General features: G+C 64.7%; 42 protein-coding genes. 20 read left to right on the top strand and 22 right to left on the bottom strand.

The annotated features are described in order from the left end of the window. The first annotated feature begins 238 nt into the window (after positions 1 to 238). The 6 genes from pcaF (at position 239) to QCE49_RS06890 (ending at position 10,521) form a co-directional block, all read left to right on the top strand. Positions 239 to 1,441 (top strand): 3-oxoadipyl-CoA thiolase, encoded by a 1,203-nt coding sequence (gene pcaF, locus QCE49_RS06915; RefSeq protein ID WP_250460323.1) that lies wholly within the window; start codon positions 239 to 241, stop codon positions 1,439 to 1,441. A 13-nt stretch (positions 1,442 to 1,454) separates the two neighbouring features. Continuing rightward, positions 1,455 to 2,969 (top strand): 3-hydroxyacyl-CoA dehydrogenase, encoded by a 1,515-nt coding sequence (locus QCE49_RS06910; protein WP_250460325.1) that lies wholly within the window; start codon positions 1,455 to 1,457, stop codon positions 2,967 to 2,969. 33 nt (positions 2,970 to 3,002) lie between these two features. Beyond that, positions 3,003 to 4,343: a phenylacetate--CoA ligase PaaK gene (gene paaK, locus QCE49_RS06905; RefSeq protein WP_250460338.1), complete on the top strand. Its 1,341-nt coding sequence runs from the start codon at positions 3,003 to 3,005 to the stop codon at positions 4,341 to 4,343. A 254-nt stretch (positions 4,344 to 4,597) separates the two neighbouring features. Beyond that, the gene (locus QCE49_RS06900; RefSeq protein WP_008349561.1) at positions 4,598 to 7,786 is read left to right on the top strand and encodes an efflux RND transporter permease subunit; all 3,189 of its coding nucleotides are present in this window, start codon (positions 4,598 to 4,600) and stop codon (positions 7,784 to 7,786) included. A gap of 27 nt (positions 7,787 to 7,813) precedes the next feature. After that, on the top strand, positions 7,814 to 9,022 hold the full coding sequence (locus QCE49_RS06895) for an efflux RND transporter periplasmic adaptor subunit (protein WP_008349563.1): 1,209 nt from the start codon (positions 7,814 to 7,816) through the stop codon (positions 9,020 to 9,022). Further along, complete coding sequence (locus tag QCE49_RS06890; RefSeq protein WP_250460340.1) at positions 9,022 to 10,521, top strand: efflux transporter outer membrane subunit; 1,500 nt, start codon at positions 9,022 to 9,024, stop codon at positions 10,519 to 10,521. The genes QCE49_RS06895 and QCE49_RS06890 overlap by 1 nt, the downstream gene beginning before the upstream one ends. A gap of 81 nt (positions 10,522 to 10,602) precedes the next feature. Here the strand turns inward: QCE49_RS06890 and QCE49_RS06885 are convergent, their stop codons facing one another. Beyond that, positions 10,603 to 11,226, bottom strand: a complete 624-nt coding sequence (locus QCE49_RS06885) for a hypothetical protein (protein WP_250460342.1) — start codon at positions 11,224 to 11,226, stop codon at positions 10,603 to 10,605. Positions 11,227 to 11,246: 20 nt separating this feature from the next. Further along, the gene (locus QCE49_RS06880) at positions 11,247 to 12,641 is read right to left on the bottom strand and encodes a selenium-binding family protein (protein ID WP_034474191.1); all 1,395 of its coding nucleotides are present in this window, start codon (positions 12,639 to 12,641) and stop codon (positions 11,247 to 11,249) included. Between the two features lie 187 nt (positions 12,642 to 12,828). Between QCE49_RS06880 and QCE49_RS06875 the strand changes: the two genes are divergently transcribed. After that, entirely contained in the window at positions 12,829 to 12,984 is a 156-nt protein-coding gene (locus tag QCE49_RS06875) for a hypothetical protein (protein WP_167354197.1), read from the top strand. A 109-nt stretch (positions 12,985 to 13,093) separates the two neighbouring features. Here QCE49_RS06875 and QCE49_RS06870 read toward each other — a convergent pair whose 3' ends face one another. Both QCE49_RS06870 and QCE49_RS06865 read right to left on the bottom strand, forming a co-directional pair. Further along, entirely contained in the window at positions 13,094 to 13,414 is a 321-nt protein-coding gene (locus QCE49_RS06870) for a hypothetical protein (protein ID WP_008349571.1), read from the bottom strand. Between the two features lie 86 nt (positions 13,415 to 13,500). After that, entirely contained in the window at positions 13,501 to 13,971 is a 471-nt protein-coding gene (locus tag QCE49_RS06865) for an Lrp/AsnC family transcriptional regulator (protein ID WP_008349572.1), read from the bottom strand. A gap of 112 nt (positions 13,972 to 14,083) precedes the next feature. Here QCE49_RS06865 and QCE49_RS06860 point away from each other — a divergent pair, with 112 nt between their 5' ends. Both QCE49_RS06860 and QCE49_RS06855 read left to right on the top strand, forming a co-directional pair. Continuing rightward, on the top strand, positions 14,084 to 15,022 hold the full coding sequence (locus tag QCE49_RS06860; protein ID WP_250460345.1) for a DMT family transporter: 939 nt from the start codon (positions 14,084 to 14,086) through the stop codon (positions 15,020 to 15,022). A 53-nt stretch (positions 15,023 to 15,075) separates the two neighbouring features. Beyond that, on the top strand, positions 15,076 to 15,987 hold the full coding sequence (locus tag QCE49_RS06855) for a recombination-associated protein RdgC (protein WP_250460347.1): 912 nt from the start codon (positions 15,076 to 15,078) through the stop codon (positions 15,985 to 15,987). A 9-nt stretch (positions 15,988 to 15,996) separates the two neighbouring features. Here QCE49_RS06855 and QCE49_RS06850 read toward each other — a convergent pair whose 3' ends face one another. The 5 genes from QCE49_RS06850 to QCE49_RS06830 all read right to left on the bottom strand — a co-directional run bounded on the left by QCE49_RS06850 (position 15,997) and on the right by QCE49_RS06830 (position 20,475). Beyond that, positions 15,997 to 17,073 (bottom strand): GGDEF domain-containing protein, encoded by a 1,077-nt coding sequence (locus QCE49_RS06850; RefSeq protein WP_250460349.1) that lies wholly within the window; start codon positions 17,071 to 17,073, stop codon positions 15,997 to 15,999. Positions 17,074 to 17,107: 34 nt separating this feature from the next. After that, entirely contained in the window at positions 17,108 to 17,881 is a 774-nt protein-coding gene (locus QCE49_RS06845) for a hypothetical protein (RefSeq protein WP_250460351.1), read from the bottom strand. A 494-nt stretch (positions 17,882 to 18,375) separates the two neighbouring features. Further along, positions 18,376 to 19,248, bottom strand: a complete 873-nt coding sequence (locus tag QCE49_RS06840; RefSeq protein ID WP_034474200.1) for a DMT family transporter — start codon at positions 19,246 to 19,248, stop codon at positions 18,376 to 18,378. 67 nt (positions 19,249 to 19,315) lie between these two features. Beyond that, positions 19,316 to 20,227: a YihY/virulence factor BrkB family protein gene (locus QCE49_RS06835; protein WP_008349578.1), complete on the bottom strand. Its 912-nt coding sequence runs from the start codon at positions 20,225 to 20,227 to the stop codon at positions 19,316 to 19,318. Positions 20,228 to 20,304: 77 nt separating this feature from the next. Next, positions 20,305 to 20,475, bottom strand: coding sequence for a hypothetical protein (locus tag QCE49_RS06830; protein WP_160172930.1), 171 nt, complete (start codon positions 20,473 to 20,475; stop codon positions 20,305 to 20,307). 163 nt (positions 20,476 to 20,638) lie between these two features. On the opposite strand from QCE49_RS06830, the gene QCE49_RS06825 reads away from it, so the two are divergent. Then, a complete protein-coding gene (locus tag QCE49_RS06825) occupies positions 20,639 to 22,120 on the top strand; it encodes an NCS1 family nucleobase:cation symporter-1 (RefSeq protein WP_033537166.1) in 1,482 nt (493 codons plus the stop codon). Positions 22,121 to 22,124: 4 nt separating this feature from the next. Here the strand turns inward: QCE49_RS06825 and QCE49_RS06820 are convergent, their stop codons facing one another. Continuing rightward, the gene (locus QCE49_RS06820; protein ID WP_008349580.1) at positions 22,125 to 22,445 is read right to left on the bottom strand and encodes a hypothetical protein; all 321 of its coding nucleotides are present in this window, start codon (positions 22,443 to 22,445) and stop codon (positions 22,125 to 22,127) included. A gap of 114 nt (positions 22,446 to 22,559) precedes the next feature. On the opposite strand from QCE49_RS06820, the gene QCE49_RS06815 reads away from it, so the two are divergent. From QCE49_RS06815 to tehA, 3 genes are all read left to right on the top strand, one after another. Then, entirely contained in the window at positions 22,560 to 22,703 is a 144-nt protein-coding gene (locus QCE49_RS06815) for an alpha/beta fold hydrolase (RefSeq protein WP_250460353.1), read from the top strand. Positions 22,704 to 22,846: 143 nt separating this feature from the next. Next, entirely contained in the window at positions 22,847 to 23,116 is a 270-nt protein-coding gene (locus QCE49_RS06810) for a hypothetical protein (protein WP_008349582.1), read from the top strand. A gap of 98 nt (positions 23,117 to 23,214) precedes the next feature. Then, positions 23,215 to 24,249, top strand: a complete 1,035-nt coding sequence (tehA, locus tag QCE49_RS06805) for a dicarboxylate transporter/tellurite-resistance protein TehA (protein WP_250460355.1) — start codon at positions 23,215 to 23,217, stop codon at positions 24,247 to 24,249. 3 nt (positions 24,250 to 24,252) lie between these two features. Here the strand turns inward: tehA and QCE49_RS06800 are convergent, their stop codons facing one another. The 7 genes from QCE49_RS06800 to QCE49_RS06770 all read right to left on the bottom strand — a co-directional run bounded on the left by QCE49_RS06800 (position 24,253) and on the right by QCE49_RS06770 (position 33,206). Then, entirely contained in the window at positions 24,253 to 25,038 is a 786-nt protein-coding gene (locus QCE49_RS06800; RefSeq protein ID WP_250460357.1) for a 3',5'-cyclic-nucleotide phosphodiesterase, read from the bottom strand. 6 nt (positions 25,039 to 25,044) lie between these two features. Continuing rightward, the gene (locus tag QCE49_RS06795; protein ID WP_250460359.1) at positions 25,045 to 27,273 is read right to left on the bottom strand and encodes a CHASE2 domain-containing protein; all 2,229 of its coding nucleotides are present in this window, start codon (positions 27,271 to 27,273) and stop codon (positions 25,045 to 25,047) included. After that, positions 27,270 to 27,416, bottom strand: coding sequence for a hypothetical protein (locus QCE49_RS06790; RefSeq protein WP_250439762.1), 147 nt, complete (start codon positions 27,414 to 27,416; stop codon positions 27,270 to 27,272). Before QCE49_RS06790 ends, QCE49_RS06795 begins: the two co-directional genes overlap by 4 nt. 10 nt (positions 27,417 to 27,426) lie before the next feature. Continuing rightward, positions 27,427 to 28,074 (bottom strand): FecR domain-containing protein, encoded by a 648-nt coding sequence (locus QCE49_RS06785; RefSeq protein WP_008349588.1) that lies wholly within the window; start codon positions 28,072 to 28,074, stop codon positions 27,427 to 27,429. An 8-nt stretch (positions 28,075 to 28,082) separates the two neighbouring features. Then, on the bottom strand, positions 28,083 to 29,849 hold the full coding sequence (locus QCE49_RS06780; RefSeq protein WP_250481539.1) for a ShlB/FhaC/HecB family hemolysin secretion/activation protein: 1,767 nt from the start codon (positions 29,847 to 29,849) through the stop codon (positions 28,083 to 28,085). Then, positions 29,822 to 32,122 carry a filamentous hemagglutinin N-terminal domain-containing protein gene (locus tag QCE49_RS06775; RefSeq protein ID WP_250460363.1) on the bottom strand — a complete coding sequence of 767 codons (2,301 nt, stop codon included), beginning with the start codon at positions 32,120 to 32,122 and terminating at the stop codon, positions 29,822 to 29,824. Before QCE49_RS06775 ends, QCE49_RS06780 begins: the two co-directional genes overlap by 28 nt. 166 nt (positions 32,123 to 32,288) lie before the next feature. Further along, positions 32,289 to 33,206, bottom strand: coding sequence for a LysR family transcriptional regulator (locus QCE49_RS06770; protein ID WP_008349593.1), 918 nt, complete (start codon positions 33,204 to 33,206; stop codon positions 32,289 to 32,291). A 235-nt stretch (positions 33,207 to 33,441) separates the two neighbouring features. On the opposite strand from QCE49_RS06770, the gene QCE49_RS06765 reads away from it, so the two are divergent. The 3 genes from QCE49_RS06765 to QCE49_RS06755 all read left to right on the top strand — a co-directional run bounded on the left by QCE49_RS06765 (position 33,442) and on the right by QCE49_RS06755 (position 34,676). Continuing rightward, complete coding sequence (locus QCE49_RS06765) at positions 33,442 to 33,792, top strand: hypothetical protein (protein ID WP_008349595.1); 351 nt, start codon at positions 33,442 to 33,444, stop codon at positions 33,790 to 33,792. Between the two features lie 30 nt (positions 33,793 to 33,822). Beyond that, the gene (locus QCE49_RS06760) at positions 33,823 to 34,074 is read left to right on the top strand and encodes a hypothetical protein (RefSeq protein ID WP_235366340.1); all 252 of its coding nucleotides are present in this window, start codon (positions 33,823 to 33,825) and stop codon (positions 34,072 to 34,074) included. Between the two features lie 68 nt (positions 34,075 to 34,142). Further along, positions 34,143 to 34,676: a cupin domain-containing protein gene (locus tag QCE49_RS06755; RefSeq protein WP_008349599.1), complete on the top strand. Its 534-nt coding sequence runs from the start codon at positions 34,143 to 34,145 to the stop codon at positions 34,674 to 34,676. 4 nt (positions 34,677 to 34,680) lie between these two features. Here the strand turns inward: QCE49_RS06755 and QCE49_RS06750 are convergent, their stop codons facing one another. Then, on the bottom strand, positions 34,681 to 35,628 hold the full coding sequence (locus QCE49_RS06750; RefSeq protein WP_175983158.1) for a DMT family transporter: 948 nt from the start codon (positions 35,626 to 35,628) through the stop codon (positions 34,681 to 34,683). A 323-nt stretch (positions 35,629 to 35,951) separates the two neighbouring features. Here QCE49_RS06750 and QCE49_RS06745 point away from each other — a divergent pair, with 323 nt between their 5' ends. Together QCE49_RS06745 and QCE49_RS06740 are read left to right on the top strand one after the other, a co-directional pair. Beyond that, positions 35,952 to 36,434, top strand: coding sequence for a YqjD family protein (locus tag QCE49_RS06745; RefSeq protein WP_250439758.1), 483 nt, complete (start codon positions 35,952 to 35,954; stop codon positions 36,432 to 36,434). Between the two features lie 68 nt (positions 36,435 to 36,502). After that, positions 36,503 to 36,958: a response regulator gene (locus QCE49_RS06740; RefSeq protein WP_008349604.1), complete on the top strand. Its 456-nt coding sequence runs from the start codon at positions 36,503 to 36,505 to the stop codon at positions 36,956 to 36,958. A 39-nt stretch (positions 36,959 to 36,997) separates the two neighbouring features. On the opposite strand, the gene QCE49_RS06735 is transcribed toward QCE49_RS06740, so the two are convergent. The 3 genes from QCE49_RS06735 to QCE49_RS06725 all read right to left on the bottom strand — a co-directional run bounded on the left by QCE49_RS06735 (position 36,998) and on the right by QCE49_RS06725 (position 38,483). After that, positions 36,998 to 37,273, bottom strand: a complete 276-nt coding sequence (locus QCE49_RS06735; protein ID WP_008349606.1) for a DUF1488 domain-containing protein — start codon at positions 37,271 to 37,273, stop codon at positions 36,998 to 37,000. A gap of 202 nt (positions 37,274 to 37,475) precedes the next feature. Then, positions 37,476 to 37,700 (bottom strand): zinc ribbon domain-containing protein, encoded by a 225-nt coding sequence (locus tag QCE49_RS06730; protein ID WP_008349608.1) that lies wholly within the window; start codon positions 37,698 to 37,700, stop codon positions 37,476 to 37,478. A gap of 84 nt (positions 37,701 to 37,784) precedes the next feature. Next, positions 37,785 to 38,483: a carbonic anhydrase gene (locus QCE49_RS06725; protein ID WP_008349610.1), complete on the bottom strand. Its 699-nt coding sequence runs from the start codon at positions 38,481 to 38,483 to the stop codon at positions 37,785 to 37,787. A gap of 244 nt (positions 38,484 to 38,727) precedes the next feature. Here QCE49_RS06725 and QCE49_RS06720 point away from each other — a divergent pair, with 244 nt between their 5' ends. Together QCE49_RS06720 and QCE49_RS06715 are read left to right on the top strand one after the other, a co-directional pair. Continuing rightward, positions 38,728 to 39,039 carry a zf-TFIIB domain-containing protein gene (locus QCE49_RS06720; RefSeq protein WP_250460365.1) on the top strand — a complete coding sequence of 104 codons (312 nt, stop codon included), beginning with the start codon at positions 38,728 to 38,730 and terminating at the stop codon, positions 39,037 to 39,039. 60 nt (positions 39,040 to 39,099) lie between these two features. Then, entirely contained in the window at positions 39,100 to 39,606 is a 507-nt protein-coding gene (locus QCE49_RS06715) for a CBS domain-containing protein (RefSeq protein WP_008349614.1), read from the top strand. Between the two features lie 4 nt (positions 39,607 to 39,610). Here QCE49_RS06715 and QCE49_RS06710 read toward each other — a convergent pair whose 3' ends face one another. Beyond that, positions 39,611 to 40,996 (bottom strand): glycosyltransferase family 9 protein, encoded by a 1,386-nt coding sequence (locus tag QCE49_RS06710; protein WP_250460367.1) that lies wholly within the window; start codon positions 40,994 to 40,996, stop codon positions 39,611 to 39,613. Positions 40,997 to 41,334 lie beyond the last annotated feature (338 nt).

The raw sequence follows: 41,334 nt of genomic DNA, 5'->3' as shown, positions 1-41,334 counted from the left end.
ACAACACGAGATCGATGAGGGTTTCGTGCTGACCTGCCAGTGCCATCCGGTGAGCGAGCGCGTGGTTGTGAGCTTCGACGAGCGGTAAGCGACGTCCCGATTCATTAGAAAGTCGCGCATCGCAACGGTGCGCGTGAAGCCGAAGCGATTCCAAATCTATTCAAGCGCCGAAGTCGTTAGCAATGCAACTATTGCGCGGCTTCGCTGCGATCGATCATTCTCCACATCGAGACTTGTCATGACTGAAGCCTTCATTTGCGACGCGATTCGTACTCCATTCGGCCGCTACGGCGGCGTTTTCAAGGACGTCCGCGCCGACGATCTCGGCGCCGTGCCCATCACCGCGCTCATGAAGCGCAACGCGTCGGTGGACTGGACGCAGATCGACGATGTGATCTACGGCTGCGCGAATCAGGCTGGCGAAGATAACCGCAACGTCGCGCGCATGTCGAGCTTGCTCGCGGGTTTGCCTATCGACGTGCCGGGCTCGACGATCAACCGTCTGTGCGGCTCGGGCATGGACGCGGTCGGCAGTGCCGCGCGCGCGATCAAGGCCGGCGACGGTTCGCTGTATGTTGCGGGTGGCGTCGAGAGCATGACGCGTGCGCCTTTCGTGATGGGTAAAGCATCGAGCGCATTCTCGCGTTCGGCTGATATCTTCGATACGACCATCGGCTGGCGTTTCATCAATCGCGCGATGCGTGTGCGATATGGCGTCGACTCGATGCCGGAGACCGCGGAGAACGTCGCGGTCGATTTCAACATTTCGCGCGATGCGCAAGATCGCTTCGCGCTGCGCAGCCAGCAGCGTGCGGCACGCGCACAGGCCGATGGCACGCTCGCACAGGAAATCGTCGCGGTGAATGTGCCGCAAAAGAAGGGCGAAGCGATTGCGATCGATCGCGACGAGCATCCGCGCGAGACCTCGCTCGAATCGCTCGCGAAGCTGAAGGGCGTCGTGCGTCCCGACGGCAGCGTGACCGCGGGCAACGCATCGGGCGTGAACGATGGCGCATGCGCGCTCATCATCTCGAACGAGGATGCTGCGAGGCGTCATGGACTCACGCCGCGAGCGCGCATCATCGGCATGGCGACGGCGGGTGTCGAGCCGCGCATCATGGGCATCGGTCCCGCGCCCGCGACGAAGAAGCTGCTTGCACGTACAGGCCTCACGCTCGATCAGTTCGACGTCATCGAACTCAACGAGGCCTTCGCATCGCAAGGCATCGCGGTGCTTCGTCAACTGGGCCTTGCCGAGGACGATCCGCGCGTGAATCCGAATGGCGGCGCCATCGCGCTCGGTCATCCGCTCGGCGCATCGGGTGCGCGCCTCGTCACCACCGCAATGTACGAACTCGAGCGCCGCAACGGGCGCCATGCGCTATGCACGATGTGCATCGGCGTGGGTCAGGGCATCGCGATCGCAATCGAGCGCGTCTGAGGGACCTGGCGACATGACACAGGCCATTCAGACATCGGCGATCGTCGGCGTGATCGGCGCCGGCGCGATGGGCGCGGGCATTGCCCAGGTCGCAGCGCTCGCGGGGCACACCGTGCTGCTTTACGATCTCGATGCGAAAGCGCTCGACAAGGCGCGCAATGCAATCGCGGCGAACGTGCAGCGCCTGATCGACAAGAAGAAGCTCGAAGAGTCCGCAGGACAGCAAGCCATCGATCGCGTGCGCGTCGTTACGAGTCTCGCTGACTTGCGCACGGCATCGCTTGTCATCGAAGCCATTGCGGAACGTCTCGAGCTCAAGCGCGCGCTGTTCATCGAGCTCGAAAGCATCGTGACGCACGAGTGCATGCTCGCGACCAACACGTCATCCATTTCGATCACGGCGATCGCGGCGCCCTTGAAGCATCCGTCGCGCGTGGTCGGGATGCACTTCTTCAATCCGGCACCGCTGATGGCCCTCGTCGAAGTCGTGCACGGACTCGCAACATCCGATGCGGTCGCACAAACCGTGTATGCCACAGCCGCGGCATGGGGCAAGACGCCGGTACATGCAAAATCGACGCCGGGATTCATCGTCAATCGCGTGGCTCGGCCGTTCTATGCGGAAGGCTTGCGCGTGCTCAACGAGCAGGGCGCTGACGCCGCTTCCATCGATGCCGTCATGCGCGATTCGGGCGGCTTCAGAATGGGTCCATTCGAGTTGATGGACTTGATCGGCCACGACGTGAATTTCGCCGTGACGCAATCGGTGTTCAACGCGTACTTCAACGATCCGCGCTTCACGCCTTCGCTGATTCAACAGGAATTGGTGAACGCGGGCTTTCTTGGTCGCAAGACCGGCCGTGGCTTTTATGACTATGGCGCTGATGCCGCGAAGCCTGTCGCGCGCATCGAAACGAATGCTCATACGCCTTCGAAGATCGTGCCCGGAGAAAGCGTGCCTTTATACGAACGCCTGCAAGCGCGCATCGCGCCGGCGAGCGTCGCTGGAAACGACATGCCCGGGCTGATCGCACAAATCGATGATGCGTATCTTTTCCTTACCGATGGACGCACGGCGACGGAACGCGCGCATGCGCTCGGCATCGACAACATCGTGTTGATCGATCTCGCGCTCGACTATGCGAACGCGCAAAGCGTGGCGCTCACGCACGCGCGTCAATGCTCCGGCGAAGCCTACGCTGCGGCAGCCGGCGCATTGGCGCAAGCCGGTTATGCAGTCGTGCCATTGAACGATGTCGCCGGCATGACCGTGATGCGAACCGTCGCGATGCTCGTCAACGAAGCGGCCGACGCCGTGAATCAAGGCGTTTGCACGAGCGCCGATCTCGACCTCGCGATGGAGAAGGGCGTGAACTATCCGCTCGGACCGCTCGCGTGGGGCGAACGCATCGGCATCGGCCGCGTTCACGACGTGCTGCTTCATCTCGCTGCGCATTACGGCGAAGACCGTTATCGCGCATCGCCGCTCATCGCGGCATTGCGTTATTCGGGCCAGCGCTTTCACTGAAGCGAAGACGCATCATTCATTCATCGAGCATTCATGCAGGAGACAACCGTGGTTCAATCCATTGCACAGCAAAGCGAACTGGAACCGATCGAGCGCGCGAGCCGGGACGAGCTTCAGGCACTGCAACTCGAACGCCTGAAGTGGACGTTGCGTCACGCCTATGAAAACGTCGCACACTATCGCCGTGCTTTCGACGCTGAGGGCGTGCATCCAGACGACCTGCGCGAGCTATCCGATCTCGCGCGTTTTCCGACCACGACGAAAACCGACCTACGCGACAACTATCCCTTCGGGCTCTTCGCCGTGCCGCGCGATCAGGTCGTGCGCGTGCATGCATCGAGCGGCACGACGGGCAAGCCGACGGTGGTCGGCTATACCGCGAAAGACATCGACACGTGGGCCAACGTCACGGCGCGTTCAATCAGAGCTGCTGGTGGGCGCAGAGGCGACACGCTGCACAATGCGTTCGGCTATGGTCTCTTCACCGGCGGTCTCGGCATTCACTACGGCGCCGAACGTCTGGGCTGCATGGTGGTGCCGATGTCAGGCGGTCAGACCGAAAAGCAGGTTCAACTGATCCGCGATTTCGCGCCGAAGATCATTCTCGTCACGCCGTCGTACATGCTGAATCTGCTCGATGAAATGACACGGCAGGGCATGGACCCGGCGAACACGTCGCTCAAGATCGGCATCTTCGGCGCCGAGCCCTGGAGCCAGGGATTGCGCAGCGAGATCGAAACGCGTGCGGGCATACAGGCACTCGACATCTACGGCCTCTCGGAAATCATGGGTCCGGGCGTTGCGTGTGAATGCATCGAGACGAAGGATGGCCCGACGATCTGGGAAGATCATTTCTATCCCGAGATTATCGATCCCGTGACGGGCGAAGTGCTTCCGGAAGGCAGCACGGGCGAACTGGTCTTCACTTCGCTCACGAAGGAAGCGATGCCGATGATCCGTTACCGCACGCGCGATCTCACTTCGTTGCTGCCGCCGAGCGCGCGCTCGATGCGTCGCCTCGCGAAGATCACGGGCCGCTCGGATGACATGCTCATCATTCGCGGCGTCAATGTGTTCCCGAGCCAGATCGAAGAGTTGATCCTTGCGATTCCGCGCCTGAGCGGCCAGTATCAGTTGTGCGTGTCGCGCGACGGCCACATGGATTCGCTGTCCGTCTCAGTCGAAGCACGCCCGGAAGTCTGCGCAACGCTGAACGAGAGCGACCGCGCCGGTCTCTCGCGCGAACTTCAGCATCGCGTCAAGACGATGGTCGGCGTATCGACGCAAGTGCGCGTGCTCGATTCCGGCGAACTGCCGACGACGGCAACCGGCAAGGCCAAGCGCGTACTCGATCTTCGTCCCGTAGCGGCATAACTTTCCGCATCGCCAAGCGCCTCGCGCTCTGCGAGGCGCAATTCATTTCCAACAATTGGAACGCGCGTTCCGTTTTCGGTGCGGCCCCGCATTCTTCTGCAGAAATCATTCCGCAAAAACCCTCGCAACCGTTTGCGCAAATTGTTTTGTAAGCTTCAGTTGTGTCATCGTATCGAGTGCATTTGCGTTTTCGGGCGCAGTGTCGTCGCATAGCATTCGAATAACGAACAACGAACGGGGCAGGCGAAACCTAGATGTGGATTGTCAGACTCGCGCTGAAGCGCCCGTACACATTCATCGTCCTGTCGTTGCTCTTGCTGATCATCGGTCCGCTCGTCATCGTGCGGACGCCGACCGATATCTTTCCGAATATCGATATTCCCGTTGTCAGCGTCATCTGGTCTTATACGGGCCTGCCGCCCGATCAAATGGAGCGCCGCATCACGCTCAATTACGAGCGCGGGTTGTCGGTGGCGGTCAACGACATCGAGCACATCGAGTCGGAATCGCTGCCGGGCATTGCGGTCATTCGCATCTACTTTCAGCCTAATGCGAATGTCGATGAAGCTATCGCCGAGATTACCGCGCTCTCGCAAACGCAATTGCGCTCGCTGCCGCCCGGCATCACGCCGCCGAATATCTTGCGCTTCAATGCATCGACGGTGCCGATTCTGCGGCTCGCGTTGTCGTCGTCGGAACTCAGCGAACAGCAGCTCTACGACTTCGGCAATAGCTTTCTGAAGACGCAGCTCGCGACCGTGCAAGGCGCTTCGGTGCCATTGCCTTATGGCGGCAAGCAGCGGCAGATCATGGTCGATATCGATTCGCGCAAGCTGCAGGCGAAGAACCTCGCGCCGACCGACGTGGTCAATGCAATCAGCGCGCAGAATCTGATTCTGCCGACGGGCACGACGAAGATCGGCGCAACGGAATACTCGGTCGGCCTGAACGCGAGTCCGGGCTCGATCGAAGGACTCAACGACATACCGATCCGCACCGGTCCTGGCGGCACGATCTATATCAAGGACGTCGCGCATGTGCGCGACGGCTTCCAGCCGCAAACCAATATCGTGCGGGTGGACGGCACCCGCGCTTCCTTACTCACGATCAACAAGAGCGGCAATGCATCGACGCTCGATATCGTCGCGCGCGTGAAGAACCTGTTGCCGACCTTGCGCGGCATGGTGCCCGAGTCGCTGAAGATCGAGCCCGTTGCGGATCAATCGCTCTTCGTGCGCGCGTCGGTGTCGGGCGTGCTGCGTGAAGCGGTGATCGCAGCGGGCCTGACTGCGCTGATGGTGCTGCTGTTTCTGGGAAGCTGGCGTGCGACGCTCATCATCGCGATCTCGATACCGCTTTCGATGCTGACGTCGATCGTCGCGCTCTCCGCGATCGGGCAGACGATCAACATCATGACGCTCGGCGGCCTCGCGCTCGCGGTCGGTATCCTCGTCGACGACGCGACAGTTGCAATCGAAAACATCAGCCAGAACTTGGAGCAGGGCAAGGAACTGGAGCATGCGATTCTCGATGGCGCGCAGCAGATCGCCGTGCCGACGCTCGTGTCGACGCTCTCTATCTGCATCGTGTTCATTCCGATGTTCCTGCTGACGGGCGTCGCGCATTACCTGTTCGTGCCAATGGCCGAAGCCGTCGTGTTCGCGATGCTCGCGTCGTACTTCTTCTCGCGCACGCTGATCCCGACGCTTGCGAAGTATCTGTTGCGTCATCACGAGCACATGGGCGGCGATGTCGAATCGATGAAAGGCTCGCGCAATCCGTTCGTGCGGATTCATCTCGCATTCGAGCGTCATTTCGAGTCCGTGCGCCATCGCTATCGACGCGTTCTCGAAGCGCAGCTCGCGCAACCGGGCCGCTTCGCTTCGTTGTTTTTGCTGTGCTGCCTGCTGTCGCTCGGGCTTGCGCCGTTCCTCGGGCGCGACTTCTTTCCGTCGATCGATTCAGGCGTGATCGCGCTGCATATGCGCGCGAAGACGGGCACGCGCATCGAGGAAACGGCGGCGCTGACGGATCGCGTCGATGCACGCATCAGGCAACTGATTCCGCGCGGCGAGATTCGCTCGATCATCGACAACATGGGCTTGCCGGTATCGGGTATCAATCTCTCGTACAACAACACGGGCACGGTCAGTTCCGCCGATGCCGACGTGCTCATCAGCCTCAACGAAGATCACGCGCCGACAGAAGGCTATATCCACGAGTTGCGAAAGCGCCTGCCGCAGGAGTTTCCCGGCGTGACGTTTTCATTCCTGCCCGCCGATATCGTGAGTCAGATTCTCAACTTCGGCGTGCCCGCGCCGATCGATATAGCGATCACCGGCCGCGATGTGCGCGGCAATCGCGCGCTGGCGAATCGCATGCTGGAAAAGATTCGCCGCGTGCCGGGTCTCGTCGATGCGCGCATCCAGCAGCCATCCGATCTGCCTGCGATCAACGTCGAGGTCGATCGCACGAAGGCGTTGCAAGCGGGCTTCACGCAGCGCGATGTCGCGAACAACTTGCTCATCACGCTGTCGGGCAGTCAGCAGACGACGCCCACGTTCTGGCTCAATCCGGTGAATGGCGTGAGCTATAACGTCATCACGACGGCGCCGCAATACGACATGAACTCGCTGCAATCGGTGGCGAACATTCCGGTGACATCGTCGAGCGGCAAGACCAATATTCTCGGCGCGCTCGCAACGCTTTCGCGCAGCGCGCGCGATGCGGTCGTCTATCACTACAACGCGCAGACCACCATCAATCTCTATGCGACCACCGAGCGGCGCGATCTCGGCGCAGTGGCGGACGACGTGCAACGCATCATCGACGAAGCGCGCGGCGAATTGCCCAAAGGCTCGACGATCGAAATGCGCGGCCAGGTCGAGACGATGAACGGATCGTTTTCGGGTCTCGCATTCGGCCTCATTCTCGCGGTCGTGCTGGTGTACTTGCTGATCGTCGTGAACTTCCAGTCGTGGCTCGATCCGTTCATCATCATCACCGCATTGCCGGGCGCGCTCGCGGGCATCGTGTGGATGTTGTTCCTGACGCATACGACGTTGTCGATTCCAGCATTGACCGGCGCGATCATGTGCATAGGCATCGCGACGGCAAACAGCATTCTCGTGGTGAGCTTCGCGCGCGCCGCGCTCGCCGAACATGGCGACGCAGTGCGCTCCGCGCTGGAAGCGGGCTATACGCGTTTCAGGCCGGTGCTGATGACCGCGCTCGCGATGATGATCGGCATGGTGCCGATGGCGATCGGGCTCGGTGAAGGCGGCGAGCAGAATGCGCCGCTCGGGCGGGCGGTGATCGGCGGCCTGATGGTCGGCACCATCGCAACGCTGTTCTTCGTGCCGGTCGTGTTTTCGATCGTCTATCGGCGCATGGAAGCACGCGGCAAGGGACCGGGCGCGGCGGCACGGAAAGCGGCGCAATAAAACAATCGAACAGCAGGCGGAGCAAGAATGGAAGAGCAGTTGTCGCAACGATCGGGCAACAGGCGGCGAGGGCGCTTATGGCTCGTGATCGCGCTCGTGGTCGTCGTCGCGCTCATCGCGCAGGGAATCCTGTCGCGCCGCGCTGCGCACGCGGAACTCGAACGCGATGCGAACGAGCACGGCTTGCAGACGGTCGAGGTCATCAAGCCGACGCGCATGAAGGCCTCGCAGGATCTCGTGCTCGCAGGCGATATCCGCGCGTTCTCGGATGCGCCGATCTTCGCGCGCACCAATGGGTATCTGAAGCGCTGGACCGTCGATATCGGCACGAAGGTGAAGAAGGGCCAGTTGCTCGCGGAGATCGATGCGCCCGAAATCAACGATCAGCTTCGTCAGGCGCGCGCCGATGCGCAAACGGCGCGCGCGAACTATCTGCTTGCGAAGACGACTGCGGAGCGCTGGGCGCAGATGCTGAAGAACAACTCGGTGTCGCGCCAGGAGACCGATGAAAAGAACGGCGACATGCTCGCGAAGGAAGCGGCGCTGAACGCGGCGCAGGCGAACGTGTCGCGGCTCGAACAACTCGTGTCGTTCCAGAAGATCTATGCACCCTTCGATGGCGTCGTCACCGCGCGCAACACCGATGTCGGTCAGTTGATCGACGCCGGCAGCGGCGCCGCCGGCCGCGAGCTCTTCCACATTCAGGATGCGTCGACGTTGCGTGTGTTCGTCGATGTGCCGCAAGCGTATGCGCGGATGATCACGGTGGGTTTGCCCGCGGAGTTGCTGCTCAACGAAGAGCGCAATCGCAAGTTCGACGGCGTCACGGTGCGTACCGCGGGCGCGGTCGATCCCGTCGCGCGCACGATGCGCGTCGAAGTCGATGTGAAGAATCCGGCGGGCGAATTGCTTGCGGGCGCGTATGCGCAAGTGCGCTTTCGTCTCACGAGCGCGAGTCCTTCATACACGCTGCCCGGCAATGCGCTGTTATTCCGTCCGGATGGCGTGCATGCCGCGAGCGTCGATGCGAACAACCGCGTGAAGCTTCTGCCGATCACGCTCGGCACCGACTACGGCACGCGTGTGTCGATCGTCTCCGGATTGAATGGCGATGAGCGCGTGATCGTCAATCCGCCCGATTCGATCATCGATGGCGCGGCGGTGCGTATCGGCCGCGCGGGTTCGAGCGACGCCGCGAGCGGTGGTGCAGCGAAGGCTGAAGGAAGCGAGTCGTGATGAGGCGCGCATCGCTCGAATTAGTTGCATACCTAACTATCGCGGCATTGGGCGGCTGCGCCGTCGGGCCGGATTACGTGCGGCCCGAAACTTCTACGCCTGCTGCGTACAAGTCGCAGATGCCGCTCGATGCGCCTGCGTCGGCATCGCAAGACTGGAAGCCTGCGCAACCCGCCGATGCGAAGCCGCGCGCGCCGTGGTGGGAAGTCTATGGCGATCCGCAATTGAACGCGCTCGAAGAACGTGTCGCGACAGCGAATCAGACCGTGGCCGCGGCCGCCGCGCGTTTTCGTGGAGCGCGTGCGGCGGCCGCGCAGGCGCGTTCGGCGTACTTTCCGACCATCACGGCGAATGCCGCATTCAATCAGTCGCGAGTATCGTCGAACGTCCTGTACAAATCGAGCGCGGGCGTGACCGTGCCCGACTATCTGATCGACGCACAGATCTCGTGGGAGCCGGATCTCTGGGGCCGCATCTCGCGTGCTGTCGAAGGTGGCCGCGCAGAAGCGCAGGCGAGCGCCGCGGATCTGCACAGCGCGATTCTGTCGATGCAGGCCGAACTCGCGACCGACTACTTCGATTTGCGCGGCATCGTCGAAGAAGAACGGCTGTTGCAGGCGACGCTGCAAGCCTATGAGAAGGCGCTCGCGCTCACACGCGATCGTTTTGCGGGCGGCGTTGCGGCGGAATCGGATGTCGCGCAGGCCGAAGAGCAACTGCGCGCGACGCAGGCACAATTCATCGATCTGGAGACCACGCGAACGAGCCTCGTCAATGCGATCGCGATTCTCGTCGGCGAGAGTCCGTCGAGTTTTACGCTCGATGTCGCGCCGCTCAACGAAGCGCATTCGCCGCATCCGTCGGCGGCGCTCGCGGTGCTGCCGCCCGGCGTGCCGTCCGCGTTGCTCGAGCGCAGGCCGGATATCGCGGCGGCGGAGCGGCGCGTGGCCGAGGCGAATGCGCGCGTCGGCGTGGCGACGGCGGCGTTCTTTCCGAACATTCTGCTCGCCGCGACGGGCGGTCTCGAGGCGACGCGCTTCAGTTCATGGCTCGAAGCGCCGAGCCGATTCTGGTCGCTCGGGCCACAGCTCGCATTCACGGTGCTGGACTTCGGCGGTCGCGCGGCGGCTCGCGATGCGGCGCGCGCTGACTACGACGAGAAGGTCGCCGATTATCGGCAAACCGTGCTGACCGCGTTCGGGCAAGTGGAAGACAACCTGAATGCGCTGGAAGTGCTGCGCCGCGAAAGCGAAGCACAACGCGATGCCGTCGATGCCGCCCAGCGCGCGCTCGGCAAGGTCAGCAATCGCTACGAGAACGGCGCGATCACGTATCTGAGCGTGGTGGTGACGCAGGCAATCGTGCTGTCGGATCAACGCACGGCGGTGCGTATCGAGCGGCGCCGCATGGCGGCGAGCGTCGCTCTCGTGAAGGCGCTGGGCGGAGGGTGGACCACCGCCGAATTGCCGAGTCCGGAGGAAGTGTCGCGGCGCGATTGAATTCTGTGTTATGCGCGATGCATGCAAAATGCCATCGTGCATAACGTATGCAAAATGCAATTCGGCGCGCAGGACTCCGCGTCAGACGAACAGAAATAAGCCGCACGCGATCAATGCCGCGCTCCAGATCCAGTCGACGTTGATCCATCCGCTGCGTAGAAAGCCGAGTCCGCCGCGTTCCTGAAGGGACATGGCGAACATGGCGATCGTCGCGATGACGGCGAGCATCGCGCCGGTATGCACGGTCAACGCGAGTGCGCTGGCTTCGAAAGCCGTCTTTGGCATCGCGCTCGTGCACAACGGCAAGAGCGCCGGCACCAGCATCAAACCTGCGCCGTGCGCGCTCGACATCATGAAGGACCATAACGCGAGACCGGCCAGCCCGGTACGCATGCCGACGGTCGGGCGTCCGCGATGCCCGCGCCACGCGCTCCACACGCCCCAGCCGATCAGCAGCGCCCCGCAGCCGCGTGCGAGCAGGTCATGGCCGACCGCCGCGCCGAGCGTGAGCGCGCCCGCGAGCACGAGCGCGACCGACGCCGCGTGGCCGAGCGCGATCGGCACGAGCGATACGAGCGCGACGCGGCGGCTTCGCGCATACAGGCCGAGCGCGACGGCGAAGAGCCATCCCATCGCGGGATTGAGACCGTGAAACGCGCCGAGGCCCGCGGCGGTGAGGAGGAGCGCGGGCGATGCGGCGTCCATGCGAAGTGTCTCGCGGCGGATCAGGGATAGCAGTACGAATCCGACGAGCAATCGCCCCCTTGCAGCCGGATCTGATGCGGCCGATGTCCCTTGGGCCAGTCGATGAAAAACTTGTCGTCGACGGCGAGGCCGCCGTTGGGATCGGCATCGAGCTTCACCATCCAGCCGTCGATGCCTTCGGGATAGAACTGTGCATCGACCGCGCCGTACAGCGAATTCGTGAAGTAGACGCGGCGGCCGTCGCGGCTCACTTCGACCATCTGCGGGCCGCCATTCAGCGCGCCGTTCTTCGCGCCCGGATGCGTCGCGCGCGCGACCACGCCGCCGATACGCACCTTGCCCGTCAGTTTCGGCGCGAAGGGATCGGAGACGTCGTATTGCAGCATGTCGCCGGTGCCCCAGCACGACACGTACAGAAAGCGGTCGTCCATCGACAGATCGATATCGGAGACGAGCGGCGGCACCGCATTGAAGCCCTTCAATAACGGCGGCAGCTTGTCGGCATCGGCGGGTTCGGCGGGAATGTCGATGATCTTTTTCACCGCCCACTTGTCCTTGTCGCGATACCAGGTCCAGATCGACGACGACAGATCCTTCAGACTGATCACGCAGTTCACGAAACCATATGCCTTGGTCGGATCGTGCGCGGGACGCAGTTCGAAGACGAGCTGATATTCGTCGCCGAAATCGATCTCCTGAATGTGCTTGCGCTTCGTGAAGTCCCAGAAATGCAGCTTGCGCCCGTACTTCGCGCCGAGCAGCAGATCGGGCACGAGGCCTTCCTCGAAGGTGTCGGGCGTGCCCCATTCGCTCGTGACCATCGTGTCGTAGCCGAGATGCCACCAGCCGTCGTACGCGAGCTGTTGCGGTCCGCGATCGACTTCCCATCGGCCGAGCGGATCGAAGCTCTGCTGATCGAGCATCAGCACGCCGCCGGGCGCCTTGCCTTCGGCGTTGCCGAGCGCGGTGATATAGATGCCGCCCGGCCCGCAATGCACGGTATGCGGCCGCGTATAGCCGGTCTTTTCCGCGAGTTCCGCGGGCTCGATCGTCTTCACGATCACCGGCTTCTTCGGATCGGGCTTCGTGTCGATGATATGCACGCGCGACGAACGCAGCCCCGGCACGACGAGATAGCGCCGCTCCATGTGCGGATGCGGCGCATTCGGGCACAGGCACGACGAGCATGCGTTCCAACCGAAGTGATGCAACTCGTCGCCGACATCGGGCATCGCGATTTCGCCGACGATCTTCGTATAGTCCGGCGAATCCGGATCGACATCGACGACGGCGATCTTGTCCGGCGACTTGCGCTCGGGATCGAACGTCGCGACATAAGCCAGCGTTTCGCGCGGCGCTTTCGCTGCGAGCCGCGGGGAAGGATAGAAGCTCGGATCGGGTTTCCACGTCGCCATCTGCGTCTCCCGGTTGATTTCGTGGATCTTCAAACCAAACGTGCTAAAGCACTATAGGACATGGGAACACGTCATGCTTTCGATGACTTAGCTGCTTTCATGCGAAGCATGTGCGCGCGGGGCGTGATTCGTCGCGCGAAACAGCGCCTAAAATACAGGCATCGCCTGTCGAAGAAAGGAGGTAGCGATGGCCGAGCCAATGATCAGCCTGATGGCGGGACTCGTCCTGGTGCTATGCGTCGCGGTGGTTATCGTGATGCATCACCGGCATCCGCATATCCATACTCCGAAAGCGCGTTGGCTGGATACGCATCCGCCGCGCGACTGGCGGCACAGGCATTGAACGTGCAGTGAGATGCGAAGTGTGAAGCGCGAAGTGTGAAGCGCGAAGTGGAGGGATGAAGCGCCGGCATCGACCGGCGCTTTCTTTTTTGCGCGGCGCGAGAAACGCGTTAGCGTCGTGGCCCTTTCATCGCTTCGGCTTCCATCGCGGCGTGCCATTCCTCGCTGTTCTCGATCGGGTCCATGCCTTCGTCGATGAACGCGGACGCGCGCTCTGCCGCCGAACGCGTTTCCTCGTCGGTTTCGTCGTCGGCGGGGCCGTCTTCGTCGCCTGGCGGCTCCAGCATGTCCTGCAGCATCGCCTCGAGTTCCGGCGTGTCCCACGGCTCGTCGCGCTGCTTTTTCTTCTTGATGTAATGCCGCACTTCGGCATCTTGCTCGGGTGTCAGCGGAAGTCCGCGGAAGGTGCGGTTGGCGTCGAAGTCACTCATGTTCGCTCCTCGCGCGCATAGCTGTGATGCGGTTTCAGGCGACTCAAGTGTAACCCCGTTCTTCTGCAGGTAAAAACGCGCAGCGATCAGCCGAGCGGCGGCAGGCGTCTTTCGATCGGCGTTGCCTTGATGATGGCCGTGCTTGTCGCGGCGCGCTCGGTGACGCGCGAAAGGATGTCGTCGAGATGCTCGATCGAGCGCAGATAGAGGCGGCATACGAAGCAATCGTCGCCCGTCACCTTGTCGCATTCGACGAACTCGGGAATGCGCCTTATCGCTTCTTCGACGAGATGCAATTGCCCCGGCAGCGGCTGCACGCGCACGATCGCCTGCAGCGTGTAGCCGAGCGCGCGCGGATCGATATCGACGGTGAAGCCGCGAATCACGCCTTGCGTCTCGAGCCGCCGCATGCGCTCGGCGGTGCTCGGCGCCGACAGGCCGACGCGCTTCGCAAGCTCGCTCACGGCGATGCGTCCATCGCTCGCAAGCACGGCGATGAGTTCGCGATCGATTGCGTCGATGCCCGCTTGCGGCGGGTTGCTCAGGTGTTTTCCCATGATGGCCTTCGATTCAAAGGTCGAAAGATGCGTGAGCCTAATTTTAGGCATGGTTTCGAGCGATGCGCATCGATAGACTTGAAGCCATCGAAACTTGCATGACGGGCGCGAAATGAATAGCGAAAGAATCGATGCGCGGCTTGGCGGCGCATCGCGTGCGAATGAACTGCGTCGCGGCGCGATCGAGATGTCGCTCGCGATGCTGATGTCGGGCACGATCGGCTGGCTCGTGGTGTCGTCGGGGCAGACGCCCTGGAACGTGGTGTTCTTCCGCTGCGTGTTCGGAGGCGCGACGCTCATCGCCGTGTGCGCGGCGCTCGGCTTCTTGAAGAGGCGCTATTTCTCGTGGCGCATGATCGGCCTCGTCGCGCTCGGCAGCGTGGCGATCGTCGGCAACTGGCTGTTGCTTTTCGCCGCGTATTCGCGCGCGTCGATCTCGATGGCGACGACCGTTTACAACACGCAGCCCTTCATGCTGGTCGCGTTGGGCGCGCTCGTGTTGCACGAGCGCGTGTCGGTATCGACGATCGCGTGGCTCGGCGTCGCGTTCATCGGCCTTGTGATGGTGGTGCGGGTCGAGCCGTCCGTGCTCGCGATGCCGGGGCAGTATCTCGAAGGCATTGCGTATGCGCTCGGCGCGGCTTTTCTGTACGCGATATCGTCGATCGTCACGAAGCGCCTCGCGGGCACGCCGCCGCATCTGATCGCGATGCTGCATGTGTTATTCGGCATCGCGATGCTCGCGCCGTTCGCGCGCTTCGATGCGACGCCCGCGACGATCGGCGGCTGGACCGATCTCGTCGTGCTCGGCGTCGTCAACACGGGACTGATGTACGTGTTGCTGTACGGCGCGATCCAGAAGCTGCCGACCGCGACGACGGGCGCGCTGTCGTTCATCTATCCGGTGGTGGCGATCGTCGTCGACTGGCTCGCGTTCGGGCAACGGCTCGCGTGGCTGCAAGTGGCCGGCGCGGCGCTGATCCTGCTCGCCGCGGCGGGCGTGAATCTGCAATGGCGGATCGTGCCGCAAAAATGGCGCGCGAACGACTGACGCGCACTCGTATAGAATGGCGCCCCTTTCCGACTACATCGAAATCCCGCGCCATGTGGTTCAAGAATCTTCAGCTTCACCGTCTTCCCGCACACTGGTCCGTCACGCCGCAGCAGATGCAGCAATGGCTCGCGCCGCTCGCGTTCACCGTGGCGTCGAGCATCGAGAACGAACGGCGCGGCTGGGTCTCGCCGCGCGGCGACGATGATCTCGTCTACACGGCGAACCGTCAGATGCTCATCGTCTATCGCGCGGAAAAGAAGCTGCTGCCCGCATCCGTCGTCACGCAGTTCGTGAAGGAACGCGCCGCCGAGCTCGAAGAGCAGCAGGGCTTCAAACCCGGCCGCAAGCAGATGAAAGAGCTCAAGGAACAGATCACCGACGAACTCCTGCCGCGCGCCTTCAGCATCCGCCGCGATACGCGCGTGTGGATCGATCCGGTGAACGGCTGGCTCGCGATCGATTCGTCGTCGGCGACGCTGTGCGACGACATCATCGGCTTGCTGGTGAAGTCCGTCACCGATCTGCCGCTCGCGAGCGTCCGCACGGCGCGCTCGCCCGTTTCGGCGATGACCGAATGGCTGCTTTCCGGCGACGCGCCCGCGGGCTTCACGCTCGATCGCGATACGGAACTGCGCTCGACCGGCGAAGGCAACGCGACCGTCCGCTACGTCGGTCACGCGCTCGAAACGGAAGACATGCGCCGCCATATCGAAGCGGGCAAGCAGTGCATGCGTCTCGCGATGACGTGGGACGACCGCGTGTCGTACGTGCTGACGCCATCGCTCACATTGAAGCGCGTGAGCGCGCTCGACGTCATCAAGGAAGCCGCCGATCCGACCGCGTCGAACGACGACGAGCGCTTCGAATCCGACTTCATCCTGATGACAGGCGAACTCGCGCGCATGCTGTCGGCGCTGACCGAGGCGCTGGGCGGCGAAGAAGACCTGCGCGCCGCCGCGTAGGAACGAGCGTCAGGCGGACGGCGCCGACGCGAACGCGTAGCCGTTCTTGCCGTTGCGCTTGACGGTGTACATCGTGTCGTCGGCAGCGGCGACGAGCCGCCAGTAATCGTCGACACGATCCGGAAAACTCGCGATGCCGACGCTCGCGCGCACAATCGACAAGCCCATCTGCGCGTCGGTTTCCGCGACGCACGCGATGATTCTCTGCGCGATCACCGCGAGCTCGCCATCGCTCGAAAACTCGCGCACGAGCAACGCGAATTCGTCGCCGCCGATACGCGCGACCAGATCGCCGCCGCGCACCGCCTGACGAAAACGCCGCGACACCGCAATCAGAAACTCATCGCCGATGCGGTGGCCGTGCGTGTCGTTGACGCGCTTGAAGCCATCGAGATCGATATACAGCACCGCGATGCGCGACGCCCCGCGCGCGCCGCTCGCGAGCGCATTCGCCGCTTCTTCCAGCGCCGCGAAGAGCTTGCGCCGGTTGGGCAGGCCCGTCATCGGATCGTGCAGCGACGCCTGCTCGAATTCATTCGAAATCCCGAGAAGCTGCCGATTGCGTTTTGCATACATGCCGAGCGCGGTGATGAGCACGCCGAATACGATCGCCGACAACGCGATCAGCGTATGCGACACGCTCAGGATGCGCTCGCGCACGTCCGCGCTCGTGCGATCGCGCTCCGCGCGCCACCAGGCGTAGGCCGAATCGAGCGCGGAGCTGGCCTCGCCGAGCGCGGCGGAAGGCGAGAGCACGGCGGAAGGCAGCGACGGCGCCGACATCGGACTCGACGACACCAGAGCATGCAGCGCCGCGAGCCGCCCGGCCAATTCGATGCGCGCCTCGCGATACGCGGCCTGGCGCTGCGTATCGCTCGCGGGCGTGTGCTGCAGGGAAAGCGCGGTCGCGCGGGCGGTATCGGCGCGCTCGACCGCTTCGAGCACGAGCCCGACGTACTCCTGCTGCAGTTGCGCCGAAAAGATCGCGCGCACCTGCAACGCCAGGAACAGCAGCCCGATCAGCAGACACAGCAAGGCCGCGCCAGCGAGCGGCGCGGGGCCGGGCACGCGCAGGCGCAAGCGCATGATCGCGTGCCGCGCACGGCTCGCCAGCGTCTCCTCAGGGACGTGAATACTCCTCTCGCTGACGGGTCGGAACATTGTGTCGATAGCTCACTCGATGGAAGAACGCGCCCACGCGCGCGAACAGTCCGCCTTCGGACTGCTGCCTTGCGTTCGCGCGCGCCTGATGCCTGCGTGCCTGCGCGTACTGATCGGCGCGATTGCTCCGATCGACGGCCGCACGCTGCGTCGCGGACGGCGTGCCGCGGCGTTGCGCCTGTTGCGCCAAAGGTTGCGCGGAAGCCGTCGCGAGCGCCGCGGCGGCGGCCGCGCCCGAGCCGTCAGCGCCAGCGTTGGCGACGGTGGTTTCGTCGGCGGGATCGGCGGTGGGATCGGCGGTGGGTGCGTTGTCCGCGAGCGATGCCGTGTCGATGGGCGCGGCCGTCGGACCGTCGTTCGACGAGTACGGAATCGCGCTGCCGGGCGCGGCGGTCAAGGGCGTTTCGACGGCGCCGCCCGATTGCGTCTGCGCGGTAATCACCGGCTGATCGATGCCGAGCGTGCGGCGCGCGCTCGCCATCGCCTCGGCATAGACGCGCTGATCGTGGTTGAACCACATGCCGTACGCGACCGTGCCGAGCACGCCGATGCCAAGCGCGCTCGCCGACGCCATCCACAGCGCGAGACGCCCGAAGCGCAGCGGCGCGCGCATGGGGCCGGGTTCGTCGTCGTAATCGATTGCAGTCTCGGGCAAGTGAGTGACAGTGGGATCATTCGCAGGACTTGCGCGTTCCGCGATGCTCTCTTCGGGTAGCTTTGCGTGCTGAGGCATGACAGCGCTCTCCAGAACCTATTCGTCAGACAGCGGACCAGCGCGGACTTACAGCGCGCGTCCGGCCCGATGCTTCACCTCGCGCGTCCCATCATATGAACAATCAAACGCGATGCGGCTTCGTCGGACGTAACAGCCGGTTGCCGGTTCAGCATCTGCCGCCGGCCCTTTTTTGCCAAACAATGTAACTCGCGCCACATATCGCCACAATCAGGGGCGGCGAGGAGGCGTTGGAACGACGCTGCGGATCATTGCGCCCGATGCGCGGCGCGCCTGCCGTGGCACGGTCCGGCGCACCGTTGCACGGCGATTTCACCTCATTGCGCGTCGCGACGGCGAAGCAACTTCGGCCAGTACCTCAGCATTTGCCGTTCCTGCCCCGATTTGAAGTGCGGTGCATGCATCATTCTTCAGAGGAAGTTCCCGCGCGTATGTGAGGTGCCGCACATACGCGCATGGCAGCCGTTTGCGTGTGGAACGCGCGCCACAGTTCGTCATCGGGGCTTCGACGACACGACGAGCGCGATGCCGCCGAGAATCGCGACCGCGCTGGCCGCGAGCCGCATCGTCAGCGTTTCGCCGAGCAGCAGCACGCCGCCCGCCGCCGTGATGAGCGGCACGCTCAGTTGCACCGTGGCCGCCGTCGCGGGCTTCAATCCTTTCAACGCCGCGTACCAGACGACATAGCCGAGCCCCGAGGTCAACGCACCCGAGGTCATCGCGTAGGCCAGGCCCGAGACATCCGCGTCCGTACCCGCAAACGCGAGCGCGAGCGCCGACACCGCGATCGCGAACGGCAGCGCGCGCAGGAAATTGCCGGCCGTCGCGGCGACGGGATCGGACTGGCCCCGTCCGCGCAATGAATAGACGCCCCAACCGATGCCCGCCGCGATCATCAGTGCGGACGACGCCGGATCGGGCGCGGCGAGTCCTGGCAGCACGAGCCACACGAGACCGGCGAGCGCGAGCAGCAGGCCGAGCCATTGCGCCGCGGCGAGACGCTCGCCGGTCGCGATGCCGTAGCCGATCATCGTCGCCTGCACCGCGCCGAAGAGCAGCAGCGCGCCGGTGCCCGCCGCGAGCCGAACGTACGCGAAGGAGAACGCCGCCGCATACACGATCAGCGCGAATGCCGATACCCAGCTTCCGGCGCGTCGCGTGTCGTCGCCGGGCGCGCCGCGCGCGAGCAGGATGATCCACAGCACGAGCGCCGCCGACGCGACGCGTACGAGCGTGAAACTCGCCGCGTCGATGCGCGCGCCCCTGAGCGCGAGGCGGCACAGCAGCGAGTTGCCGGCGAACGCGATCATCGCGACGACGGTGAAGAGCGCGATGCGCGTGCCGTGCGAGCGTGTGGGTGTCGACATCGGCGGCGCTGGAATGAGGGCGCATCACTGTAGCGCACGCGCGTCGCGAAGACATGCTGCGGCGCGTTCAACCGGTGGTGAAGGGCTGCGGCGGCGCATCGGCCTCGGAGCCGAAGCGCTCGAATTCGGAGATTACTTGCGCGCCGAATAGAAGCAGCGTCGCGAGCGCTTCGAGGCTGAAGAGCACGACGATCGACGTCGTCAGCGATCCGTAAACGACGCTCACCTGCGAGAGCGTCGCGAAGTACCAGACGAGCACATGCCGCGTGATTTCCCAGAGCACGGCGGCCGTCACGCTGCCGAGCAGCGCGAGCCGCAGCGAAGGCCGGCCGACAGGCATCACGAGATAGATCGACGTCAGCACGAAGATCTCGCCCGCGACGCCGAGCAGATACAGCAAAAGCCGCGACACGCCCCTGAGCGACACCTCGACGCCGAGCAGGTCGACGCTGTTGCTGCCCATCGCCTGAAGGCCGTTCGACACGAGCGTGACGATCAGCATGCCGACGCCGAGAAACAGGATGTAGCAGTAAGGCAGGAGCGCCGAGAGCAGAAAATGCCGCCGCCTGACCGCGACGCGATGCACGAAGATCACCGACATCGCGTTCTCGAGCACCGTGAAGGCAAGCGAACTGAAGAAGATCATCGTGACGAGCAGCAGCCAGCCGAGCACCGCGCGATGCGCAAGAAAATTCGCGAGCTCGCCCACGACGGCGTGCGCCTGGCCCGGCACGAGCCATTCGAGCAGATGCGCGAGCGTGTCGAGCAATTGCTGTTGCCCGACGAATTTCGACAGCACGATCACGATCAGGATCAGCAGCGGGACGATGGAAAGCAGCGCGTAATACGCGACCGCGCCCGCGAGCAGCAGGCCCTGATTGGCGCGAAAAGCCTTGAACGTGCGCATCGCAAAGCCGAACGGATGACGCGCGACGCTTCTCACCTGCGGGCCCAGCACAGGGCCGAGAATCTTCGACATGGAACCTCCGCGGCGCGATCGCTGGCCATCCTTTGTGGACGAGCAAGATCCGCACCCGTAGCGAAGGTCCGCACGCTTCAGCCTGTCCGGCGCGCCTCGATGCGTGCGGCTGCTTGCTGCGCGGCTTCCTCGAATGCGAGATTGAGGAAGACATCGACTTCGCACGCGCTCAGGTCGGCGGCATCGACGTTACGCAGCCGGCAGAAGAGCGCGAGCGCCTCGGCTGCGGCGGCGAAGGCGTTGTTCATATCCCGGGAGTGAAGGCGTTTTTTTCTCATGGCCAGCATAACGGCAGGCGCACGGACGGACTTTAATGCGTCGCAAGGCAACGCGCACGCCGTTTCATTTTCGCTTTTTGATGCATTAATCTAGGTTCATAACTCGAGCCCGCCGAAGGCACTGGAGGACATGATGGCCGCATCCCACGCAACCTCCGCCGCCGACGCCGCCGCGCTCGGTGCCGATGCCGAAATCGTCAACGCCGACGAGCGCCTCTACAACCACGACCTCGCGCCCGTGCCGCGCGCGAAGCGCACCTGGAACGGCTACAGCATCTTCGCGATGTGGATGTCGGACGTGCACAGCGTCGGCGGCTACACCTTCGCCGCGAGTCTCTTTCTGCTCGGCATCTCGGGCTGGCAGGTGCTGCTCGCGCTGACCATCGGCATTCTCATCGTGTATGTGCTGATGAACTGGGTCGGCAAGCCGAGCTTGAGACACGGCATTCCTTTCCCGGTGATGGCGCGCGTCTCGATGGGCGTGATGGGCGCGAATCTCGCCGCGCTGATTCGCGGCGTGGTCGGCATCGTGTGGTACGGCGTGCAGACGTATTTCGCGTCGAAGGCCGTCGCGACCTTGCTGCTGCTCTTCGTGCCGTCTGTCGCCGCGTGGCGCGATACGAGCTTTCTCAGGCTCGACATGCTCGGCTGGGTCAGCTTCCTCTTCATGTGGCTGCTGCAGCTCGTCATCTTTCAGCGCGGCATGGAGATCATCCGCAAGTTCATCGACTTTTGCGGGCCGGCCGTGTATGTCGTGATGTTCGTGCTGATGGGATGGATTCTCTATCGCGCGGGTCTCGGCAGCCTGAATCTCACGCTCTCGGGCAAGGTGCTGACCGGCGACGAGCAACTTCACGCGATGATCAACGCGATCCTGCTCGTCGTGAGCTATTTCGCCGCGCTGCTGCTGAATTTCGGCGACTTCTCGCGCTTCGCGAAAAGCGAGCGGCAGATGAAGATCGGCAACTTCCTCGGGCTGCCGTTCAACTTCGTTGCGTTTGCAATCATCACGGTGATCGTCACGGCGGGCAGCGAGAAAGTGTTCGGCACGATGATCATGGACCCGGTCGAAATCGTCTCGCGCATCGAGAACAAGGTGTGGGTGGCGATCGGCAGCGTCACGTTCGTCATCGCGACGATGGGCATCAATATCGTCGCGAACTTCGTGTCGCCCGCGTACGACATCGCCAATCTGTTTCCGAAGCATGTGGACTTCAAGAAGGGCGGCCTGATCGCGTCGATACTCGCGGTGCTCGTGTGTCCGTGGATCTTCGTCGACAGCCCGAAGGCGATCACGATCTTCGTGTCCGTGTTCGGCGCCGTGCTCGCGCCGATGTACGGCGTGATGATGTCCGACTATTACCTCGTGAAGCGCCAGCAGGTGAGGACCGCCGAACTGTATTCGATGCAGCCCGGCGGACGCTTCTATTACGACGGCGGATGGAACAAGGTCGGGCTCGCGGCGCTGATCGTATCGGGCGTGATCTCGGTCGGCTGGGAACTGTCGACGCAGTTCTTCAAGCTCCTGCCGCCGAACAATCTCGGCTGGCTGATCGGCGCGGTGGCGGGCGCGCTCCTGTACGTGCTCTTCATGCGCATGGCAAACCGAAAATAGCGCTTTATTCGAGCCACTTTCGTACGTCCTTTTCCCAATCGGGCTGGCCGCAGTTCGGCGGATTCTCCGGCCCGAGCACGGTGATGTAGCCCTTGTCCTTCATGCACGCCTCGTAGGCGCGCACCTGCGTGCAACGGCCCGCGCCGGCTCTTTTCGCGGCGCCCTTGCATGCGGACATCGCGTTGTCCATGCCGCTGAAATCGGCATCGCCGTCGTTATTCCATGAAGGCGGATTCGCGCTCGCTGAAAACTCGACAGGCGTGCTGCACGCGACGAGCGCGAATGCAGCGGCGGGAAGAAGGCACAAGCGGAAGAATCGATTCATCTGCTTTAACTCCTTGTTCTTAAGCTCTTGTTGAACGCGCGCAATTCGCCGCCTATTATTCCCCGCTGCCGTTGGCGCGTCGCGTTTTCTTTTCTCGCGGGCGCGAACGACGATGTGCTTGCCGATACCAACGCGCGCCATCTCGAACAGATGATTCCGCGCGCGACGCTCGATGTGGTCAGCGACGCGGGACACGCGCTGATGTTCCAGTATCCGAGCGAGCTCGCGCGGCATATCGATGCGTTCGTCGCGAAGTGAGCGACGCCGAACACGTCTATCGCTTCATAGCGCACAGAACGCACGCGTTTTAGCTTGTCGGCGCATTTCCCGGCCCTTCATACTGTCGCGCAACCGCGATGCGAAAGCGCGCGCCGATAACAAGAAGAGCCGGGGAAACCACCATGAAGTCACGCTTCACTGCCGTTCACCTGCGTCCCGTCGAACTTGCCGATCCGCATCTCGCGCATCTCTACATGGAATGCGCCGATGCCGAGGCGCGTCTGTCGGGCGCGAGCAGAGTCGCGGCGGTCGCCGTGTACGAAGCCCGTGAGAAGACGCTCGATCGTCTGTGGTCGCGTCTCGATGCGCTCGATCCGAGACTGTGCCGCGAGCTGAAACACGCGGTAGAGGACTGGCACGAAATCGCGGTGAAGCTGCGCGGCGGCGACTGATTGAGACGCGCGCGCAGCGCAATGAGACGCTGCGGCATACGCGCGGAAGGCCGTCGCCACTAACCTTTCTCCAACGACGCAAATCAAGGAGAAGGGCAATGAACAGCAACAATGGTACGAACAATCGCGCGCCGATGCCGGCTGCGTTCTTCGGCATCGCGGTCGGCGGGCTCGCGCTCGCGGGCGCATGGCGCGCGGCGGCTCGCGTGTGGGCGATTCCCGATGCGGTGCCCGCATGGCTGACGGCGGGCGCGCTCGTCGTCTGGATCGCGGTGCTCGTCGCATACGGGCGCAAGTGGCTCGTCCAGCGCGATGCGGCCATCGCGGAAATGCGTCATCCGGTGCAGTCTTCGTTCGCGGCGCTCGTGCCGGTATCGGCGATGCTCGTCGCACAAGCCGTGCAGCCTTATTCGCGGCCGCTCGCGATCGCGCTCTTCGCGATCGGCGTCGCGAGTTCGCTCGCGCTCGGCGCGTATCTGCATGGCCGGTTCTGGCAGGGCGGCCGCAAGCCCGAGCTGACGACGCCCGCCATCTACCTTCCGACGGTCGCGCCCAGCTTCGTCGCGGCGACGGCGGCGGCCGGGCTCGGTTTCACGCAAATCGGCATGTTGCTGTTCGGCGCGGGCGTGTTCTCGTGGCTCGCGATCGAATCGATCGTGTTGCATCGCGCCGCCGTGCATGAACCGCTGCCCGAAGCATTGCGCCCTACGCTCGGCATCCAGCTTGCGCCGCCGGTCGTCGGAGGCGTGTCGTATCTCGCGATCACGCACGGCGTACCCGATACGTTCGCCTACATGCTGCTCGGCTACGGTCTCTATCAGGCGCTGATGCTCGCGCGCCTCGTGCCCTGGATTCGCCAACGCGCGTTCACGCCTTCGTACTGGGCCTTCAGCTTCGGTGCCGCCGCATTGCCGACGATGGCTATTCGCATGCTCGAACGCGGCGCCACCGGCCCGATGACGTGGATCGCACCGGCTGCGTTCGTCGTGGCCAACGTGGTGATCGGTCTCATGATCGCGGGAACGGTGCGGGCGATCGTGCGAGGCGAGTTGCTGCCGGCCGCGGTTACATCGGCGCCGGCGAACGTCACGCCGATCAGCATCGAGCGTCGTGCGGCAGCGGGTTCGCGTTGAACATCACAACGTCAGCACTTCGCCCGCGCGCAACGCACGCAGCGACACATCGGGCAACGCGGCGCGCAGTTCTTCCAGAATCTGCGCGCCGTGCGGCGGTTTCAGATGCGAAATCAGCAATTCGGCTTTCATCGCGCGGCCACGCAGATCATCGGCGATGAGCTTCGGGCAATAGTGCTGCGCCGCACGCGCCAACGCGATCTGCGCATCCGGATACGCGGTCTCGACGATCACATGGCGCAGTCCCGGCAACGCGCACACGGCGGCCCAGAACTCGGGATTGCTCGTCGTATCGCCGCTGAACGCGATGCACGCCGTTGCGTTCGACACCGCCAGCCCCATCGACGGCACCGTATGCCGCGCGGGCAATGCCGTCACGGTGCGCCCGTTCAGCATGAAGCATTCGCCGACCTCCAGCGCTTCGAAGCGCACGCCCGGCGCATCGGGCGAAGGAATGCGCGTGAAGTCCGGCCAGATCAGATTGTTGAAGATGTGCGCCTGAAGTATGTCGAGCGTCGCGCGGCTCGCGTGAACGACGAGCGGCCTATCGCGCGCGTCGCTCGTGGCATCGATCATGAGCGGCAGATACGCAATGTGATCCAGATGCGAGTGCGTGAGAAACACATGATCGATACGCGCGAGTTCGTCGTCGGTGAGCACGGCGACGCCCGTGCCGGCATCGATCATGATGTCGCCGTCGACGAGCAGCGCCGTCGTGCCGCCGCGATCGCCCGCATCGTCGCCGCCGCTCCTGATCGCGCCGCTACAGCCGAGTACCCGAACGTTCATGATGATTCATTTCGTGTCGAATTCGCTTACGCAATCCCAGTCCTCGGGCAACGCAATGCCGCGCAGCGCATCGATGCGCCTGCGATACATCGCGTACACCTGTCGCTCAGGATACTGCGCCGCGAGCGTCGCGAGTAGCGTTTGCGCTTCGTCCCACTCGCGCGCGCGATAGTGCGCGAGCGCCGCGTGCCAGCGCGTGAGCGCATCGCCGTGTTCGTGCGCGGGCTGCGGCTCGAACACCGCAATCGGCGCGACGCGTCCTTTCACGCGCACGCGATCGATCTCGCGGAACGCGATATCCGTCACCCGTTCGCGCGTCGCTTCGCCCACGATGATGTCGATGTCGAAGCGCCGCGTGAGGCCTTCGAGCCGCGCCGCGACATTCACGGCATCGCCCATCACGGTGTAGGCGCGGCGCACGTGCGAGCCCATGTCGCCGACGGTCATCGGCCCCGTATTGATGCCGATGCCGATCCACAGCGTCGGCCAGCCGCGCGCCGTGAGCGTGCGGTTCAGCTCGACGAGCGCCGCGCGCATGCCGAGCGCCGCCGCGACGGCGTTGCGCGCGTGATCCGGATCGTCGACGGGCGCACCCCAGAAACCCATGATCGCATCGCCGATGTACTTGTCGAGCGTGCCGCGATGCGCGCGGATCACTTCCGTCATCGTGCCGAGATACTCGTTCATCAGACGCGCGAGCGCTTCCGGCTCCAGCGTCTCCGCGATGGCCGTGAAGCCGAGCACGTCGCAGAACAGCACGGTCAGCTCGGCGCGCCGCCCGGCCATGCTGTAGTCCTCCGGATGACGGCTCATTTCCTCGACGAGCTCGGGCGGCACGTATTGCCCGAACAGCGCGGTGAAATGGCGTTTCGCGCGCGCCTCGACGAAGTAGCCGTACGACATGTTGAGCACGTAGAGCGCGAGCGCGGCGAGCAGCGGCGACGCCACCGGGATCGACCAGCGAAGCCGCGCGAACGCGAAGAGATCCGCCGCGACGACGAGCGCGAGCAACATCGCGGTGAAGATCGTCGCGCGCGCGGGCATGTGCCACGGCCAGAGGAAGATCATCGCGAGTCCGATGAGCGCGAGCATCGACGCCTGCAACGCCGACGCGAACGGGGGTTCGAAGCGGATCGTATCGTCGAGCATGCCGCCGATCAGATTCGCGTTCACCTCGACGCCCGGATAAACCTCGCCGACGGGCGTCGTGCGCTGATCCATCAGGCCCGGCGCCGTCGTGCCGACGAGCGCGATCTTGCCCGCGAGCGCGTTGGCGGGAATGCGCTCTCCGAGCACGTCGGCGATGGAGTAATACGGGACGCTGCCGGTCGGGCCGCGATAGGGCACGAGCGCCGCGCCGTTTTCATCGACGGGAATCGTGCGCGTGCCGCGCGGCGTCGTGAGCGCGAGTCCCGCGAGCGGCGCGGCGGGATCGGTTGCGTCGTCGAAGACCGGTGTCACCGCGGCGTCGCCGAACAGCGCGCGGATCACTTCGAGCGACAGCGCGCCGTACACGCCGTCGCGATAGGCCGCGATGAGCGGCACGCGGCGCACGGAGCCGTCGAAATCGATCACGGGATTGAAGTATCCGGCGCGCTTCGCCGCCTGTTGCAGCGCGGGCAGATTGCCGCCGTAGCTCGTCCAGTCGAAGAGCATGAGCGGATGCGTGCCGAACGCGCGCGCGCTCATCAAGGGCGATGGAATCGCGCCGCTCGATGCATCGCGATTCGAAAAGTAAAAGCCGAGCACCACGGGATGACCGGCAAGGGCATCGGCGAAACGGCGGTCGTAATCGAGGCGCGGAGCAAGCGCATCGAGCGTCTTGCGGTACGCGGCGTCCTCGGCGAGCGGGCCGCGCGCGAGTTCGTCGAGCACGGCAAGGCCCGAACTCGCGTCGGCTTCCGCGAACACCATGTCGAAGCCGAGCACCGCGATGCGCTCGCGCGAAAACAGCGTATCGACGAGCGCCGCCATGCGCGCGCGATCCCACGGCCAGCGGCCCAGTTCGGCGAGGCTTTTCTCGTCGATATCGAGAATCGCGATGCGCGCGTCCGTCGTGCGCGGCATGAAGAGACGCACTTTCGCGTCGTAGATCATCGCGTCGAGCGAATCGATGAAGCGGATGTCATAGCGCGACAGCGCATGTCCCGCGAGCGCGACGACGATCGCGAGCCCGAGCGCCCAGCGCGCGCCCGAGCGTTTGAACGTGAACGCGAGCGGTTCTCGCACCCTCATTGCGCGGCCCGGTTCTGCTCGTTCGCGACGACGAGCCGCGCCGCCAGCACGCGCGCGTGCGCATCGACGCCGAAAGACATGAGCGCCGCGTGCAACTGCGCTGCGCGCATGACGTCCGTATCGCGGCTCGTGTTTTCGCTCATCGTGGGCTCGCTAACGGCACGCCGCCGACGGCACCACCGGCGTCACGCGCGATGCCGGCAGCACGCCGAACGGCAGCCGCGGACTCACGACGATCGCGCCTTCGCCCGCGCGCACGATCTGCCTGTCGACCTGATTGATGACGACGATCTGACCGTCGTAGACGACGATCTGATCGCCCTTGCAATCCGCGTTCGCGCCCGGTTCGAGATTCGCGCAATCGGTGACGGAATATTCGGTGCCGCGTATGCCGATGGTCGACGTCGGCGTCTTCACGCGATAGTTCTCCGGCTTGCCTTCCTTCGCGACGAGCCCGTCGAGCGCGCGCAATCCGCCTTTCACGAGCGACAGAAAGCTGCGGTCTTCCTGCGGCGCGTTCGCCGCGTAATGAAAATCGTCGACGCGAAACACCGAGCCGGGCTTCAGATACACACGCTGCTTGTCGGTGAAGATCATCACGATTTCCGAGCCGACGCCGGTCTGCACGGTGTCGCCGTTGTCGATGTCGCCGCCGACCGCCGCCACGCGTTGCGCGCCGCCCGCCGATTGAATCGCGACATTGCCGACGAGCGCGGTGATCGTCGCGACCGCTTCGGCGCACGCCGCGCGCGCGGTCATCGCCAGGAAGAGGAAGAGAAGAAGGTGTCGGGCGCGCGTCATGTTCGGTCTCAGAAGGACTTCGTGAGCGCGATCCAGAAGCGGTTCGCGTGTCCGGTGCCGAGCGTCGAAGGCACGTAGCCGAGCGTGTGCGCGTACGACATCGACAGCAGAAAGTCGTGCGGCGCGGCGAACGTCGCGCCGACGCCCAGCCCGGAAAGCCGGACGTGATCGCTGCCCGGCGCGACCGGATGCGCGACGATCTTCCCGTCGGCGGTATCGATGAAGCCCGATAGCGTCACGAGCACCGGCACGAGCGATTGCCTGATCGTCTGCCGTAGTTCGATGGTCGCGATATACGCTTCGTCGACGGGCGCGTCGCCGGTCGCATAGGCGCGCACGGCATACGGGCCGCCGAGCGAGATCTGCTCGGACGAATCGAGATTGCGCGAAGTCGCCTGGCCGTTGAGCGAAAGGTAGAGCTGCGTGCCGTTGGCCTGATCGCCGATCACCTGCGTGTGCGTCACGGCGAACACGAACTTCGTGAACGCACCGGCGATCTGCGCGGCGATCTGTTCCGGCTGCGGCGTCTTATAGCGCAGGTTGCCTTGCTGGATAGCCGTGTCGAACGTCGTGATGCTCTTTTCGAGCGTCAGATTGCCCGAGAGCCCGAGCCGGCCGACATCGCTCGTCTTGTCGCTGACGGAATCGAACGCGCCGAGGTGATCCGACAGCAGCTTGTGGTCGTAGCCGAGCGTCGCGAATACGTTCGCCGACGGCGAGCGCAGCAGCGCGTAGCTCAGGAACGTCGAGAAGACATTGGCGCTGCCGTAGGCGTCGAGTTCGTCGAACTGACCGCCGACCGAATACGTCGAGCGCGTGTAGCCGACGCCCCACGCGAACCCGCTGCCGCCGACCGGCACCGTGTAGCCGATGTTGCCGTAGAACTGCCCGGTGATCGAGCCGAGCAGCCGCGCGCCCAACTGATCGCCGATGCCGAGCGGATTGTTCCATTGCAGCGCGCCGATGAGACGCGCGGTGCCGGTCGTCGTCTGGCCGTAGTTGTCGGCCTGCACGCTGCCGGAGACGGGCCGCGCGGTCGGCACGGCGAGCGTCATGTCGGAGGTGCCGGGAAGAAGGCCCGGCGAGATCGTCGCGTTCGCGCCCGTCGTGCCGGCCGCGTCCTGCGCGAGCAACGTGGCGCGGGTGAGGGCGCGCTCGTCGATCACATCGCCCGGTTTGAGCACGCTGAAAAATCGCGCGATGACGGGGTCGCGCGTGCGCGACTTGTTGTCGATGTCGATGCGACCGTAACGTCCCTCGCTCACCGCGATACGCACGATGCCGTCATCGATCTGCTGCGGCGGCACATAGGCGCGCGCGACCAGATAGCCGTGCCGCCGATAGAACGCGCTCACGCGATCGGCGGCGCTTTCGAGATCGTCGAGCGAACGCCCCGCACCGATGAACGGCCGCACGGCGTCGAGCAGTTCCGGCGTCGGGAAAAGCGTGTTGCCGGTGAACGCGAAACCTTTCACTTCGAAGCGGATGCCTCCTGTTTCGCCGGAGACGGGCGGCGGTTCGGGCGCGGGCGTCACGTTCAGACGCAGATCGGAAGGCGGGACGGGCGCGGGCGCTTGCTGCTGCTGTTCGCGCAGGATGCTGCCCGCGTTCGGCAGCGTCTGGGCGTGCGTTTCGCGCATGTCGCGCGCCGTCGCCGCGACGAGCGTCGCGATGAGCACGGCGAGCCGGCGCGACGCGACGCTGTGGCGTCGTTCGCGGGGCCCGAAGCGTCGCACGCGCCTGGGCCTCACATGCGGCATACGTGACCGGGCCATGCGTCGTCCGGCAGACGGCCGCCGTCGCTCGTCGAATCGGTGCGCTGCTGCACGAGCGGCGCGGACTCCGGCTGACGGCCCGGCGTCGCGTTGTAGAGCGGCGCGGGATTGGCCGCGTCGGTACGCACGGAATCGAGAATGCCGGGCAGCGCCGCGACGGTCGTGACGGGCGTTTCCGGTTCTTGCGGCATCACCGGCTGTACGGGGACGGACGGCGGCGCAGGCGGCGGCGTGCCCGCGATGCGCAGCGTGCCGCCTTGCGTCGTGATCGTGTAGCCGGTCGGGCCGCCCGTCGCCGTGACCGTGATCGCGTACGTGCCGATCGCCGCGCCCGGCGTCGCGCCGGTGCTCGTCACCGTGAAGACGAACGGCTCGTGGTTCGCCGGGCTGTCGGCGAATGCGTTGCCGTAGTTCGCGCCGTTGTAGCGCAGCGCGATCGTCACGTCGTTCGGACCGAGCGTGCGCGGCGTCTCGAACGGCACGTCGATGTTGATCGCCGTCAACGTGACCTGCTGCCGCGCATTGAACGCGAACCGGTTGCCCGATGCCGATGCCGCGCGCGCATCGGCGCCGCCGGTGTAGGCATCGCCCCAGAGCGCGAGATTGCCGCTTTGCAGTCCGCCGAAGGCGTCGGCCTCGGGTGCGTCGGAGTAGACGAGCCAGCGGCCGTTCGGCGCGGAAAGCGCGTTCGCTCCCGCGCGGTTCACGAAGGTCGCCGCGGCGAGCGTGATCGCCGTGCCGCTCGCGCGGCTCGCAATGGGCGCGGCGAGCGTGAGCGCGGGCGCCGTGAGCGTGACCGCGCCGCTCGCCGAAACGCCCGACAAACCCGCGACGCGGCCGATCGTGAGCGGCGCGCTATCGGCGATGTCGACGGAACCGGCGTTCGCCGCCAGCGTGCCGATGCGATTGCCCGCGTTCGTCAGCCGGTACGCGCCCGCGCCGCCTTGCAGGGCGACATTGGCCGCCTGGATGGGCGCCTGTTGTGTCGCGGTGCCGGCGGTCGTCATCGCGAGCGTGCCGCGCGGCGCGCTGATCGACGCGTCGACGTGGATGCCGCTCTGCGCCGCGAGCGAAAGCGTGTTGACGCCGCTCCACGCGACCGGGCCGTCGATCAGCACGAGGCCGAACGGCGCGAAACCCGTCGGTGATGCGGCGCTGATCGACACATTGGTCGATTCGAGCACGCGCGAAAGCGTCGCGCCCTGAATCGTGCCGAAGCGCTGTCCGAATGCATCGCCGCCGCCGACGAGCGCGGCGAAGTCGCTCGCAATGCGCCACGTTCCGGTTTGTCCCGATGCCGCCGCCGTCGTGACCTGCGCGTCCGGCGCGACGCGCACCTGCGTGCCCGCCGTTTCGATGGCGCCGCCGTTGCCGCCATCCGGCGCGGATGCGTCGAGCGTGCCGCCGGCCTGCACGACGCCTTTGTCCGCGACGAGGCGGATCACGCCGTTCTGGTTCACGGCGCTTCTCGCGCGGATGACGCCCGTGTTGTTCACGACATTGGCGAGGAGCGCGTCCTCGGCGCTCGCGACGAGCCAGGCCTGACCGCCATCGGCCTGAATCAGACCGTGATTGGCGGCGAGCGCACGCAACGCGCCGCGCTCCACCGACAAGCCGATCATGCTGTGATCGCCGAGCGTGACCGCGATGCGCTCGCCCGCCGCGAGCGCCGCGAAACCGCCGGGCGAGTCGATCGTGCCGGCGTTGATCGCGCGCGCGCCGATCAGCGCGACATAACCGCCGGGCGCGCTCGTGAGCGTGCCGAGATTGACGACCGCCGCGCCGTCCTCGTGATGATGATGCCGATGCCAGCGCCCGTCGCCCGAAAAGGTGTAGTGGCCGCTCATGAAATCGCTTGTCGACAGATTGAGCGTCGATGCCAGCAATCCACCGACGTTCACCTGCGCGCCCGGCCCGAAGATCACGCCGTTCGGATTGACGATGAACACTTGGCCGTTCGCGTCGAGCTTGCCGAAGAAGGCCGTCGGGCGCGGTCCGACGACGCGGTTCAGCGCGATCGAATTCGCGCCCGGCTGATTGAACGTGACCGCTTCGCCAGGGCGCGTGCTGAACGAATTCCAGTCGATGGCGAGGCGGCCGCTATTCTGCTGAATGATCGTGCTGGCGCCCGCGCTCGTCACCGAGCCGGAACCGGCGACGACGCGCGCGCCGCTCGGTTCCGCGCGCGCGGACATGCACGCCATGACGATGAGCGTGGCGATGCAGAGCCATCGCGCGGGGAACGCGGTGCTCGCGCGCAGAGTCTTGTTCATGTCGGCCGACTCCTTTCTGTTGCGGCGCATCGTCGTGACGAGATGCAGGCGCACCATCAAGCAGTTTAGTGTTCCGAAGCATGCTTGCAACTACGCGTTTAGAGAACCTTCGCATACGCGCTGTTCTTCGCCATTCGTATTAGGAACGCGGCGTTTTATCCGACGATCACGCGGCCTGGCTCGCGAGCGTCTCTTCGACGAACTCGCGCAGGAACGTGACCCACGTGCGGATCTTCGCATCGAGATACTGGCGGGACGCGTACATCGCGTAGATGGTCATTGTCTGAAGTTCGCACTCGGGCAGCACGCGCACGAGCGCGCCGCTGTCGAGCCACGGCAGCGCGGCGAGCATCGGCAGCGGCGCGATGCCGAGACCGTTCGACAGCGCGACCGCGAGCGCATCGGCGGAATTGACGCGCAGGCGGCCCGGGTCGAGCTCCACTTCGACGTGGCCGCGCGGGCCTTCGAAGACCCATCGGTCGACGGGGAAAAACGTCGTCACGAGTTGCAGGCACGCATGGTTCTTCAGATCGTCGATGCGCTGGGGCGTGCCCGCCCGTTTGAGATAGCCCGGCGACGCGCACAGCACGCTCGGCATCGAGCAGATTTTCGTGGAGACGAGCGCGGAGTCGGGCAGTGCGGACGTGGTGACTTGCAGGAAGACGTCGAAGCCTTCGTCGAGCATGTCGGGGATATGTTGCGAAAGCGTAAGCTCGACGCGCACCTGCGGATGCTGCTCGAGATAGCGCGTGAGCGCGGGCACCACGTAGTGCTGGCCGAAGGTGATCGGGGCATGCATGCGCAGCACGCCCGTCGGCGAAACCTGGGCGTTGCTCGCCTCCGCCTCGGAGAGATCGACGAGTTCGAGCACTTCCTTGCAGCGCGTGAGATAACGGTTGCCGGCATCGGTGAGGGCGACGCGGCGCGTCGTGCGATTCAGAAGCCGCGTGCGCAGATGCGTTTCGAGTTCGGTGACCGCGCGCGAGGCCTGCGCCGTCGTGATGTCCATCTGCTGCGCCGCGACGGTGAAGCTGGCCGCTTCAGCCACGCGCGCAAAGATTCTCATGCTCCGCAACAAGTCCATCGTCCAGGCATCCGTTTGACGAAGCCGGAACTATCCCACGTCGGCGCAACAGCGCGCAACCTGCGCGGGCGAAGCGGCGTCGCATCGGCTTTTCGCACATTCGTTTCAGGATTCACATCTGTTACAGGCGTTGTAACGCAGCCCGCACGCGGCGCGGCTACGATGGATTCACGGCTGCATATGAATCCAGGATCGCATCGCGGTCTGCTTGTCGGCCTTCTCAGACGAGGACGAAATGAACATCAAGGGCTTGGTCGGGATCGGTATCGCGTTGTCGGCGGGACTCGCTTGCGAAGCCGCCGTGGCGGGCGTGAGCCTGGGCATCAATCTCGGGGTTCCGGTTGCGCCGGTTTATGCGGCGCCGGTGTACGTCGCGCCCGCGCCCGTCTATGCGCCGCCTCCGCCGCCCATGTACGCGCCGCCGCCTCCGCCCGTCGCCTATCAGCCCGCGCCGGTCATGGTTGCGCCCGCGCCGGCGATCGTCGTCGGCTGGCACGGCGACCGCTATTGGGATGGCTATCGCTACTGGGGACGCCGCGACTGGTACGCGCATCACGGCGGCTATTACGGCTATCGGCACTGGTAAGCCGGAAGCCGGCGGCAACGGGGCATCATCATGAAAAATTCAACTCGAACTCGAACCCGGTCGCGCCTCGCGCGCTCGCTGATCGTGCCCGTCGCCCTCGTGGCGGCGGCGGGGCTCGGCGGCTGCGTTTATGCGCCGCCCTATGGCTATGCGCCCGCGCCCGCTTATGGCTACGCGCCTGCCTATGGCTATGCGTATGGACCGGGCTACTACGCGGCGCCATCGGTGTCGCTCGGCATCGGCTTCTCGAGCGGCGGCGGCGGTCACTGGCACGGCCGCTGACGCGCGGTCCATTCCGACTGGAACGTGCGTTGCTGCGATTTCTCTGACTCTTTCGGAGAAAGCGCAACATGACCGAGCAAACTGCAAGCTTGCTGTCGCAACACGCCCGCTGCGAGCATTTCATGCTGCCGCCGAACGGCTGGGTGCCAAATAACACGCGGCTGCCCGTCCTGGTGTGGCGCGGCGCGATCGACCCGAAAGCCACCGATTGCGCCGAGCGCTTCGAAGCGCTTTTCGCGCAGAACGGCTGGCCGCCGCAGTGGCGCGACAGTGTCTTCGACTATCACCACTTCCATTCGACCGCGCATGAGGCGCTCGGCGTCGCATCGGGCGACGCCGAACTGATTCTCGGCGGCCCGCATGGCCGCGTGATCGCGGTCAGCGCCGGCGACGCGCTCGTCCTGCCTGCCGGCACCGGCCATTGCCTGCTGACGGCCGGACGGCGCTTTCAGGTCGTCGGGGCTTATCCGCCGGGGCAGCAATGGGATATCCGCCGCGAAGCGATCAGCGAGCAGGAACGCATCGCGATGGAAGAACTGCCGTTCCCGCGAAGCGATCCCGTCGCCGGAGAGGACGGGCCGCTCGCGCGTCACTGGCATTAGCCGATCACGCTTTGCTTTCCTTCACGCATTGAGACCGGCGCGCGCCGACGAGCGGCACGCGCTTGATCACGCCCGTCGCGAGCGCCGTGCCGACCAGCACGATCGCGCAGGCGGCCGCCATGCCCATCGACACGCGCTCGGCGAGAAAGAGCGCGCCCCACAGAATCCCGAAGATCGGAATCAGGAACGTGACGGTGATCGCGCGTGCGGGCCCGGCGACCGCGATCAGATGGAAGAACATCATGTAGGCGAGGCCCGTGCACGCGACGCCCAGCCCGAGCACCGCGCCCCACGCGTGCAACGATACGGCGCCGGCCGGCCAGAAAAAGAGCGCGAAGGGCAGAAGCACGATCGTCGCCGCGCTCATCGTGCCGGCGGCGACCGTCAGCGAATCGACGCCCATCAGATGCTTTTTCGTGTAACTCGCGGCGACGCCGTAAGAAGCCGATGCGGCGAGCGCGGCGAGTGCGGCCAGCGCGGTCGCCATCGGGGAGGCGGCGGCGCTCGCGTCGTGCGCGAACATCTGATCCCAGACGAGCGCGAGCACGCCCGCGAAGCCGATCGCAAGTCCCGCCACGCGCATGCGCGTCAGCCGGTCGCTCAACCACAGATACGCGACGATCGCGCCCCAGAGCGGCGTCGTCGCGTTGATGACCGACGTGACGCCCGCCGACAGCGTCAGCTCGGCATACGCGAAGAGACAAAACGGCGCGGCGGAATTGAGGACGCCGACGACGAGGAGCGGCCACGCGCGTTCGCGCATCGTCGAGAAGGCTGGCCGCGCCTTGCCGCGCAGCGCGAGCATCAGAAGCAGAAACAGCGCGCCGATGCCCACGCGCAACGCCATCAGCGGCGCGACGCCGAGATCGGTCACGCCGACGCGGATGAACAGGAACGAGCCGCCCCAGAGCGCGGCGAGAACGAACAGTTGAGCGAGATTGACGGGATTCATGGCGGCTTGGCGATAGAAGTTGGGAGCGAAACCATCGTATCGGCGTGCGTCGTGCCGACGTTTCGGCGCGGCGTGAAACGAAAGATGCGGCGCGATGCACCCGCTCGCCCAGCTCCCGGAATCCCGCATCGTAGGCGCGCGCCGATGCCGCCGCAAACGAGCATTTCTCACCGTTATGTGAGAAAAATTGCCAAGCGCCGCGCGGCTCGACCGGCCGCGGACGCCGAGGTTGCTGGCAGGCCCGATCGGTGCGACTCTTGCATGATCGAAAGATGGACGATGGTTCTTGCAGCGCGATGGACGCAGTCAACGGGAGAGAAGCCATGGACAATGCGAACGGCAACGCATCCACGATTCAGTCGATGCAAAACAGCGACCGGGGCGATCCGGCCGATCCGCCGCTCTCGCGCCGCACGGTCGCGAGCGCGATGGACGCGGCGCTCGCGCCCGGCATGGCACACGGACAGGCCGCGAGCGTGACGCCGCTCACGCCGGGCGAGGCGCACAAGCCCGCAAGGTATTCGCCGTATCACGTGCACGGCGATGTGCTCGAAGGCGGCGACAGTCCGACGGTGCTCGCGCAGCCCGCCGCGACGCACGCCGCGGGACAGGGCAGTCAGTACCATCCGTCGCGACCGATGCCGCGGCGCGCGCGCGACGTGCTGGCGGGCGCGCAGGACGTCATCGCGACGCAGTACAGGCAGGCGAAGGAGGGCACGGACGATTACGTGCACGACAATCCGTGGAAATCGATTGCGCTGGCGGCGGTCGGCGGGCTCATCGTCGGTCTGCTGGCCGCACGCTGAAGCGCGGCGGGCCTCAACCTTGCTGGGTTGCTGATATCGGCAGAGGCTTATCGCCGTGCCGGACCGACATGGAAGAACGATCGTACGACCTCTGCACCGACCGGTGCGAAATCTGGAATCCGCTGACGATGGCGCTCGCCAGTCCGCGGCGCGTCTTGATCGTGCATTCGGAATCGAACGTCGGCGACTCGTTCGCGCTGCTCCTCGCGATGCGCGGTTTCGAGGCCGTGCAGATCGGCGATGCGGCGGCCGCGTCGCAATTCATCCGCAACTGGCGGCCGCAGGTGTTGTTCGTGGATACGCTCATCGGCGACGCGCACGACCACGCGCCGGCGCGCACGCTGCGCGAAGCGCTGACCGTCGATCGGACGGAGGGCGAAGTGGAGTTGCTGATTGCGCTCGCCGCCGATGCCAAGCAGGATCCGCGCGATGCATTGCACGCCGCGGGCTACGACGGCTTTTGCAGAACGCCGTGCCCGGTCTGGTGGATGTTCGACGTATTGAAGTGTTTCTACGTCCACTGATGCGGGCGGTGCACTGCGCCGCCGCCCGCCGCTTGAGGCCTAAACCGCTCGCGATGCCTTGAAATCGTTGGTTTCCAGTTCGACCGACTGGCCGCCGTTGCGCTCGAGCGCGCGCCGGGCGGCGTCTTCGATTTGCACGCGTCCGCCTTCGAACGCGGAGAGGAGATCGTGCGACGACGTCCCGCTATTGCCGAAGTGATCGTTGAGTGCATCGAGGGAAATGCTGCACCACACCTCGCGGCCGTCCACCTTCGCCTCGAACGCGACACGCGCTGCCGCCACGACATGACGGCGCCCGCTGAACTCTATCGTCATCCTTATCACCTCCTGTTTTTCGTTCGGAACACGGTTGAGCGCGATCATCGCGAGACTTGCAACGACGCGCTCGCGATGTCGATGCCTACGACTGCGTGCGGCCTTGCGCGCCGCGCACGTCGTCTTGCATGATACGCCCGCGCTGCGCGGGGCGTACGGGAGGTGACTTTGCAATGACCGTGCCCGCGCGGTACAAAGCGCGCTATCCGCAGCAGAGGCAGCCGCCGCGATGCCTCATGCCGTAACTGCCGGCTTCTTCGGCGGCGCCGGCGGATGCGCTCGAACCGCCCACGCTCGGCGCGCCGATCGTCACGCGCGCAGCGGTCGCGCCGCATTGTGGACAGGCCGCGGGATCGTCGCGCTCGGCGATGCGGCGGACGGCTTCGAACGCGCCGCAATCCGCGCATTCGTAATCGTAGACAGGCATGACGTTTTCACTCGGAGAAAGAGGGCATCGATCACGGTAGCAAGCGCTATGCAACGCCTCGCCGCGAAGCCGGGCGTGCCGATGTCAACGCCCGTCCTTGCGCAACAGGCGCAGACGCGCTTCTTCGAGCGACTCGAACTTGCTGTCGGCCTCGTCGTAGATCGACACCTTGCCGCGCCCGATGTCGTACACCCAGCCCTGCACCTGCAGCTTGCCGAGCGCGAGCCGGCCCGCGACCGCCGGATGCGTGCGCAGATGCGTCAGTTGCAGGCGGATGTTCTCCTCGACCATCGCCTGGACGATGCGTTCTTCTTCCAGCTTGCGCGCCATCACGACGCTGCGCGCGGCTTCGGCGTTGCGCAGCCATGCGTGAACCGTCGGCATTTCATCGGCGATGGCCGCGCCTGACGCGAGACCTTTCATCGCGCCGCAATCCGAGTGGCCGCAAATCACGATCTGCCGGACGTTGAGCGCGAGCACCGCGAATTCCACCACCGCCGACACGCCGCCGAGCATCTCGCCATAAGCCGGCACGATGTTGCCGATGTTGCGGCACACGAAAAGCTCGCCGGGGCGCGTCTGCGTGATCATTTCCGGCGATACGCGCGAATCCGCGCAGGTAATGAAGAGCGTATGCGGCGCCTGCTGGCGCGCGAGGCTCTTGAACAGCGCTTCGCTGTCGGGGAACACGAAACGGCTGAAGTCGTCGGCGCCTTGCAGCAGGTACAGCAGGTCGCCGGTTTCGGCGCCGTGGCGTTCTTCGCTCATCGATTTGTCGGACATGGTGTCGCCTTTGTTGTGCGGTTCCGACGCGCGTGCGTGCGCGTCACGTCAAGGCGAAAGCTTGCGGGGTTTTGAGATGGATCGCAAGTCGCTCCGATTCAAGACCTTCACGGGCGCACCAATTCGGTGCGAGGGCATCATCCGGTTCGGTTTTCCCGAAGTGACGCGCTCAAAATCTCCTATTTTTCGACGCGTACCATTCCGCTAGATTGTTTTCATTGAAAGCAATCAGAAAGGAACCGACATGAAATGCCCGGTATGTCCCGCGACCGAACTACTGATGACCGTGCGCGAGGGCATCGAAATCGACTATTGCCCGCACTGTCGCGGCGTGTGGCTCGACCGCGGCGAGCTCGATCAGATCATCCGGCGCGCGGCGCAGGCGTCGGTCGCGGAAGCGCAAGCGTCCGGGCGCGACGAATGGGACGAGCGCGGACACGATCGCGAGCGCCGCACGCATCGGCAGGACGGTTACCACTACGGCGATTCGCGCGGCAAGCGCGAACATGCGCGGCGCAAAAAATCCTTTCTCGGCGATCTGTTCGACTTCGACTGATCGGCGAGCGTCACGCGCATCGGCAGTAATTCGGCGGCAAAACAGCAAGGAGAACGGCAAATGTCAACGGTGAAGCAAGTCCTGAAGGCAAAGCGCGACACGACGGTTCACACCATCGACGCGGAGGCGAGCGTGTACGAAGCGATCGCGCTGATGTCGCGGGCGGAAGTGGGCGCGCTCGTCGTCGTGGTGGGCGACGCGGTGTGCGGCATCGTCACCGAACGCGACTATGCGCGCAAGGTGATCCTGCAGGACAAAGTCTCGCGGACGACCACCGTATGCGAGATCATGACCGCGCCGGTGATGTCGGTCAGCCTCGGAACGAGCGCCGACGAATGCATGACGCTAATGACGCGGCAGCGGATTCGCCATCTGCCGGTGATCGAGGGCGGCCGGCTCGTCGGGATGATTTCGATCGGCGATATGGTGCGGCATCTGATCGAGGAGCAGCAGTTCGCCATCGACCAGCTCGAAAGCTATGTGCGCGGCCCGCGCCACGATGCACCGACGTGCGCGCTCACGCGGCGTAGCGAGATTCCGCAGACACTCGCACTGCGTATCGTGTAGCGCGTCAGCGCGCTTGCGCCGTCAGAAGCGCCTGCAGGTTGCGCACGACATCGTTCCAGTCGCCGAGGCCGCGGGCGCGAACCAGGCGCATCGAGGCATACCAGGGCGTGACATGCGGATCGCGCTCGTAACGCCATTCCGCGACCTGATTGAGAAACAAGTAGCACGGCTTGCCGAGCGCCCCCGCGATGTGCGACAGCGCGCCATCATTGCCGACGAACGCATCGAGCCTGTCGATGATGCTCACGCTTTGCGTCAGCGTGACGTCGGAGGCGAGGGTGGTGAAGCGGTCGAGGTCATTCGAACGCGGGGCGTTCAGCCAGCGCTTGCGCTCGAAGCCGCGCTGCATGACGACCCAGTGGATGTCGGGCGTGCTGTCGAAAAGCGGGACGAGATCAGGCAGGGCGAGGCTGCGGCTGGCGAAATTGTTCGCCGATTCGCACGACGACCAGAAAATGCCGACGCAGCGCCGGCCCTGCGCGCGCTGGCGGATCTCATCGACGATTGCATCGGCGGCGCAAGGATCGGCGGGCTCGATATAGCGTGCCGACGACGCATAACCGAGCACCGGGAAAAGCGCGGTAAAGAGCGCGAAAGGATCGGTCCACAGCGCGCCGTCCGTTGCGACGGCGAAGCCGGCCGCGCGCATGGCTTCGGCGTCTCGGGCGGATTCGGCATCGGGCATCGCGAAGCGATAGTTCCGGTCCGAGCCGTCGGCGTAGGCGATCTGCACGCCCAGCGCCTGAAGCGCGCCGGCGTAGCGCACCCAGTTGACTTGATCGCCGTGGCCCGACGCGATCGACGTCATTGTCAGATGCGCCGGCAGGACCCGCTGTCCGCACCAGTAATGCTCGATATCGACATCGGGAAACAGCACGCGGCGCGCTTCGTGCGATGACCAATAGCGATGCAACAGTTCGACGCCGCTCGCGATGCCGTTCAGGCGCATCGCGCTGCGTCCCTGATGATGTCCGAGCACATAGGCGGAATGTTCGTCGACGTCTTGCGCGCTCAGTTCCAGAACCCGGTCGTCGCAGCCGAGATAATGCCAGCCGTAGACGCGCCACAGGAATGCGAAGATCGGTGCGACATCGGGCTTGCATCCCACGTACTCGATCATGCTGAGCGCGACTTCCTTCAATCCGAGATGCGCGCACGCGTCGCACAGGCTGTGAAGCTGGAAGCCGAAGGTGTTCGATCGGCGCGTGAGCTCGCAGGCGATATCGACGGCGCGCAGAAATTCGCCCCCTCGCAGATGCGCGAGCGCGCGCGCGTGCAGGTACTCCGAGGTGTGTCCGTCGGCGGCGAAGCGACCATCGAGAAAACGGAAACATGCCTCGATTTCGCCTGCATACAGGCTGGAATGGAACTGCTGGTAACTGTCGATCATGGGAGCTTGCCGAGTCAGGTGGCGGCATTATTGCGTGCGCCGAAGCGTCGGGCGCGCAGGCGGCAAGCCTTTTCACAAAAATTTCGGATTCTTGATTAATGCGTTGATAATCCGACAATTTTTGAAAAATAGCGGCGCGTCTCGTTCGATTATAGGTGGCGTGCCAGCGGGGAAACTCGCTCGAGTCGGTCCCGGCGCGATGACCAAAACACGACATTCCAATTCGGCGTAACATCAAATGTCAAAGCAAAATTGAAATGTCGTACCACCGGCTAAATACAGATGTCGTGTTTTTGATGTGTGATTGGCTCTGTTTTCAACGGTTTGAATCCACGTAG

Origin of the sequence: Caballeronia sp. LZ008, from assembly GCF_031451435.1 — a bacterium.
Classification (GTDB): domain Bacteria; phylum Pseudomonadota; class Gammaproteobacteria; order Burkholderiales; family Burkholderiaceae; genus Caballeronia; species Caballeronia zhejiangensis.
This window is presented reverse-complemented; position numbering and strand designations above follow the sequence as displayed.

What these genes read in the sequence shown, in the direction of transcription:
- pcaF (WP_250460323.1), top strand. Translation starts at nt 239, where the DNA reads ATGACTGAAGCCTTCATTTGCGACGCGATTCGTACTCCATTCGGCCGC.
- QCE49_RS06910 (WP_250460325.1), top strand. Translation starts at nt 1,455, where the DNA reads ATGACACAGGCCATTCAGACATCGGCGATCGTCGGCGTGATCGGCGCC.
- paaK (WP_250460338.1), top strand. Translation starts at nt 3,003, where the DNA reads ATGCAGGAGACAACCGTGGTTCAATCCATTGCACAGCAAAGCGAACTG.
- QCE49_RS06900 (WP_008349561.1), top strand. Translation starts at nt 4,598, where the DNA reads ATGTGGATTGTCAGACTCGCGCTGAAGCGCCCGTACACATTCATCGTC.
- QCE49_RS06895 (WP_008349563.1), top strand. Translation starts at nt 7,814, where the DNA reads ATGGAAGAGCAGTTGTCGCAACGATCGGGCAACAGGCGGCGAGGGCGC.
- QCE49_RS06890 (WP_250460340.1), top strand. Translation starts at nt 9,022, where the DNA reads ATGAGGCGCGCATCGCTCGAATTAGTTGCATACCTAACTATCGCGGCA.
- QCE49_RS06885 (WP_250460342.1), bottom strand. Translation starts at nt 11,226, where the DNA reads ATGGACGCCGCATCGCCCGCGCTCCTCCTCACCGCCGCGGGCCTCGGC.
- QCE49_RS06880 (WP_034474191.1), bottom strand. Translation starts at nt 12,641, where the DNA reads ATGGCGACGTGGAAACCCGATCCGAGCTTCTATCCTTCCCCGCGGCTC.
- QCE49_RS06875 (WP_167354197.1), top strand. Translation starts at nt 12,829, where the DNA reads ATGGCCGAGCCAATGATCAGCCTGATGGCGGGACTCGTCCTGGTGCTA.
- QCE49_RS06870 (WP_008349571.1), bottom strand. Translation starts at nt 13,414, where the DNA reads ATGAGTGACTTCGACGCCAACCGCACCTTCCGCGGACTTCCGCTGACA.
- QCE49_RS06865 (WP_008349572.1), bottom strand. Translation starts at nt 13,971, where the DNA reads ATGGGAAAACACCTGAGCAACCCGCCGCAAGCGGGCATCGACGCAATC.
- QCE49_RS06860 (WP_250460345.1), top strand. Translation starts at nt 14,084, where the DNA reads ATGAATAGCGAAAGAATCGATGCGCGGCTTGGCGGCGCATCGCGTGCG.
- QCE49_RS06855 (WP_250460347.1), top strand. Translation starts at nt 15,076, where the DNA reads ATGTGGTTCAAGAATCTTCAGCTTCACCGTCTTCCCGCACACTGGTCC.
- QCE49_RS06850 (WP_250460349.1), bottom strand. Translation starts at nt 17,073, where the DNA reads ATGCGCTTGCGCCTGCGCGTGCCCGGCCCCGCGCCGCTCGCTGGCGCG.
- QCE49_RS06845 (WP_250460351.1), bottom strand. Translation starts at nt 17,881, where the DNA reads ATGCCTCAGCACGCAAAGCTACCCGAAGAGAGCATCGCGGAACGCGCA.
- QCE49_RS06840 (WP_034474200.1), bottom strand. Translation starts at nt 19,248, where the DNA reads ATGTCGACACCCACACGCTCGCACGGCACGCGCATCGCGCTCTTCACC.
- QCE49_RS06835 (WP_008349578.1), bottom strand. Translation starts at nt 20,227, where the DNA reads ATGTCGAAGATTCTCGGCCCTGTGCTGGGCCCGCAGGTGAGAAGCGTC.
- QCE49_RS06830 (WP_160172930.1), bottom strand. Translation starts at nt 20,475, where the DNA reads ATGAACAACGCCTTCGCCGCCGCAGCCGAGGCGCTCGCGCTCTTCTGC.
- QCE49_RS06825 (WP_033537166.1), top strand. Translation starts at nt 20,639, where the DNA reads ATGGCCGCATCCCACGCAACCTCCGCCGCCGACGCCGCCGCGCTCGGT.
- QCE49_RS06820 (WP_008349580.1), bottom strand. Translation starts at nt 22,445, where the DNA reads ATGAATCGATTCTTCCGCTTGTGCCTTCTTCCCGCCGCTGCATTCGCG.
- QCE49_RS06810 (WP_008349582.1), top strand. Translation starts at nt 22,847, where the DNA reads ATGAAGTCACGCTTCACTGCCGTTCACCTGCGTCCCGTCGAACTTGCC.
- tehA (WP_250460355.1), top strand. Translation starts at nt 23,215, where the DNA reads ATGAACAGCAACAATGGTACGAACAATCGCGCGCCGATGCCGGCTGCG.
- QCE49_RS06800 (WP_250460357.1), bottom strand. Translation starts at nt 25,038, where the DNA reads ATGAACGTTCGGGTACTCGGCTGTAGCGGCGCGATCAGGAGCGGCGGC.
- QCE49_RS06795 (WP_250460359.1), bottom strand. Translation starts at nt 27,273, where the DNA reads ATGAGGGTGCGAGAACCGCTCGCGTTCACGTTCAAACGCTCGGGCGCG.
- QCE49_RS06790 (WP_250439762.1), bottom strand. Translation starts at nt 27,416, where the DNA reads ATGAGCGAAAACACGAGCCGCGATACGGACGTCATGCGCGCAGCGCAG.
- QCE49_RS06785 (WP_008349588.1), bottom strand. Translation starts at nt 28,074, where the DNA reads ATGACGCGCGCCCGACACCTTCTTCTCTTCCTCTTCCTGGCGATGACC.
- QCE49_RS06780 (WP_250481539.1), bottom strand. Translation starts at nt 29,849, where the DNA reads ATGGCCCGGTCACGTATGCCGCATGTGAGGCCCAGGCGCGTGCGACGC.
- QCE49_RS06775 (WP_250460363.1), bottom strand. Translation starts at nt 32,122, where the DNA reads ATGAACAAGACTCTGCGCGCGAGCACCGCGTTCCCCGCGCGATGGCTC.
- QCE49_RS06770 (WP_008349593.1), bottom strand. Translation starts at nt 33,206, where the DNA reads ATGGACTTGTTGCGGAGCATGAGAATCTTTGCGCGCGTGGCTGAAGCG.
- QCE49_RS06765 (WP_008349595.1), top strand. Translation starts at nt 33,442, where the DNA reads ATGAACATCAAGGGCTTGGTCGGGATCGGTATCGCGTTGTCGGCGGGA.
- QCE49_RS06760 (WP_235366340.1), top strand. Translation starts at nt 33,823, where the DNA reads ATGAAAAATTCAACTCGAACTCGAACCCGGTCGCGCCTCGCGCGCTCG.
- QCE49_RS06755 (WP_008349599.1), top strand. Translation starts at nt 34,143, where the DNA reads ATGACCGAGCAAACTGCAAGCTTGCTGTCGCAACACGCCCGCTGCGAG.
- QCE49_RS06750 (WP_175983158.1), bottom strand. Translation starts at nt 35,628, where the DNA reads ATGAATCCCGTCAATCTCGCTCAACTGTTCGTTCTCGCCGCGCTCTGG.
- QCE49_RS06745 (WP_250439758.1), top strand. Translation starts at nt 35,952, where the DNA reads ATGGACAATGCGAACGGCAACGCATCCACGATTCAGTCGATGCAAAAC.
- QCE49_RS06740 (WP_008349604.1), top strand. Translation starts at nt 36,503, where the DNA reads ATGGAAGAACGATCGTACGACCTCTGCACCGACCGGTGCGAAATCTGG.
- QCE49_RS06735 (WP_008349606.1), bottom strand. Translation starts at nt 37,273, where the DNA reads ATGACGATAGAGTTCAGCGGGCGCCGTCATGTCGTGGCGGCAGCGCGT.
- QCE49_RS06730 (WP_008349608.1), bottom strand. Translation starts at nt 37,700, where the DNA reads ATGCCTGTCTACGATTACGAATGCGCGGATTGCGGCGCGTTCGAAGCC.
- QCE49_RS06725 (WP_008349610.1), bottom strand. Translation starts at nt 38,483, where the DNA reads ATGTCCGACAAATCGATGAGCGAAGAACGCCACGGCGCCGAAACCGGC.
- QCE49_RS06720 (WP_250460365.1), top strand. Translation starts at nt 38,728, where the DNA reads ATGAAATGCCCGGTATGTCCCGCGACCGAACTACTGATGACCGTGCGC.
- QCE49_RS06715 (WP_008349614.1), top strand. Translation starts at nt 39,100, where the DNA reads ATGTCAACGGTGAAGCAAGTCCTGAAGGCAAAGCGCGACACGACGGTT.
- QCE49_RS06710 (WP_250460367.1), bottom strand. Translation starts at nt 40,996, where the DNA reads ATGATCGACAGTTACCAGCAGTTCCATTCCAGCCTGTATGCAGGCGAA.